The sequence below is a fragment of the Stenotrophomonas sp. NPDC078853 genome, from assembly GCF_044901215.1.
Taxonomy (GTDB): domain Bacteria; phylum Pseudomonadota; class Gammaproteobacteria; order Xanthomonadales; family Xanthomonadaceae; genus Stenotrophomonas; species Stenotrophomonas lacuserhaii.
Map to the genome: position 1 here is coordinate 112,997 of NZ_JBJDOQ010000003.1, position 57,278 is coordinate 170,274.

45 protein-coding genes, 3 tRNA genes and 2 pseudogenes (2 of these 50 running past the window's edge) are annotated in these 57,278 nt (G+C 66.8%); 31 read left to right on the forward strand and 19 right to left on the reverse strand.

Features of this window, described 5'->3' with window-relative positions:
* A protein-coding gene (rnr, locus tag ACI2JH_RS04425; protein WP_101099973.1) for a ribonuclease R crosses the window boundary here: on the reverse strand, positions 1–2,244 show its 5' portion. Its footprint begins 228 nt before the window's first position; only the first 2,244 of its 2,472 coding nucleotides appear in the window; the start codon lies at positions 2,242–2,244; its stop codon lies beyond the left edge, outside the window.
* Positions 2,245–2,372: 128 nt separating this feature from the next.
* Here rnr and ACI2JH_RS04430 point away from each other — a divergent pair.
* Both ACI2JH_RS04430 and ACI2JH_RS04435 read left to right on the forward strand, forming a co-directional pair.
* Positions 2,373–2,459, forward strand: a tRNA-Leu gene (locus tag ACI2JH_RS04430).
* Between the two features lie 108 nt (positions 2,460–2,567).
* A tRNA-Leu gene (locus ACI2JH_RS04435) sits at positions 2,568–2,654 on the forward strand.
* A gap of 43 nt (positions 2,655–2,697) precedes the next feature.
* Here the strand turns inward: ACI2JH_RS04435 and ACI2JH_RS04440 are convergent.
* Positions 2,698–3,447 carry a sulfite exporter TauE/SafE family protein gene (locus ACI2JH_RS04440; RefSeq protein ID WP_404735545.1) on the reverse strand — a complete coding sequence of 250 codons (750 nt, stop codon included), beginning with the start codon at positions 3,445–3,447 and terminating at the stop codon, positions 2,698–2,700.
* A gap of 89 nt (positions 3,448–3,536) precedes the next feature.
* Here ACI2JH_RS04440 and ACI2JH_RS04445 point away from each other — a divergent pair.
* Positions 3,537–4,440, forward strand: a pseudogene (locus tag ACI2JH_RS04445) (LysR substrate-binding domain-containing protein).
* 75 nt (positions 4,441–4,515) lie between these two features.
* A tRNA-Leu gene (locus ACI2JH_RS04450) sits at positions 4,516–4,602 on the forward strand.
* A 115-nt stretch (positions 4,603–4,717) separates the two neighbouring features.
* On the opposite strand, the gene ACI2JH_RS04455 is transcribed toward ACI2JH_RS04450, so the two are convergent.
* The 4 genes and pseudogenes from ACI2JH_RS04455 to ACI2JH_RS04470 form a co-directional block, all read right to left on the reverse strand.
* Complete coding sequence (locus ACI2JH_RS04455; protein ID WP_101099970.1) at positions 4,718–6,301, reverse strand: DHA2 family efflux MFS transporter permease subunit; 1,584 nt, start codon at positions 6,299–6,301, stop codon at positions 4,718–4,720.
* 96 nt (positions 6,302–6,397) lie between these two features.
* A pseudogene (locus ACI2JH_RS04460) lies at positions 6,398–7,561 on the reverse strand (efflux RND transporter periplasmic adaptor subunit); the annotation flags it as partial.
* Positions 7,562–7,572: 11 nt separating this feature from the next.
* On the reverse strand, positions 7,573–9,066 hold the full coding sequence (locus ACI2JH_RS04465; protein WP_182655407.1) for an efflux transporter outer membrane subunit: 1,494 nt from the start codon (positions 9,064–9,066) through the stop codon (positions 7,573–7,575).
* Positions 9,063–9,506 carry a MarR family winged helix-turn-helix transcriptional regulator gene (locus ACI2JH_RS04470; RefSeq protein WP_042615348.1) on the reverse strand — a complete coding sequence of 148 codons (444 nt, stop codon included), beginning with the start codon at positions 9,504–9,506 and terminating at the stop codon, positions 9,063–9,065. The genes ACI2JH_RS04465 and ACI2JH_RS04470 overlap by 4 nt, the downstream gene beginning before the upstream one ends.
* Positions 9,507–9,650: 144 nt before the next feature.
* Between ACI2JH_RS04470 and ACI2JH_RS04475 the strand changes: the two genes are divergently transcribed.
* Both ACI2JH_RS04475 and parC read left to right on the forward strand, forming a co-directional pair.
* Positions 9,651–10,556: an AraC family transcriptional regulator gene (locus tag ACI2JH_RS04475; RefSeq protein WP_404735546.1), complete on the forward strand. Its 906-nt coding sequence runs from the start codon at positions 9,651–9,653 to the stop codon at positions 10,554–10,556.
* A 58-nt stretch (positions 10,557–10,614) separates the two neighbouring features.
* Positions 10,615–12,858: a DNA topoisomerase IV subunit A gene (parC, locus tag ACI2JH_RS04480; protein ID WP_101099966.1), complete on the forward strand. Its 2,244-nt coding sequence runs from the start codon at positions 10,615–10,617 to the stop codon at positions 12,856–12,858.
* A gap of 118 nt (positions 12,859–12,976) precedes the next feature.
* Here parC and bfr read toward each other — a convergent pair whose 3' ends face one another.
* Entirely contained in the window at positions 12,977–13,465 is a 489-nt protein-coding gene (gene bfr, locus ACI2JH_RS04485) for a bacterioferritin (protein WP_101099965.1), read from the reverse strand.
* A 151-nt stretch (positions 13,466–13,616) separates the two neighbouring features.
* Here bfr and ACI2JH_RS04490 point away from each other — a divergent pair, with 151 nt between their 5' ends.
* Positions 13,617–15,926, forward strand: coding sequence for a penicillin acylase family protein (locus ACI2JH_RS04490; RefSeq protein ID WP_404735547.1), 2,310 nt, complete (start codon positions 13,617–13,619; stop codon positions 15,924–15,926).
* Between the two features lie 67 nt (positions 15,927–15,993).
* Here the strand turns inward: ACI2JH_RS04490 and asnB are convergent, their stop codons facing one another.
* Complete coding sequence (asnB, locus tag ACI2JH_RS04495; RefSeq protein WP_404735548.1) at positions 15,994–17,685, reverse strand: asparagine synthase B; 1,692 nt, start codon at positions 17,683–17,685, stop codon at positions 15,994–15,996.
* Positions 17,686–18,054: 369 nt separating this feature from the next.
* Between asnB and ACI2JH_RS04500 the strand changes: the two genes are divergently transcribed.
* A complete protein-coding gene (locus ACI2JH_RS04500) occupies positions 18,055–18,948 on the forward strand; it encodes a tetratricopeptide repeat protein (protein ID WP_404735549.1) in 894 nt (297 codons plus the stop codon).
* An 81-nt stretch (positions 18,949–19,029) separates the two neighbouring features.
* Positions 19,030–19,713 (forward strand): pentapeptide repeat-containing protein, encoded by a 684-nt coding sequence (locus tag ACI2JH_RS04505; protein ID WP_404735550.1) that lies wholly within the window; start codon positions 19,030–19,032, stop codon positions 19,711–19,713.
* Between the two features lie 95 nt (positions 19,714–19,808).
* Here ACI2JH_RS04505 and dapE read toward each other — a convergent pair whose 3' ends face one another.
* From dapE to map, 5 genes are read right to left on the reverse strand one after another with little or no spacing between them, the layout of a single operon-like run.
* On the reverse strand, positions 19,809–20,936 hold the full coding sequence (gene dapE, locus ACI2JH_RS04510) for a succinyl-diaminopimelate desuccinylase (RefSeq protein ID WP_404735551.1): 1,128 nt from the start codon (positions 20,934–20,936) through the stop codon (positions 19,809–19,811).
* A complete protein-coding gene (locus ACI2JH_RS04515) occupies positions 20,933–21,295 on the reverse strand; it encodes an arsenate reductase (protein ID WP_191770123.1) in 363 nt (120 codons plus the stop codon). The genes dapE and ACI2JH_RS04515 overlap by 4 nt, the downstream gene beginning before the upstream one ends.
* A 5-nt stretch (positions 21,296–21,300) precedes the next feature.
* On the reverse strand, positions 21,301–22,362 hold the full coding sequence (dapD, locus tag ACI2JH_RS04520) for a 2,3,4,5-tetrahydropyridine-2,6-dicarboxylate N-succinyltransferase (protein WP_404735552.1): 1,062 nt from the start codon (positions 22,360–22,362) through the stop codon (positions 21,301–21,303).
* Positions 22,362–24,998, reverse strand: a complete 2,637-nt coding sequence (locus tag ACI2JH_RS04525; protein ID WP_404735620.1) for a [protein-PII] uridylyltransferase — start codon at positions 24,996–24,998, stop codon at positions 22,362–22,364. Before ACI2JH_RS04525 ends, dapD begins: the two co-directional genes overlap by 1 nt.
* Before the next feature lie 2 nt (positions 24,999–25,000).
* Positions 25,001–25,777, reverse strand: coding sequence for a type I methionyl aminopeptidase (gene map, locus ACI2JH_RS04530; RefSeq protein ID WP_220485006.1), 777 nt, complete (start codon positions 25,775–25,777; stop codon positions 25,001–25,003).
* Between the two features lie 462 nt (positions 25,778–26,239).
* Between map and rpsB the strand changes: the two genes are divergently transcribed.
* From rpsB to ACI2JH_RS04615, 17 genes are all read left to right on the forward strand, one after another.
* Positions 26,240–27,049 carry a 30S ribosomal protein S2 gene (gene rpsB, locus ACI2JH_RS04535; protein ID WP_042613841.1) on the forward strand — a complete coding sequence of 270 codons (810 nt, stop codon included), beginning with the start codon at positions 26,240–26,242 and terminating at the stop codon, positions 27,047–27,049.
* Between the two features lie 124 nt (positions 27,050–27,173).
* Positions 27,174–28,052, forward strand: a complete 879-nt coding sequence (gene tsf / locus ACI2JH_RS04540) for a translation elongation factor Ts (protein ID WP_042613840.1) — start codon at positions 27,174–27,176, stop codon at positions 28,050–28,052.
* Positions 28,053–28,262: 210 nt separating this feature from the next.
* Complete coding sequence (locus tag ACI2JH_RS04545; protein WP_404735553.1) at positions 28,263–29,801, forward strand: HDOD domain-containing protein; 1,539 nt, start codon at positions 28,263–28,265, stop codon at positions 29,799–29,801.
* Positions 29,802–29,886: 85 nt separating this feature from the next.
* Positions 29,887–30,618 carry a UMP kinase gene (gene pyrH, locus ACI2JH_RS04550; RefSeq protein ID WP_042613838.1) on the forward strand — a complete coding sequence of 244 codons (732 nt, stop codon included), beginning with the start codon at positions 29,887–29,889 and terminating at the stop codon, positions 30,616–30,618.
* Between the two features lie 90 nt (positions 30,619–30,708).
* Complete coding sequence (frr, locus tag ACI2JH_RS04555; RefSeq protein WP_042613837.1) at positions 30,709–31,266, forward strand: ribosome recycling factor; 558 nt, start codon at positions 30,709–30,711, stop codon at positions 31,264–31,266.
* A 5-nt stretch (positions 31,267–31,271) separates the two neighbouring features.
* The gene (gene uppS, locus ACI2JH_RS04560; RefSeq protein ID WP_349998420.1) at positions 31,272–32,039 is read left to right on the forward strand and encodes a polyprenyl diphosphate synthase; all 768 of its coding nucleotides are present in this window, start codon (positions 31,272–31,274) and stop codon (positions 32,037–32,039) included.
* Positions 32,036–32,878: a phosphatidate cytidylyltransferase gene (locus tag ACI2JH_RS04565; protein ID WP_101099953.1), complete on the forward strand. Its 843-nt coding sequence runs from the start codon at positions 32,036–32,038 to the stop codon at positions 32,876–32,878. The genes uppS and ACI2JH_RS04565 overlap by 4 nt, the downstream gene beginning before the upstream one ends.
* 2 nt (positions 32,879–32,880) lie before the next feature.
* On the forward strand, positions 32,881–34,071 hold the full coding sequence (gene dxr, locus ACI2JH_RS04570) for a 1-deoxy-D-xylulose-5-phosphate reductoisomerase (protein ID WP_404735554.1): 1,191 nt from the start codon (positions 32,881–32,883) through the stop codon (positions 34,069–34,071).
* A gap of 34 nt (positions 34,072–34,105) precedes the next feature.
* Positions 34,106–35,464 (forward strand): RIP metalloprotease RseP, encoded by a 1,359-nt coding sequence (gene rseP / locus ACI2JH_RS04575; protein WP_404735555.1) that lies wholly within the window; start codon positions 34,106–34,108, stop codon positions 35,462–35,464.
* Positions 35,465–35,559: 95 nt separating this feature from the next.
* Positions 35,560–37,914, forward strand: coding sequence for an outer membrane protein assembly factor BamA (gene bamA / locus ACI2JH_RS04580; RefSeq protein WP_404735556.1), 2,355 nt, complete (start codon positions 35,560–35,562; stop codon positions 37,912–37,914).
* A 317-nt stretch (positions 37,915–38,231) separates the two neighbouring features.
* Positions 38,232–39,254, forward strand: coding sequence for a UDP-3-O-(3-hydroxymyristoyl)glucosamine N-acyltransferase (gene lpxD / locus ACI2JH_RS04585; RefSeq protein WP_101099950.1), 1,023 nt, complete (start codon positions 38,232–38,234; stop codon positions 39,252–39,254).
* Positions 39,251–39,706, forward strand: coding sequence for a 3-hydroxyacyl-ACP dehydratase FabZ (gene fabZ, locus ACI2JH_RS04590; RefSeq protein WP_101099949.1), 456 nt, complete (start codon positions 39,251–39,253; stop codon positions 39,704–39,706). Before lpxD ends, fabZ begins: the two co-directional genes overlap by 4 nt.
* Before the next feature lie 19 nt (positions 39,707–39,725).
* A complete protein-coding gene (gene lpxA, locus ACI2JH_RS04595) occupies positions 39,726–40,517 on the forward strand; it encodes an acyl-ACP--UDP-N-acetylglucosamine O-acyltransferase (RefSeq protein WP_042613829.1) in 792 nt (263 codons plus the stop codon).
* Positions 40,514–41,761 (forward strand): lipid-A-disaccharide synthase, encoded by a 1,248-nt coding sequence (lpxB, locus tag ACI2JH_RS04600; RefSeq protein WP_101099948.1) that lies wholly within the window; start codon positions 40,514–40,516, stop codon positions 41,759–41,761. The genes lpxA and lpxB overlap by 4 nt, the downstream gene beginning before the upstream one ends.
* Positions 41,758–42,435 (forward strand): ribonuclease HII, encoded by a 678-nt coding sequence (locus ACI2JH_RS04605; protein WP_101099947.1) that lies wholly within the window; start codon positions 41,758–41,760, stop codon positions 42,433–42,435. Before lpxB ends, ACI2JH_RS04605 begins: the two co-directional genes overlap by 4 nt.
* A gap of 513 nt (positions 42,436–42,948) precedes the next feature.
* Positions 42,949–46,530, forward strand: a complete 3,582-nt coding sequence (dnaE, locus tag ACI2JH_RS04610) for a DNA polymerase III subunit alpha (RefSeq protein ID WP_319273923.1) — start codon at positions 42,949–42,951, stop codon at positions 46,528–46,530.
* Between the two features lie 74 nt (positions 46,531–46,604).
* Positions 46,605–47,564: an acetyl-CoA carboxylase carboxyltransferase subunit alpha gene (locus ACI2JH_RS04615; protein ID WP_182655392.1), complete on the forward strand. Its 960-nt coding sequence runs from the start codon at positions 46,605–46,607 to the stop codon at positions 47,562–47,564.
* Positions 47,565–47,749: 185 nt separating this feature from the next.
* Here the strand turns inward: ACI2JH_RS04615 and ACI2JH_RS04620 are convergent, their stop codons facing one another.
* On the reverse strand, positions 47,750–48,205 hold the full coding sequence (locus ACI2JH_RS04620) for a CopD family protein (RefSeq protein ID WP_319273922.1): 456 nt from the start codon (positions 48,203–48,205) through the stop codon (positions 47,750–47,752).
* 63 nt (positions 48,206–48,268) lie between these two features.
* Between ACI2JH_RS04620 and ACI2JH_RS04625 the strand changes: the two genes are divergently transcribed.
* Both ACI2JH_RS04625 and ACI2JH_RS04630 read left to right on the forward strand, forming a co-directional pair.
* On the forward strand, positions 48,269–48,859 hold the full coding sequence (locus tag ACI2JH_RS04625; RefSeq protein ID WP_101099943.1) for a class I SAM-dependent methyltransferase: 591 nt from the start codon (positions 48,269–48,271) through the stop codon (positions 48,857–48,859).
* Between the two features lie 95 nt (positions 48,860–48,954).
* Complete coding sequence (locus ACI2JH_RS04630) at positions 48,955–50,262, forward strand: polyhydroxyalkanoate depolymerase (protein WP_182655389.1); 1,308 nt, start codon at positions 48,955–48,957, stop codon at positions 50,260–50,262.
* A 160-nt stretch (positions 50,263–50,422) separates the two neighbouring features.
* Here ACI2JH_RS04630 and ACI2JH_RS04635 read toward each other — a convergent pair whose 3' ends face one another.
* Both ACI2JH_RS04635 and ACI2JH_RS04640 read right to left on the reverse strand, forming a co-directional pair.
* Positions 50,423–51,445 (reverse strand): sensor domain-containing protein, encoded by a 1,023-nt coding sequence (locus ACI2JH_RS04635; RefSeq protein WP_182655388.1) that lies wholly within the window; start codon positions 51,443–51,445, stop codon positions 50,423–50,425.
* Positions 51,442–51,807 (reverse strand): PadR family transcriptional regulator, encoded by a 366-nt coding sequence (locus tag ACI2JH_RS04640; protein WP_057508663.1) that lies wholly within the window; start codon positions 51,805–51,807, stop codon positions 51,442–51,444. Before ACI2JH_RS04640 ends, ACI2JH_RS04635 begins: the two co-directional genes overlap by 4 nt.
* 155 nt (positions 51,808–51,962) lie before the next feature.
* Between ACI2JH_RS04640 and ACI2JH_RS04645 the strand changes: the two genes are divergently transcribed.
* Positions 51,963–52,862, forward strand: a complete 900-nt coding sequence (locus ACI2JH_RS04645) for a peptidylprolyl isomerase (protein WP_404735557.1) — start codon at positions 51,963–51,965, stop codon at positions 52,860–52,862.
* Between the two features lie 141 nt (positions 52,863–53,003).
* Complete coding sequence (locus tag ACI2JH_RS04650) at positions 53,004–53,297, forward strand: hypothetical protein (protein ID WP_101099939.1); 294 nt, start codon at positions 53,004–53,006, stop codon at positions 53,295–53,297.
* Between the two features lie 24 nt (positions 53,298–53,321).
* On the opposite strand, the gene ACI2JH_RS04655 is transcribed toward ACI2JH_RS04650, so the two are convergent.
* Positions 53,322–54,128, reverse strand: coding sequence for a DUF4349 domain-containing protein (locus tag ACI2JH_RS04655; RefSeq protein WP_319273912.1), 807 nt, complete (start codon positions 54,126–54,128; stop codon positions 53,322–53,324).
* Positions 54,129–54,236: 108 nt separating this feature from the next.
* Here ACI2JH_RS04655 and ACI2JH_RS04660 point away from each other — a divergent pair, with 108 nt between their 5' ends.
* Entirely contained in the window at positions 54,237–56,048 is a 1,812-nt protein-coding gene (locus tag ACI2JH_RS04660) for a DUF885 domain-containing protein (RefSeq protein WP_404735558.1), read from the forward strand.
* 100 nt (positions 56,049–56,148) lie between these two features.
* Here the strand turns inward: ACI2JH_RS04660 and ACI2JH_RS04665 are convergent, their stop codons facing one another.
* Together ACI2JH_RS04665 and smrA are read right to left on the reverse strand one after the other, a co-directional pair.
* Positions 56,149–56,364, reverse strand: a complete 216-nt coding sequence (locus ACI2JH_RS04665) for a hypothetical protein (RefSeq protein ID WP_182655386.1) — start codon at positions 56,362–56,364, stop codon at positions 56,149–56,151.
* Between the two features lie 447 nt (positions 56,365–56,811).
* Positions 56,812–57,278, reverse strand: the 3' portion of a protein-coding gene (smrA, locus tag ACI2JH_RS04670; protein ID WP_182655385.1) for a multidrug efflux ABC transporter SmrA. It continues 1,366 nt past the right edge of the window; 467 of the gene's 1,833 nt are visible here — the last part of the coding sequence; the start codon falls outside the window, past its right edge; it ends in the stop codon at positions 56,812–56,814.

Sequence of the window (57,278 nt, forward strand, 5' to 3'; positions counted from 1 at the left end):
ATGCGGCAGCTGGGTGACATGCACCAGGCCCTGCACCTTGGAATCGGTCAATTCAACGAAAAGACCAAAGCTGGTGACGCCGCTGATCACGCCTTCGAACTGGCCACCGACGTGCTTTTCCATCCACGCGGCGCGGTAACGCTCGTCCACTTCGCGTTCGGCTTCGTCGGCACGGCGCTCGCGCTCGGAACACTGCAGCGCCAGCGCGGCCATTTCGCGCGCGGTGTAGGTGTACTTGTCCACGCGTGCACCAGTCAGCGCGTGCTTGATGGCGCGGTGCACCAGCAGGTCGGGGTAACGACGGATCGGCGAGGTGAAGTGCGCGTACGCCTCCAACGCCAGCCCGAAGTGCCCGTTGTTGTCCGGGCTGTACACGGCCAGGCTCTGGCTGCGCAGCAGCACCGATTCCAGCAGGGCGGCGTCGGGGCGATCGCGGATCTTCTTCAGCAGCTTGGTGTAGTCGCCCGGCACCACCTTCGACCACGGCGGCAGGCTCAGCTTGAACTCCTTGAGGAATTCCAGCAGGTCGGCGAACTTGGTCTCCGGCGGCTTTTCATGCACGCGATACGGTGCCGGCACGCCATGGCCGAGCAGGTAACGCGCGGCCTCCACGTTGGCGGCGATCATGCATTCTTCGATCAGCTTGTGCGCGTCGTTGCGCACCAGCATGCCGGCCTGGGTGACCTCGCCGGTGTTGTCCAGCACGAAGCGCACTTCGCTGGATTCGAACTCGATCGCACCGCGCTTGCTGCGCGCCTTGGCCAACACGTGGTACAGCTGGTACAGGCGCTCCACCTGCGGCAGCAGCGGACCGATCACCGCCTTGGCGCCGGCATCGTCCTCGCCAACCGCCTGCCACACCTGGGTGTAGGTCAGGCGCGCGTGCGAGTTCATCACCGCTTCGTAGAATTTCGAGCTGCTGACCTGGCCGTCGCGGTCCACCTGCATGTCGCAGACAAAGCACATGCGGTCGACCTTGGGCATCAGCGAGCAGATGCCGTTGGACAGCGTTTCCGGCAGCATCGGCACCACGAAACCCGGGAAATACACCGAGGTGGCGCGCTTCTGCGCTTCGTCGTCCAGCGGCGTACCGGGACGCACGTAGTTGGAGACATCGGCGATGGCCACCACCAGCCTGAAGCCGTTGGCATTGGGTTCGCAGTAGACCGCGTCGTCGAAGTCCTTGGCATCCTCGCCATCGATGGTGACCAGCGGGGTGCTGCGCAGGTCCACGCGGTTGCCGATCATCGCCGGTTCGACCACCAGCGGAACCGAGGCGGCTTCATCGAGCACTTCCTGCGGGAATTCGAACGGCAGTTCGTGGCCGTGGATGGCCGTTTCCACCACCAGCGAAGCGGTCAGCTTGTCGCCGAGCACGGCGATGATGCGGCCGATCGGCGGACGGCGGCTGTCCGGGGCCTGGGTCAGTTCGCACACCACCAGCTGTCCATCGCGCGCGCCACCGGTGTGGTCCGGCGGTACCTGCACATTGCGCTGGATGCGCTTGTCATCGGGCACCACGTAATTGATGCCCATCTCCACGCTGAAGCGGCCGATCAGGCGGGTCATGCCGCGCTCAAGCACGCGGGCGATGCTGCCCTCGCGGCGGCCGCGGTGATCGATGCCGGTCACGTTGGCCAGCACTTTGTCACCGTGCATGACCTTGCGCATTTCATAGGGTGGCAGGAACAGGTCGTCGCCGCCTTCCACCGGGCGCAGGAAGCCGAAGCCTTCCGGATTGGCGATCACCACGCCGGTCACCAGGTTCAGCGCCTGGATCGGGGCGAAGCCACCGCGGCGGTTCTGCACCAGCTGGCCATCGCGGACCATCGCGCCCAGTCGGCGCGACAGCGCTTCGGCGCGATCCGGTGCGGTCAGGCCCAGGCGGGCGCCGACTTCCTCGGCGGTCTGTGGCCCTTCGCAGCGTTCAAGCAAGGCCAGGATGGCCTCGCGGCTGGCGATGGGCTGTTCGTATTTTTCCGCTTCGCGGGCGGCATGCGGATCATCCACCGGTGCGCCCAGCGGCGGCAACGGACGGCGACCGCGCGGGCCGGACGGGGGCGGGCCGCGGCGGCCTGCGCCACGCGGCGCGGCAGCCGCACCGGCGCTTCCACCGGTCAGGGTTTCCGGCATCCACGGCGGCAGGCTCTTCTTCTTCGGGCCCTTCGGCGATCCGGCGGGGGCGCCCTGGGGCGGCGATGTGCGGGAGCTCTTCCCGCCCTTGCTTGGTTTTTTGGTGTTCATCGCCCTCCATGGTAGCCGCTGCGGGCGTGCAGAACGGGTCATGGCCGGGCGTAAATGAATGGCGGCCCTTTTTTCAAGAAAACCGTTGACAAGCGCCTCTCTCGTGTTCAAAATCGCCCTTTCTGCAAGCCCAGATGGCGGAATTGGTAGACGCACTAGCTTCAGGTGCTAGCGGGGGCAACTTCGTGGAGGTTCGAGTCCTCTTCTGGGCACCAAAACAAACAACCCCCGCGCAAGCGGGGGTTTTTTGTTGGGCGCGATGAAACGCCTGAAAAACAGGGTTGACAGCCTCTTCACGCCTCTGCATAATTCGCTCCCTCGATGCCCAGGTGGCGGAATTGGTAGACGCACTAGCTTCAGGTGCTAGCGGGGGCAACTTCGTGGAGGTTCGAGTCCTCTCCTGGGCACCATCGATGAAAAAAACCCCGCTGATGCGGGGTTTTTTTTGCCTTCTCATCCGATCCACGGACGCACCACCAGCTCGATTCCCAGCAGCAGCAGGAAGCCGAGGAAGCACAGCCGGAACGCGCGCGCGCTGATCCGCCCGCGGATCTTCTGCCCCAGCCACATTCCCGCCAGCGCCGGTACGATTGCCAGCGCGCTCAGCCCCAACTGCTGCACACCGAACGCGCCGTGCACCAGCAGCCCGGTGGTCAGCGAGATCGTGGATACGGTGAACGCCAGGCCCAGCGCCTGCACCAGCTCGTCGCGATCCAGCCCGAGCGATTGCAGGTACGGCACGGCCGGCATCACGAACACCCCGGTGGCGCCGGTGACCAGGCCGGATATCGCACCGACCAGCGGCGAAAGCCAGCGCTCCTTGCGCGGCGGCACGCGGAAGGCCGGCGCGAACGCGGAGTACAGGGCATACACGACCAGCGCCACGCCCAGTGCCAGGCCGGACCAGCGCGCCTGCACCCGCACCAGCAGCGCCGCGCCGGCCACGGTGGCCACCACCACGCCCAGCATCATCGGCCACAGCCGACGCACGATGCGCCCGATCGACGGCCCGGCCAGGATCTGCCACGCGTTGGTGACCAGCGTCGGCACGAACAGCATCGAGGCGGCGGCCACCGGTGAAAGCGCGCTGCCGAGCAGGCCCATCGCGACAGTCGGCAGGCCCATGCCGGTCACGCCCTTGACCACGCCGGCCAACACGAACACCACCACCAACAGGAAATAGAAGTAGAGCGAATCGTTCATTCCCTCATTAGGACCTGCCACCCGCCTGCGGCACAATGCGGCCTGGATGAGCGAGCCTTCGGCTGGGCCGAAGGCAGGGAGCAGCGGATATGCGAATGGACCTGGCCGACCTGCGCCTGTTCCTGATGGTGGTTGAAGCCGGCAGCATCACCGCAGGCGCCGAACGCGCGCACCTTGCACTGGCCTCGACCAGCGAACGGCTGCGCACGATGGAGGCCGAAGCGGGCATCGCCCTGCTGACCCGCCACCCGCGCGGGGTCACCACCACCGAGGCAGGTGAAGCCCTCGCCCACCATGCACGGCTGATGCTGCGCCAGCAGTCGCTGCTGCGCGAAGAACTGCAGGAGTTCGCCAGCGGTGCGCGTGGCACCCTGCATCTGTATGCCAACACCGGCGCACTCACCACCTTCCTGCCGGGCCGGCTGGCGCCCTGGATGGCTGCGCGACCGCGCCTGCACGTGGACCTGAAGGAACGCACCAGCAAGGAGATCGTGCGCGCGGTACGCGGCGGACAGGCCGAGGCCGGTATCACCTCCGATGCGGTGGACAGCGCCCCGCTGCAGCTGCAGCCGGTGGCCGGTGGCCGATGATCCGCTGCTGCTGATCGTGCCGCCCAACCACCGCCTCGCGGCCCGCACCGCGATCCGCTTCGCCGAGGTACTGGGCGATACCTTCGTCGCCCTCGCCGATGGCAACGCGCTGCAGGAACACATCGAAGACAACGCGCGTACGCTCGGCCGCAGCCTTTCACCGCGCATCCGCATGAAGACCTTCGAAGGCGTGTGCGAGATGGTCGGCCACGGTATCGGCATCGGCATCGTGCCGCGCTCGATCTGCCGGCAGCATCGGCGCCGTTACCGCTTCCACGCCATCGCGCTGGAAGATGCCTGGGCGCGCCGCAAGCTGAGCCTGTGCTTCGTCCGCTGGAACGGCCTTTCACGCTCGATGCAGAGCCTGCTGCTGCACCTCGGCGGGCACGCCGTGGAGGACTGACGAGGTGGCGTCACTGGAATGCAGGAATAGTGTTGACACGAATTAATTCGTTGCCCATAATTCTCCTCCTGAGTCGCCCAGGTGGCGGAATTGGTAGACGCACTAGCTTCAGGTGCTAGCGGGGGCAACTTCGTGGAGGTTCGAGTCCTCTCCTGGGCACCACGACTCGGAAAATGATCAAACCCGCGCAAGCGGGTTTTTTCATGCCTGGCGTTCGGCCTGGATGGCGCCGTGCAAAAGAAAACGCCGAGCAATGCTCGGCGTTCTCGATTGCCGATCAGTGCCCGCCGGCGGCCGCCGCACTTCCCGCGCCTGCGCCGAACGGCGGCTTGGCCAACCACAGGAACGCGATGATGGCCAGGAAGATCCAGCCCAGCAGGAAGAAGATGTCGTTGAATCCCATCTGCGATGCCTGATGGTTGATCATCGTATTGAGCGCCGCCGCGCCATGCTGCAGGTCGCCCTGCCCCATCGCGGTCACCTGCTCCTGGATGCCCGGCTGGTACACCGATATGTGCTCGGTGATGTCCGCATGGTGCACCTGGGTGCGCCGTGACCACAGCCAGGTGGTCAACGAAGCGGCGAAGCTGCCGCCCAGCGTGCGCAGGAACGTGGCCAGGCCGGAGCCGGCGGCGATCTCGCGCCCGTCCAGGTCGGACAGCAGGATCTGCAGCACCGGCATGAAGAACAGCGCCACGCCCACGCCCATCAGCAACTGCACGCCGGCGACGTGCTGGAAGTCCACCTGCAGGTTGAACCCGGAACGCAGGAAGCTGGTGAAGGACAGGAACACGAACGCCACCGAGGCCAGCATGCGCATGTCGAAGCGCGAGGCGTACTTGCCCACGAAGGGGGTCATGATCACCGGCAGGATGCCGATCGGCGCGGTGGCCAGGCCGGCCCAGATCGCCGTATAGCCCATGTCACGCTGCAGCCATTGCGGGATCAGCAGCGACACGCTGAAGAACGCCGCGTAGGCCACCACCATCGCCATCGTGCCTGCACGGAAGTTGCGATGGCGGAACAGGCGCAGGTCGACGATGGGGTCCTTGTCGGTCAGTTCCCAGATCAGGAACACCGCCAGCGCGACCACCGAAACGCAGGACAGCGCGACGATCATCGGCGAACTGAACCAGTCTTCGTCGTTGCCCAGATCGAGCACCAACTGCAGCGCGCCGACGCCGATCACCAGGGTGACCAGGCCGACGTAATCCATCTTCGGCTTTTCGATCTGCTCCGGGCGGCCCTTCATCTGGCTGCCCACCACCAATGCGGCGAAGATGCCCAGCGGTACGTTGATCAGGAAGATCCATTCCCAACTGTAGTTGTCGGTGATCCAACCTCCCAGGATCGGCCCGCAGATAGGCGCCACCACGGTGATCATCGCCAGCAGCGCGAGCGCCTGTCCGCGCTTCTCACGCGGGTAGATCGACACCAGCAGCGACTGGGTGATGGGATACATCGGGCCGGCCACGAAGCCCTGCAACGCGCGTGACACCACCAGCATGCCCATGCTCTGGGCCAGGCCGCACAGCAGGGAGGCGATGGTGAAGGCCAGCGTGGCCCAGACGAACAGCTTGGTCTCGCCGACCCGGCGGCTGAGCCAGCCGGTCAGCGGCAGCGCGATGGCGGTGCTGACCGCGAACGAGGTGATCACCCAGGTGGCCTGCTGCGAACTGGCCCCCAGGTTGCCGGCGATGGTCGGCAGGGACACGTTGGCGATGGTGGTGTCCAGCACCTGCATGAACGAGGCCATCGCCAGGCCGGCGGTGCACAGGGCGATGTTGGGTGGCAGGAAACCGGTCGCCGGGGCGGCCGGCGGGCCCGGCGTACCGGGCACGGCAGGGGCTTGGGAAGACATGGAAACTCAGCCTGCCTTGGAGACGTGGGGCGGCGTGGTCGGCTGCTGGCCCACCGCGGCGGTCGCCTTCGGGCCGGCCGCTGCGGCCGCATCGGCGCGCTGCGGCAGGTTGCCCTGGATGATGCTGTGGATCGCCTCGTCGGCATCGTGCATCTGCTTGGAATACACATCGGTATCGAACACCGAACCGGTAGCGACCTGGCTGGGCAGCACTTCGCCCTTCTGGTCACGCAGGCTCACCTCGGCCTTCATCGACAGGCCGATGCGCAGCGGGTGTTCGGCCAGTTGCTTGGCATCGATGGCGATGCGCACCGGCACGCGCTGGACGATCTTGATCCAGTTGCCGCTGGCATTCTGCGCCGGCAGCAGCGAGAACGCGGAGCCGGTGCCCATCCCCAGGCTGGTCAGGTGGCCGGTATAGCGCACGTCGCCGCCGTACAGGTCCGAACGCAGCTCCACTTCCTGGCCCAGGCGCATGTGCCGCAGCTGGGTTTCCTTGAAGTTGGCTTCCACCCACATCTGCTCGGTCGGCACCACCGCCATCAGCGCATTGCCCGGCTGCACGCGCTGGCCCACCTGCACCGAACGACGCGCAACGTAGCCGCTGACCGGGGAAACGATGCCGGCACGCGCATTGTTGAGCCACGCCTGGCGCAGCTGCGCCGCGGCTGCCTGCACGTCCGGCTGGGTGGCGATCACGGTGTCATCCACCAATGCCCGGCTGCGCTCGAAGGTCTCGCGCGAACCGGCCACGGCTGCTTCGGCAGCGGCCAGTTCATCGCGCGCATGCGCCAGCTCTTCATTGGAAATGGCGCCGGTGGCAGCAAGGTCCTTGCGGCGTGCGAAGTCATCACGGGCGCGCTTCAGGGTGACCTGGCGGGCGTTGAGTTCGGCCTGCGCACCTTCCACGCTGCGGTACAGACCGCGCACCTGGCGCACGGTACCGGCCAGCTTGGCTTCGGCCTGCTGCAGGGCGACTTCGGTATCGGACCGATCCAACTGCACCAGCACCTGGCCACGCTCCACGCGCATGCCGTCATCGGCCGCGATGCCGACCACCGTGCCGGTGATCATCGAGGTGATCTGCACCTGGTTGCCACCGACATAGGCATCGTCGGTTTCTTCGAACCAACGGCCGAACATGAAGTACCACAGCGCGGCTGCGGCGATCAGCAGCAGCACGATGACAAGCAGTCCGCGCAGCAGCTTGCCGCGGCGGCTGGGAGCGGCGGGGGCCGCGGAATTGGGAGTCTGGCTCATGGGAGGCTTCTTCAGGAATGCGAGGAATCGGAAAGGGAGGCGGCGCGGCGGCTGTCATCGGCGGAGGGCTCAAAGCCCCCGCCCAGCGCCTGGCTGAGGCGCACCGAGGACAGCACCTGCTGCGACTGCAGCCCAGCCAACCGCTGCTGTGCCTGCAACAAGGTGGACTGCGCGGTCAGCACGTCGAGATAGCCGCCGATGCCGGCGCGGTAGCGTTGTTCGGCCAGGCCATGCGCGGCGCGGGCGGTATCCACCGCCTGCTGCTGCGACTGGGCCTGCTGTTGCAGCGAGCGCACGGCGCTGACCTGGTCGGCCACCTCGTGCAGCGCGTCCACCAGCCGCTGGTTGTAGGTGGCCACCGCCAGATCGTAGTCGGCGTCCTTGCTGTCCAGTCCCGCACGCAGGCGGCCGCCGTCGAAGATCGGCAGGCTCAGCGCAGGGCCGATGTAGGCGAAGGTGGAGCTGCTCTGCAACAGGTCGCCAACGTCCGGGGCGACCACCCCGGCCAGCGCGGTGAGGTTGAGGCTGGGATAGAACTTCGCCTTGGCTGCATCGATCTGCTTGCCGGCCGCTTCCACCCGCCAGCGCGCCGCCACGATGTCCGGGCGACGGCCCAGCAGCGCGCTGGGCAGCACGCCCGGCAGCTGCAGCGCCATCGGATCAAGCGCATGGGGGCGTTCGATCCGCAGGCCACGATCCGGCCCCTGCCCGACCAGCGCAGCCAAAGCGGTACGCCCTTCGTCGATCTGCTGCTGGGCGGCCTGCAACTGCTGCTGCGCCGCCGGCACGCGGGATTCCGCCTGGCGCACCTGCAGATCGCTGTCGATGCCGGCCGCACGCCGCTGGCGGGTCAACTGCAGCGCCTTCTGCGAGCGCGCCAGTTCTTCGGCCGCCACGTCGTGCAGTTGCCACGCATAGGCCAGCCCGGCATAGGCCTGGGTGATGTTGGCCGACAGGTTCAGTCGAGCGGCCTGCGCATCGACGGCCGCCGCGTGGGCGCTGTCCACCGCCGCTTCCCAGGTCGCGCGCTTGCCGCCCCACAGGTCCACGCCGTAGCTGAAATTGAACGCTACCTGCCCGCTGCCGGCGTAATGGCCACCGGTCTCCTCGCCGAGCATCGACTCGGGCAGGCGCAGGCCGGTGTAACCACCGGAAACAGACAGGTTCGGCAACTGGTCGGCACGTGCACCGCCAACCTGCGAACGGGCCTGGCGCAGGCGTGCGTCAGCCGCTTCCAGGCTGGGGTGGCTGGCCAGTCCTTCGCTGATCAGGGCATCCAGCTGCGGGTCGCCCAGCGCGGTCCACCAGTCGCGCGCGGGGAAACCGGGCGCACCCAGCGAGGCATCGGCCAGCGTGCGCTCGCTGTGCAGGGAATCAACATCGCGCAGCGCGCCGTGCGGCTGCAGGCCACGGCTGCTGGCGCACGCTGCCAGGGCCAGCGCGAGGCCGGCAAGCAGCAACGGCCGGCCGTGCCGCCATTTGGAAGAGAAAGTGATGGGAGTCATGGGGTCGCCAGGGAGTCGCGGATTCGGGTCAACAGGGAGAGCAGCTGCGCGCGTTCGTCGGCGCTGAGCTCACGGGAGGCGTAATCGATCACGTCCTCGCCACGTTTCTGCAGCCGCAGCCACAGCGCGCGGCCTTCTTCGGTCAGCACGATCTGCAGCGCGCGCCGGTCCTGCGCGTGCGCTTCGCGGCGAACACAGCCCAGCGCCTCAAGCTTGTCCAGCAGGCGGGTCACCGCGCTGGGCACCTGGTCGATGGCCTTGGCCAGTTCGTTGGCGGTGCACGGCGCCATCCGCGCAAGCACTTTCAGGCCGATGTAGTGGGTGAAGTTGAGGCCAAGGTCTTCTTCGGCCATCGAGGCATCAAGCTGGCGGACCAGGCCGTCGCGCACCTGGCGCAACAGCAGCCCGAAGCTGGGGGGAGAGTCGGAAGGACAGATCATGGGGCAGCATTCTCTTCCAAAAAATATATTTCTCAATGGAAATATTTCGATCTGGCTGGGAATGCTGTGTTGCAGCAATGGCGTGATCGGCAGGGTTGCCACGTTAATAGCGCGCGCAGTTGGCCCGGTAGTACAATCCAGCCAATGAATGACAGTTTCCAGCCAACGTCGCCCGCCCTCGTCCGCCAAGGTCCCGATATCGAGGCGGGCCGGCAGGTTCTGCGCGAGAGTGCGCTGGAGTGGTTCGAACGCGAGGATGGGCTGCCGGTGGTGGGCTTCCGCATCGACAGCCCGACCGGCCTGGCCAACGAAGTGGACTGGCATACCCACGGCCGTGCCCAGCTGATCTGCGTGGAAAGTGGCCTGCTGACCACCCGCACCCGCCACGGGACCTGGTCGCTGGCGCCCGGGTCCGCCGGCTGGATGCCTGCTGCCGAACCGCACACGGTGGCCATCGATGGGCCGCTGCGGGGCTGGGGCATGGTGCTGGCGCCGGCGCTGTGCCGCGATCTGCCGGCTGATCCCTGCGTGATCGGCATTTCCCCGTTGCTGCAGGCCGTGGCGCTGCGGGTCTGCGACTGGCCGATCGCCGATGCGGCCAGCGCACCCCAGCAGCACCTGATCGAGGTGCTGCTGGACGAAATCCGCGCCGCCCCGCGCCAGCGCATGCACCTGCCGATGCCGCGCGACCGGCGCCTGCTGAAGATCGCCTCGCAGCTGCTGGCCGAACCGGCCGATGACCGCAGCCTGGCGCAGTGGGCGGCCTGGGCGGGCCTGTCGACCCGTTCGCTGACCCGCCATTTCCGCGAAGAGACCACGTTGAGCTTTGCCCACTGGCGCCAGCAGGCGCGACTGGCCGAGGCGCTGCGCCAGCTCAGCGAGGGCCGCGCGTTGGCCGATATCGCCCACGCACTGGGCTTCAGCAGCTCCAGCGCCTTCGTCACCGTGTTCCGCCGCCACTTCGGGGTGCCGCCCGGACGCTATCTGGCCCGTGCCGCGCACGGACTGGATCCACCACGTGGCTTGGCTTCTCCGGCCGCATCCGGATAATCAACGCATTGCGAGGGCGACGGCCGTCGCCGCCTCCGAACACAGGTAACAACCCCGCATGACCGATCTTGCCCGTCCCGTCTTCCACGGCTTCGAACAACTGCCGCTGCGCGAGTATGCCGAGCGCGCCTACCTCGATTACTCGATGTACGTCGTGCTGGACCGTGCGCTGCCTTTCCTCGGCGACGGCCTCAAGCCGGTGCAGCGCCGCATCATCTATGCGATGAGCGAGCTGGGGCTCAACGCTGCCTCCAAGCCGAAGAAGTCCGCCCGCACCGTCGGCGACGTCATCGGCAAGTACCACCCGCATGGTGACAGCGCCTGCTACGAAGCACTGGTGCTGATGGCGCAGCCGTTTTCGTACCGCTATCCGCTGATCGAAGGCCAGGGCAACTTCGGTTCCAGCGACGACCCGAAATCCTTCGCGGCGATGCGCTACACCGAATCCAAGCTGACCCCGATCGCCGAAGTGCTGCTGGGCGAACTGGGCCACGGCACCACCGACTGGACGCCGAACTTCGACGGCACGATGCAGGAGCCGACCTGGATGCCGGCGCGGCTGCCGCACCTGCTGCTCAACGGCACCACCGGCATCGCCGTGGGCATGGCCACCGACGTGCCGCCGCACAACCTCAACGAGATCGTCAGCGCCCTGCTGCACCTGCTGGAAGATCCCGATGCCAGCGTGCGCGACCTGTGCGAACACGTGAAGGGCCCGGACTATCCGTCCAACGCGGAGATCATCACCCCGGCCGCCGACCTGCTGCACATGTACGAGACCGGCCATGGCAGCGTCCGCGCGCGTGCGACGTTCTTCAAGGAAAACGGCAACGTGGTGGTCAACGCCCTGCCCTTCCAGGTATCGCCGTCCAAGGTGATCGAGCAGATCGCCGCGCAGATGCGCGCCAAGAAGCTGCCGTGGATCGAGGACGTGCGCGATGAATCCGATCATGCCAACCCGGTGCGGGTGGTGCTGGTGCCGCGCTCCAACCGGGTCGACGCAGACCAGCTGATGGGCCACCTGTTCGCCACCACGGACATGGAACGCAGCTACCGGGTCAACCTCAACGTGATCGGCCTGGATGGCCGCCCGCAGGTCAAGAACCTCAAGACCCTGCTGAGCGAATGGCTGGCCTTCCGCAGCAGCACCGTGACCCGCCGCCTGCAGCATCGCCTGCAGAAGGTGGAGCGTCGCCTGCACCTGTTGGAAGGCCTGCTGGTCGCCTTCCTCAATCTGGACGAGGTGATCCACATCATCCGTACCGAAGACGAGCCGAAGGCCGCGTTGATCGCGCGCTTCGGCCTGTCCGACGACCAGGCCGAGTACATCCTGGAAACCAAGCTGAAGCAGCTGGCCCGCCTGGAAGAAATGAAGATCCGCGGCGAACAGGACGAGCTCGCCAAGGAACGCGACAAGATCCTCGGCATCCTGGACAGCAAGGCCAAGCTGAAGAAGCTGATCAAGGACGAACTGACCGCCGATGCGAAGAAGTTCGGCGACGCGCGTCGTTCGCCGCTGGTGCAACGCACTGCCGCCCAGGCCATCGACGAAACCGAGCTGGTGCCCAGCGAGCCGATGACCGTGGTGCTGTCGGAGAAGGGCTGGATCCGCGCGGCCAAGGGCCACGACGTGGATGCGTCGTCGCTGAATTACCGCGATGGCGACAGCATGCTGGCTTCGGTGCGCGCGCGCAGTACCCAGCAGGTCGCCTTCCTGGACAGCGAGGGCCGCGCGTATTCCACGCCGGTGCACACGCTGCCCTCGGCACGCGGCAACGGTGAACCGCTTACCGGCCGCTTCTCGCCGGCCCCGGGCACCAGCTTCGTCACCCTGGCCAGTGCCGAACCGAACGGCCGCTTCGTGCTGGCCTCCACCCATGGCTACGGCTTCGTGACCCGCTTCGAGAACCTCATCGGCCGCAACAAGGCCGGCAAGGCGATGCTCAACCTGGCATCGGGCTCGTCGGTGCTGCAGCCGGCGCTGGTGGCCAACGTGGATACCGACCGCATCGTGGCGGTGACCAGTTCGGGCAACCTGCTGGCGATCGCCGCCAGTGACCTGCCGGAACTGGACAAGGGCAAGGGCAACAAGATCATCGAGATCCCCAAAGCCAAGCTGGCCACCGAGCGGGTGGTGGCGGTGGTGGCGATCAGCCCCGGCCAGACCCTGCAGGTCCGCAGCGGCCAACGCACCATGGGCCTGAAGTTCAACGAGCTGGACACCTACCTGGGTTCGCGCGCCACGCGTGGCCACCTGCTGCCGCGCGGCTGGCAGAAGGTGGAAGGACTGTCGGTGGAATGAGGGCGGTAGCGCCGGGCCCTGCCCGGCGCCACGCATGGCCTGGAATCGAACAAAAAAAAGCCGGGGACATCCCCGGCTTTTTCGTTGCTGGCTGGCGCGAGGCTGGCTGGCTGCGAGGTCAGTGCGCGGCAGCGCCCTTTCCGTCGATCTTGCTCAGCTGGTACAGCTCCAGGCCGATGCGCTGGATCAAACCGAGCTGCTGCTCAAGCCACCAGGCGTGGTCTTCTTCAGTGTCCTTCAACTGCACCAACAACATGTCACGGCTGACATAGTCGCCGTTGGCTTCGCACAGCTTCATGCCGGCGGCCAGGTTGTTGCGCACCGCATATTCGGTGTCCAGGTCCTTGCGCAGCATCTCTTCCACGGTCTTGCCGGGTTCGAAGGCATGCGCGCGCATGTCCGGGTCGCCGCCCAGGAACAGGATCCGGCGCAGCAGCGCATCGGCGTGCTGGGTCTCTTCTTCCATTTCGTGGTTCAGGCGTTCATACAGCGCGAACAGGCCCTGGTCCTCGTAACGGCGGGAATGGATGAAGTACTGGTCGCGGGCAGCAAGCTCGCCGCGCAGCAGTTCTTTCAGGCAGGCGATGACGTCCGGATTGCCTTTCATGGGGGATGCTCCTTTGACTCGATGGCGCCATGGTGCCCTATCCGGAAATCCCGTGATCTAATCGGAATCAATCGCAGTCGCGTCACGTCTGCGATCTGCCATACCGGCTGTCTACACTCGTTCCCACTCTTTCCCTGCAAGGAAGCGCCCCATGCGTCGATGGTTGTTGCGGCTGTTCTGGCTGCTGCTGATACTGGCCTTGGGACTCGGCCTGATGGCCTGGTGGTTGCTGCGCGGCAGCCTTGCGCCGCTGGACGGCGAGCAGGTCCTCGGTGGCCTGCAGGCCCCGGTGACCGTCAGCCGCGACAGCCTGGGCGTGGTCACCATCGAAGGCGCCAGCCAACGCGATGTGATGCGCGCCCTGGGCCAGGTGCACGCACAGGAACGCGGTTTCGAGATGGACCTGATGCGCCGCAGCGCCGCCGGCGAGTTGTCCGCGCTGTTCGGCCCGGCCGCGCTGGAGGTGGACAAACGCATGCGCGTGCATCGCCTGCGCCACCGCGCATCGAAAGAACCCGTGAGTGCCGAACTGCAGGCTTACGTGGAAGGGGTGAATGCAGGAATCGCCAGCCTGCGCGTGCGGCCCTGGCCCTACCTGCTGCTGCGCCAGCGGCCCGCGCCGTGGCAGGCCAGCGACAGCCTGCTTACCGGCTATGCGATGTATGCCGACCTGCAGGATCCGGCCAACCAGAGCGAGCTGGCGTACAGCCGCCTGCGTGCGGTGGTGCCGTCGGCGCTGTACGCACTGCTGAGCCACGATGGCAGCAGTTGGGACGCGCCGTTGATGGGCGGACCGCGCGGCGATGCCGTGTTGCCCGGCGCCGATGTGCTGGACCTTCGTGGCCAGCCTGCCGCGCCTGCCGCTGCCGTGGCGGATACGGATGTCAAAGGCAGCAACAACTTCGCCGTCGGCGCGGCGCTGACCACCGATGGCCGCGCGATCCTCGCCGACGACATGCACCTGGGCCTGCGCGCACCGAATATCTGGTTCCGCGTGCGCCTGCGCTACCCTGATCCGCAGGCGCCCGGTGGGCAGGTCGACGTGAGTGGATTTTCGCTGCCTGGCCTGCCGGCGATCATCGTCGGCAGCAACGGACACGTGGCGTGGGGCTTCACCAACAGCTACATCGACACCGCCGATTTCCAGCCGGTGCCGGCCGGCACGAAACTGTCCGAGTACCACGAAAAGATCGAGGTGGCCGGTGCTGCGCCGGTGGATTTCACCGTGCGCGAGAGCGCATGGGGGCCGCTGCTGCACCAGCGTGCCGATGGCAGCGGCGATGCGCTGCGCTGGGTTGCCCACCAACCCGGCGCGGTGAGCCTGGCGCTGACCGAGCTTGCACGCGTCGCCGATCTTGACCAGGCATTGCAGGTCGCCGACCGCACCCGCATCCCGGCGCAGAACCTGCTGCTGGCTGACAGCACCGGACGCATTGCCTGGCGTGTGCTGGGTGCGCGCCCGGATCGTGCTGCCGGCTGCGCGCCCACCGGCATGCGCACCACCACGGCCGATGGCTGCCCGGCATGGGGCATCCGCAGTGACGCGGCGCCCTCGCTGGTCGACCCGCCAAGTCACCGCCTGTGGACCGCCAACGGACGTGTGATGGACGGCGAAGCACTGGCTCTCGCCGGTGACGGCGGTTACGACCTCGGCGCGCGCGGCGCACAGATCCGCGATGCACTGCAGGCCAGCGGACGTTTCAGCGAAGCGGACCTGCTGGCGATCCAGCTGGATGACCGCGCGGTATTCCTGCAGCGCTGGTGGCACCTGCTGCGCCAGGTGGTGGAGGGCTCCAATGACCCGCAACTGCAGCGGCTGGAGGCCATCACGCGCAGCTGGGAGGGCCATGCCTCGGTGGATTCGGTGAGCTATCGGGTAGTGCGTGGTTTCCGTGGCATGCTGCTGGAGGAAGTGTCCGGTGCGATGCTGGCACCGGCGAAACAAGCGCTGGGCGAGGACTGGCTGGAACCGCGGCTGGCGCAGTTCGAAGGTGTGCTGTGGCCGCTGGTCAGCCAGCGCCCGGCGCATCTACTGCCGCCTGGCCACGCAAGCTGGGACGCGCTGTTGGCCGACACCGCCAAGCGCCTTGAAACGGACCTGACCGCGCAGGGGCCGCTGGCCGACCGCACCTGGGGTGAGCGCAATACTGCTGCGATCTGCCACCCGATCAGCCGTGCCCTGCCCGCCTTCGCGGAACGCTGGCTGTGCATGCCCGCCGAACCGCTGCCCGGTGACAACAACATGCCGCGCGTGCAGGGGCCAGGCTTCGGCGCTTCGCAGCGGATGGTGGTGTCCCCCGGCCACGAAGACCAGGGCATCATCCACATGCCGGGCGGCCAGAGCGGCCACCCGTTGTCCCCGTTCTGGGCGGCCGGCCACGAGGACTACGTGCACGGACGTCCGACCCCGTTCCTGCCCGGTCCCAGCCAGCACACGCTTACCCTGCGCCCTGCCCGCTGACTTCCCGACGCGCCTGATTCAACCATGGACGTCGACCGTCCGGCGGTACCCGTGCAGCGGCCGCTTGTCAGGCCAACGCCGCTTCGTGCACGCCGGCGATCGCCCGCCCGGACGGGTCCGCGGCGGTGGCGAAACTGGCATCCCACGCGATCGCCGCCGGTGACGAACAGGCGATCGACTTGCCACCCGGCACCGTCTCCGCCGCCGCATGGCTGGGGAAGTACTGCTCGAAAACGTGCCGGTAGTAGTAGGCCTCTTTGGTCTGCGGCGGGTTGTGCGGGAAGCGCTTGTCGGCAGCAGCCAGCACACGGTCGCTGACCTGCGCTTCGGCGTGTGCCTTCAGCCCGTCGATCCAGCCGTAGCCCACGCCATCGCTGAACTGTTCCTTCTGCCGCCACAGGATGCTCTCCGGCAGATAGCCTTCGAACGCCGCACGCAGCACGCCCTTCTCCACCCGGCGCCCGCCGGAGGCTTCGCTGCCGACCATCTTGTGCGCGGCATCGAAACGCATCGCCACGTCCAGGAACTCGCGGTCCAGGAACGGCACGCGCGGCTCCACGCCCCACGCCATCATCGACTTGTTGGCGCGCAGGCAGTCGTAGTTGTGCAGGGCATCCAGCTTGCGCACCAGCTCGCTGTGGAACTCCCGTGCATCCGGCGCCTTGTGGAAGTACAGGTAGCCGCCGAAGATCTCGTCGCTGCCCTCGCCGGACAGCACCATCTTCACGCCCATCGCCTTGATCCGGCGCGCCAGCAGGAACATCGGCGTGGATGCACGGATGGTGGTGACGTCATAGGTTTCGATATGGCGGATCACCTCCGGCAGCACATCCAGGCCTTCCTCGAAGGTGTATTCGAACCCGTGGTGCACCGTACCCAGCGCCTCGGCGGCAATGGCGGCGGCGGCAAGATCGGGCGAGCCCTTGAGCCCGATGGCGAAGGAATGCAGGCGCGGCCACCACGCTTCGCTCTCTCCACCGTCCTCAATGCGCCGGCGCGCATAGCGTGCGGCCACCGCGGCCACCAGCGAGGAGTCCAGCCCACCGGACAGCAGCACGCCGTAAGGCACGTCGCTCATCAGCTGGCGCTCCACCGCGCGCTCGAACGCTTCACGCAGTTCGGCCAGGTCCACCGGCTTGCCCTGCACGGCGTCGTACTCGCGCCAGGACTGCTGGTAGTAACGCACCAGCTCGCCGGTTGCGCTGTCGTAGTAATGACCCGGCGGGAACTGCGCGGCATCGGCGCAGCTATCCACCAGCGCCTTCAATTCGGACGCCACGCGCAGGCGCCCCTGTGCATCGTGGCCCCAGTACAGCGGCACCACCCCGATCGGGTCACGCGCCACCAGCACCCGCGCAGCCGCCTTGTCCCACAACGCAAAAGCAAAGATGCCGTTGAGCCGTTCCAGCCACTGCGACGGCTCACCCTGACGGTACAGCGCGTTGATCACCTCGCAATCCGAGCCGGTCTGGAACGCGTACGGCTGGCTCAGTCCGGTCTTCAGCTGCTGGTGGTTGTAGATCTCGCCATTGACCGCCAGCGCCAGGCCACCATCTTCGGACAGCAGCGGCTGGGAGCCGCCAGCAGGATCGACGATGGCCAACCGCTCGTGCACCAGCAGCGCGCCGTCGTCCAGGTACACACCGCTCCAGTCCGGACCGCGGTGGCGCTGGCGCTGCGAGGATTCCAACGCATGCCGGCGCAGCGCGGGGAGGTCGTCACCGGCCTGCAGGCCGAATATTCCGAAGATCGAACACATGGGGGAAGCTCCTGTTTGGTGTCTATACGCGGTAGGGGAGTTCGACCGGCCAGCCTGGCCCGGGAGGTTTCCCGGGCACAAAAAAAACCCGCATCGGTCGATGCGGGTTTTCTGGTGTCCGGGTGTGGAGTGTCTTATCTACCCAGGGCGCAGTCCCGCATCGGCCGCGCACGATTATTCGCGCGCAGGTTATTGCGGTTGGTATTGCGGACGGCGGTGGTGGGGAACAAGGACATGGACATGGACCGACCGTAACCGGGTTCCGGCGGCGGCGCAACTGTTGCGATGGCAACCGTTCCTGCGCCGACGTTCAGCCGCCGCGCGGTCGACGTCCCGGATAATCTCCCGCCCCCTTAGAGGACTTCACGGATGATTCCCTTCCCCCGCCGCGCACTGCTGCATGCGCTGGCACTGCTTGCCCTGGCCGGTTGTGCCAGCACGCCTGCCCGCCCGCCCAACGACACCGAGCGCGACGCCCTCGCCGCGGCCGCCGATGGTCGTTTCGACTCGGCGCTGCGCGTGGCCCGGATGTACCAGGCCTGGAATGATCCGCGCGCGCTGGACTGGTATGCGCGCGCGGCCGCGACGACCCCACGCACGCACCACAGCACCAATGCCGAGGAAACGCTCGGCACGCTGTACGCGCGCGGCCGGCTGGACAGCGGCGAGGGCCCACAGAAACCCGCCGACGTGGTCATGAAGGCGTCACCGCGCAAGGCGTTCCGCTGGTTCCAGAGTGCGGCTTACCACGGCTCGCCCTATGCGATGCATGACCTGGAGCGCTGGTACGAAGGTCGCGGCGACATGACCGGCGCGCTGCGCTGGCGGCTGCGTTCGGCGGTGTACCTGCGCGAACTGTACAAGCTGAAGCCGCTGCGCGAGGCAACCAGTGGCTCGGCACCGCATGGCCAGCCGATCGATACAGGCCCGGCGCCGAACCCGGTCATCGCCGGTATCCAGCGCCGCGCCGCGCGTGGCGATGCCGAGGCCCAGGTCGACCTCGGCGCACTGCATGAAGCCGGCATCGGCGTGGTGCAGGACAAGGCCGAAGCATTGCGCTGGTATGAACGTGCCGGCAGGCAGGGCAACGTGTATGGCCAGTACCTGGCCGGGCTGGCCGTGGGCCGCGGTGGCGACGGACTGGCCAAGGACGTGGACGCGGCGGCGGCATGGTTCGCCCTGGCCGAGGCACAGGGTTTCTACATGGCGGCCGAATCGTATTGGCGCGAGGCGATCGCACCGCCCTTCTGGACGTTCGAGTAACGGCTTCACGCTGGCTTTGTACACACTCCAACGCAATGCTCAAGCCTATTGTGAGCGGTGTACATCGCCCAGAATGGCGGCATGACGACCGCCATTTTCCGCGCTGAAACCCTCACCCGCGAACGCATACAGGCGATCATCGCCGCGCACCCCCGCGCGGCGGTATTCGAAGGCTGCAGCTTCGATCATGGCGACTTTTCGCGGCTGGACATGGACGGCTTCCAGTTCAACCAGTGTTCGCTGGCGGGGGCGAACTGGTTGGCGGCTTCGCTGGAGGAAAGCCAATGGAGCAGATGCCGCGGCGCAGCCTGCGACTTCAGTTCGGCACTGCTGAGCGACGCGCGCTTTTCGCACTGCGATCTCAACAACAGCCACTGGCGGCGCGCCACGTTGTCTTCGGTGCAGTTCCTGGATTGCAAGCTGACCGGCGCGCACCTGCAGGAGGCAAGCGGATGGGCACTGGAGTTCCGCGACTGCCTGATGGTCAGCGCCGACCTGCGCGGCCTGTCGTTCCGCAAGGCCCGGTTGCAGGGCATGGATTTCTCCGAAGCGGATCTTTCCGGCTGCGACTTCCGCGAGGCGGTGTTCAATGGCGGCAGCCTGCGCAACGCGCAGACCCGGCTGACCCGCTTCGAAGGCGCGGACCTGCGCGGGACCGACATCAGCGGGCTCAACGTGATGGAGGCCAAGCTGTTCCGGAAGGCGGTGATTTCGCAGCGCCAGGCCGCCGCAGCGCTGGCCGCGTTCGGCCTGGTGGTGGCCTAGCCGCGACCCGCGGTAGCGCCGAGCCATGCTCGGCGAAGACCATCCGCACGCCCGTTTGCAAGGAGCCGCCGAGCATGGCTCGGCGCTACCACCCCTCACGCCAGCAGGCGTTCGATCAAGCGCTGGTACAGCGCCGGCAGCCGCTCAAGCTCGTCCACGCGCACGTTCTCGTCCACCTGGTGGATGCTCGCATTGACCGGACCTACTTCGATGCATTGCGCGCCCAACGGCGCAATGAAACGCGCGTCCGACGTCCCGCCACCGGTGCTTTCTTCCGGCGGTGAACCGGCGAATTCGCCGAGCACCTCGCGTGCCACGCCTCGCAGCGTGCCTTCCGGGGTATGGAACGGCTCGCCGCTGCGATGCCACTTCACGGTGTACTCCAGCCCGTGCCGGTCCAGCAGCGCAGCGATCTCCGTTTCCAGCTTGTCTGCGTTCCAATGCGGGTTGTAGCGCAGGTTGAAATCGACCTGCAGCTGACCGGGAATCACATTGTTGGCACCGGTCCCGGCATGCACGTTGGACACCTGCAAGCTGGTCGGCGGGAAGCTCTCAAAGCCCTCGTCCCACTGCCGGGCGGTCAGCTCGGCCAGCGCAGGCGCGGCCTGGTGGATCGGGTTGCGCGCCTTGTCCGGATACGCGACATGGCCCTGCACGCCCTGCACCAGCAGGCGCGCGGACAGGCTGCCGCGGCGACCTACCCGCAACAGATCACCCAGCCGGGCAGTCGAGGACGGCTCACCGGTGATGCACCAGTCGATACGCTCGCCGCGCTCGGCGAACAGCCGCGCGACATGGCGCACGCCATCGATCGCATCGCCTTCTTCGTCGCTGGTCAGCAGTACCGCCAGCGTGCCCGGATGATCCGGGTGCGCGGCAACGAACTGTTCGGCTGCGACCACGAAGGCGGCCACGCTGCCCTTCATGTCGGCCGCCCCGCGCCCGTACAGCACGCCATCGCGCACGGTCGGCACGAACGGATCGGTGGTCCAGTCCGCCACCGGCCCGGTCGGCACCACATCGGTGTGGCCGAGCAGTACCAGCACCGGCCCATCGCTGCCGTGGGTGGCCCACAGATTGTCGACCTCGCCCACACGCAGGTGCTCGCACTGGAAGCCGGCGGCCTGCAGCCGCGTGGCCAGCAGCTGCTGGCAGCCCGCGTCATCGGGTGTGACCGACGGCCGTGCGATCAGCTCGCAGGCCAGGTCGAGCACCGCACTCACGCGCCCACTCCGAAGCGCTGCTTGAAGCCGTTGTCCGAGAAGCCCTGGCTGACCTTGCCATCGGCGGTCACCACCACCGGCCGCTTGATCAACTGCGGGTATTCGCGCAGCAGCAGCTTCCACTCGGCGTCCGAATCGGCCGCCTTGCGGTTGTCCGGCAGTTGCCGCCACGTGGTGGAGGATTTATTGACCAGCGCGGGGAAGCCACCGGCCTGGCTGGCCCAGTCGATGAGCGTCTCGGGCGAGGGCTTGTCCTGGCGATAATCAACGAAGGTGTACGGCACCTGGAAACGGTCCAGCCACCTGGTGGCCTTCCTGCAGGTATCGCAGTTCTTCAACCCATGCACGGTGGTGGTCATGGCGGTCAGTCAGCCAGGCCGCGCAGCAGGTCGTTGACGCTGGTCTTGCTGCGGGTACGCGCGTCCACCTGCTTGACGATCACCGCGCAGTACAGCGAATGGGTGCCGTCTGCCGAAGGCAGCGAGCCGGACACCACCACGCTGTACGGCGGGATGTAGCCGTAGCTGATTTGGCCGGTGGCGCGGTTGTAGATGCGGGTGCTCTGGCTGAGGAACACGCCCATGCCGATCACGCTGTGATGGCCGACCACAACGCCCTCCACCACTTCCGAACGCGCACCGATGAAGCAATGGTCTTCGATGATGGTCGGGCTGGCCTGCAGCGGTTCCAGCACGCCACCGATGCCGGCACCACCGGACAGGTGGCAGTGCTGGCCGATCTGCGCGCAGGAACCGACGGTGGCCCAGGTATCGACCATGGTGCCTTCGCCGACGTAGGCACCGATGTTGGTGAAGCTCGGCATCAACACCACGTCCTTGCCGAAGTACGTGCCGCGGCGCGCGATCGCACCGGGCACCACGCGTACGCCAGCGCGGCGGAATTTCGCTTCGTCATGGCCGGCGAAGCGCGATTCGACCTTGTCCCAGAACGGTGCCGGGCGCGCATCGACCACCGCCATGTCGTTGACGCGGAAGTACAGCAGCACCGCCTTCTTCAACCATTCGTTGACCTTCCAGCCGCCGTGCCCGTCCGGCTCGGCGACGCGGAACTCGCCGCTTTCCAGGCCATCGACGACCCGGCCGACCAGCGGCTTGGTGGAGCCCTCCAGCTCATGCAGGGTCAAGGTGGCACGGCGCTCGAAGGCGCTCTCGATGCCGAACTTCAATTCTTCCACGCCCACCGCCGGCGGCTTGCGCAGCGACTTACGGGCGATGTTTTCCGCGCGGGCCTTCTCCGCCGGCACCTTCTTCGCGACGGCCTTGCTGGCGGCCGGCTTCCTGGAAGCGGCCGGCTTGGCAGCGGCCTTTTTCACGGCCGGCTTGACCGCCACGGCCTTGCCAGCGGTGCTCTTCTTGGTTGCCACGGTCTTGGCAGCGGCGGTTCTCTTGGTCGGCTTGGTGGCCATCAGCGGGTATCTCCGGCGTTTCGGTCTGGGTCCAGGCAGCACAGCATGGCGTCCTGCAGCTGTTGCCTGGCGGTTTCATCCAGGGGGAGGTCGTGTTCGTCAGTGATCACGAAAGTATCTTCGGCGCGCTCGCCGAACGTGGCGATGCGTGCATCGTGCACGCGCAGCCGCTGGTTGCGCAGCACGTGCGCCACGTCGGCCAGCAGGCCGGGGCGGTCGGGTGCGACCAGGCTGAAGCGGGTGCCGGCGGCATCGCCCGCTTCATCGCGGAACTCGATGCGCGGGGCGAAGCGGAAGTGCCGCAGCTGGCGCGGGATCGCGCGTCGCGACGGACGCAGCCGTGACAGGTCGCCGGACAGCGCTTCGCGCAGGGCGGCCTCAAGCCGCAGCGGGTCGCCATCGGCGAAGCTGTCGGCCGGGTTCACTTCGAAGGTATCGAAGATGGTGTCGGAGGGTCCATCCAGCACGCGTGCCCGGTGGATGCCGTAGCCCTTGCGGTCCAGCGTCATCACGATCGCGGCGAACAGGCCATCGCGGTCGGGCGAATGCACGAACACTTCCAGCGCCGGGTCATCCGGGCTGATCGGGCGTACCTTCACCAGCGTGTGGCCCTGGCGTACCGGCACCAGTGCACCCGCCTGCCACGCCAGCTGCTCCGGGCGCAGGCGGATGAAGCCTTCATCGGGCATCACTGCGAACTGGCGGTTGATCGTGGCATCGTCATAGCCCTGCTCGCGCACCAGCTGGCGCACGTATTCGCGCGCCTCGATCACCCGCTCAGCGGCCGGCAGCGGCGGTTCCAGGCCCTCACGCAGTGCGCGACGGGTAGCGAAATACAGGTCGGCCAGCAGACGGTCTTTCCACGCATTCCACAACTTCGGACTGGTGCCGGCGATGTCGGCGCAGGTCAGCAGGTACAGGTAATCCAGCCGCTCGCGGCTGGCAACCAGCGTGGCGAAGCGATGGATCACCGCCGGATCGGAGATGTCCTGCTTCTGCGCGGTCACCGACATGCGCAGGTGCTGTTCCACCAGCCAGGCCACCAGGTCGGTGTCGGCGGTACTCATTTCCAGGGTCTGGCAGAAGGTGCGCGCGTCGACTGCGCCGAGCTCGGAATGGTCGCCGCCGCGGCCCTTGGCGATGTCATGGAACAGCCCGGCAAGCAGCAGCAGTTCGGGCTTGCGCAGGCGCGGCCACACCTCATGGGCGATGGAGAAGCGCTCGGCGGCCCGGCTGCTGGAAAACTCGCCCATGTTCCGCAGCACCATCAGGGTGTGCTGGTCCACGGTATAGACATGGAACAGATCGAACTGCATGCGCCCGCTGACTTGGGCGAAGGCCGGGACCCACTGGCCAAGCACGCCCAGCCGCGCCATGCGCGACAGCGTGTCGACCGGACGCGGCTGGCGCAGCAGCGACAGGAACTGCTGTCGCGTGTGTGGGGAGGCCTGTTCGTATCCGGGCAGCTGCGGCAATGCTTCGGCCAGCGCGCGCGCGGTGAGCGAATGCAGCCCGCGGACCTGCGGATTGTTGGCCCAGCTGGAAAACAGGGCGAAGACCTCGCCGATCTCCCCGCGTGGCCAGTCCGCATCATTGGCTGCCAGATACCCCCGGCGCAGCGAGAAGCCGACCGTCAACGGCTCCGGCACCGCCTCGCCATCGAACTGTTCCTCGAAGCGCTGCAGCAGCCGGTCGCTGATCCGCCGCACCACCGATGCGGCGCGGTAGAAGCCCTGCATCATTTTCTCGACGCCCAGGCTTTCCGCGTCGTCTTCAAACCCCAGCCGCGCGGCCAGGGTCTTCTGGTAATCAAAGCGCAGTCGTTCTTCAGGGCGTCCGGCGACCAGGTGCAGTCCATAGCGCAGCCCGGCCAGCACCGCGCGCTCGCGCTGCAGTGCCACCGCTTCATCGGCGCCCAGGTGGCCCAGTCCGACCAGCGCTTCCAGTTCGCGCACGCCGAAGGCACGCAGCGCCATCCAGCCCAGCGTATTGAGATCGCGCAGCCCGCCCGGACCGTCCTTGATATCCGGCTCCAGGTTGTCAGCGGTATCGCCGAAGCGGGCATGCCGCGTGCGCAGTTCCTCCAGCTTGGCCAGGAAGAAGGCACGCGGCGGCCACAGCGACCCATCATTGGTGGCCTGGCGCAGGGCACCCCGCGCGCCGTCTGCGGTGACCAGCGGACGTGCTTCGATCAGCGCGGTGAGTACGGTCTGGTCGGCAGCGGCGTCACGGCATTGCTGCAGCGAGCGCACCGCATGGCTGACCGGCAGGCCGCAATCCCACAGCAGCGCGAACAGGCGCGACAGCCCCGCCTCGGCGGCGTGCTGGGCCGAGGTTTCGCCCAGCACCAGCACGTCGATGTCCGAGTGCGGGAACAGTTCGCCGCGACCGTAGCCGCCCACGGCAAACAGCGAAAGGCCTTGCGCGGCCGGCATGCAGCGCTGCCAGGCGAGCCGGATCAGATGATCGGCGGCACGCGCACGCAGTGCCAGCAGGCGCTCGATCCGGTCGCCCTGGTCGAAGCGGCGGTGCAGGCGCGCATCGGCCTGCTGCAGCGCCTGGCGCGCCGCGGCAGCCCATTCGGCATCGGGCACCGACGAGGCCGGCGTGTCCAGCAACGAACCCGCCGGCAGCATCGTCAAGCGACCTGCGATTCGCCCGGCGCAAGGGTCAGCACGTCCACGCCGGTCTCGGTGACCGCGATCATGTGCTCCCACTGCGCCGACAACTTGCGATCCTTGGTGACCACGGTCCAGCCGTCCGGCAGCACCTTGTTGTAGCGGGTGCCCTCGTTGATCATCGGTTCGATGGTGAAGGTCATGCCCGGCTGCAGCACCAGGCCCTGCCCCGGGCGGCCGTAATGCACCACCTGCGGTTCATCGTGGTAGACCTTGCCGATGCCATGGCCGCAGTACTCGCGCACCACGCTGAAGCGCTCGCTTTCGGCGTAGCTCTGGATGGCATGGCCGATATCGCCCAGGGTGGCGCCCGGCTTGACCGCACGGATGCCGCGCCACATCGCTTCATAGGTCGCATCGACCAGGCGCTTGGCCATTACCGATGGCGTGCCCACGTAGTACATGCGGCTGGTGTCGCCGTGCCAGCCGTCCTTGATCACGGTGACGTCGATGTTGACGATGTCGCCGTCCTTGAGCACCTTGGCCTCGCTGGGGATGCCATGGCAGATCACGTTGTTGACCGACGTGCATACGCTCTTGGGGAAGCCGCGGTAGCCGACGTTGGCAGGGATCGTCTTCTGCACGTTGACGATGTGGTCATGGCAGATGCGGTCCAGCTCTTCGGTGGTGACACCGGGCTTGACGAAGGGCGTGACGATGTCCAGCACTTCGCTGGCCAGTCGCCCGGCCTCGCGCATCAACTCGATTTCCTGGGGGGTTTTCAGATTTACGCTCATGCCTGCCATTATCGCCGATCCGGGCCCGATGCTGAACGGGTTCGTGACACAGCGACGTGCGGGGCTGACCGAGGGCACGGGACCATAAAGGAAGCTGAATACGCGCCGGCAGGGACTCTCGCCCGGGGCCCGGAGCCCTTGCGGGCGGCAGCTCCAGCCTGTCGCGCCGCCGCTGCCGTCACTCACCTGGAGCGGATTGCAGCGCGCGCCCTGCTGGCCTATAATCGGCGGATTGCCTGCCGCATCCCTGCGCGGGACATCGTCCACACCGGACGTCACCGGTGAATCCACACCCATCGTCCCGATCCGTGCCGGGGTGCCCCGCAAGGGGTTCGGCCACGGAGACGATGGGGAAGCCCAACCCCGGAACCATCAATGCGCGCCCGCGCAGTCCCGCACACTTTCCGCGGGCGTCCCGCAAGGGACAACGGAGCACGCCGGTTCCCTGCCAGGAGTTTTGCAATGCCCCAGATCACCATGCGCCAGATGCTCGAAGCCGGCGTCCACTTCGGTCACCAGACCCGTTACTGGAACCCGAAGATGGCTCCGTACATCTTCGGTGCCCGCGGCAAGATCCACATCATCAATCTGGAAAAGACCGTCCCGCTGTTCAACGATGCGATGAACTTCATCTCCTCGGTGGCCCAGAAGCGCGGCACCATCCTGTTCCTGGGCACCAAGCGCAGCGCGCGTGAGTCGATCCGCGAAGAAGCCGAGCGTTGCGGCATGCCGTTCATGAACCAGCGTTGGCTGGGCGGCACCCTGACCAACTTCCGTACCGTCAAGCAGTCGGTTGCCCGCCTGAAGGAACTGGAAGCCGGCGAGAACGACGGCAGCTTCGAGAAGCTGGTCAAGCACGAAGTGCTGGGCCTGCGTCGCGAGCGCGACAAGCTGGAAGCTTCGCTGGGCGGCATCAAGGACATGAACCGCCTGCCGGACGCGATCTTCGTGATCGATATCGGCCACGAAGACATCGCCATCAAGGAAGCCAAGAAGCTCGGCATCCCGGTGATCGCCGTGGTCGACACCAACTACAACCCGGAACTGGTGGACTACGCCATCCCGGGTAACGACGACGCCATCCGTGCCGTGCAGCTGTACGCCCGCGCTGCCGCTGACTCCGTGCTGGAAGGCAAGGCCGCTGCGCCGCATGCCGCCACCGTGCGCGAAGAAGAGTTCGCCGAAGCCGCTGAAGGCGAAGAGGCCAAGCCGGCCCGTCGCGCTCCGGCCAAGAAGGCTGCGCCGAAGAAGTCCGACGACGCACAGGCCTGATCCAGGCCCCGGGTGGATGCGCTGCGTCCACCCGCCCTGCCGGCCGCTTCGGCGGCTGACAGCACCCTGTCATACGGGCCGGCCAGCATGCCGGCCCAACCCCTTTCTTTTGTGAGGTAATCCCATGGAAATCACTGCTTCCCTGGTCAAGGAACTGCGCGAGCGCACCGGCGCCGGCATGATGGAATGCAAGAAGGCGCTCGTTGAGAACAACGGCGACATCGAGGCGTCCATCGAAGCGCTGCGCAAGTCCGGCCTGGCCAAGGCTGACAAGAAGTCCGACCGCGTTGCCGCCGAAGGCGTCATCGTGGCCGCCCAGGAAGCCGGCAAGGCCGTGCTGGTCGAGATCAACTCCGAAACCGACTTCGTCGCCAAGGATGAGAACTTCACCAACTTCGCCAAGTCGGTCGTCGACGTTGCGCTGTCCTCCGGCGCTGCCGACATCGATTCGCTGAAGGCCGCCAAGCTGGCTTCGGGCGACACCGTCGACGAGACCCGCGCTGCGGTCATCGCCAAGGTCGGCGAGAAGGTCGACGTGCGTCGCATCGTGCGCCTGGAAAGCAGCAACAACGTGGCGGCCTACGTCCACGGCGGTCGCATCGGCGTGCTGGTGGAACTGGCCGGTGGCGATGCCGAGCTGGCCCGTGGCCTGGCCATGCACGTGGCGGCGATGAATCCCCCGCACAACAAGGCGTCCGACGTTCCGGCCGACTTCGTTGCCAAGGAGAAGGAAATCGAGCTGGCCAAGATGACCGACAAGGACAAGGCCAAGCCGGCCGACATCCTGGAGAAGATCATCAGCGGCAAGATCGCCAAGATCGTCAACGAAGTCACCCTGTACGGCCAGCCGTACGTGCTGAACACCGACCAGACCGTCGAGCAGGTGCTGAAGGCTGCCGGCGCCGACGTGGTGGGCTTCAAGCGCCTGGCCGTGGGCGAAGGCATCGAGAAGGTGGTGGAAGACTACGCCGCCGAAGTGATGAAGCAGGCCGGCCTGGCGTGATTGCCGGGTTGACCTGATTCACGAAGAAGCCGCGCTTTGCGCGGCTTTTTTGTGCGTTCGGCGCAAGGCCCCCGGGCCAGCGCCGCACTGCCTTTGCGTTATGTGGCGTTCGGACCGATACTTCTTCCGGGGGAGTTCGTTTAGTGCAAGGGCCACTATGCAGATCTGTGACGGAACCCTCATCCCGCACCCTTGAACGATCGACTCGATATGCCTCCCGAGCTGACAGCCGTCCTGGCGCTCTGCCGCAATCTCCCGTCGCCTCCCGGCATCGCGCTGCGCATCATCGAACTGGCCCAGGATCCCGAAGCCGACCTCAGCACCGCCGCCGATATCATCGCCATCGACATGGCGCTCAGCGCGCGCATGCTGCGCATCGCCAATTCCCCGCTGTATGCCAGCCGCCGCCGGATCGACAACCTGGGCCAGGCGCTGACCATGCTCGGGCTCAATGCCACCCTCAGCCTGGCCCTGGGCTTCACCATTACCCAGGGCGTGGCAGGTACGGCGGGCAGCCCCGAACAGGACCTGCGCGAACGCGCCTGGCGCCGCAGCATCCTCAGTGCGCTGGCCGCCAGCCAGCTGGGCCAGGCGCGCGGCCTGCGCCGGCTGGAAGAACTGATGCTGGCCGGCCTGCTGCAGGACATCGGCGTGCTTGCGCTGGCCCAGTCACACCCCGATACCTACCTGCCGCTGCTGCGCGACGCCGACAGCAACGCGGCCCTGCTGGACGCCGAACGCGCGCAGCTGCAGTGCACCCACGCCGAGGTCGGGGCCTACATGGCCGCGCAGTGGGACCTGCCCCGCTACCTCAGCGAAGCGATCGCGCGCAGTGAAGACGGCACCCCGTCCCAGGACACCTTCCAGGCCTGTGTCCAGCTGTCCGGCACGGTGGCCGACATCTGGCTGGACAGCGACCCCGACGCCGCACGCGAGCGCGCACTTGAGCAGGTGCATGCCCGCCTGCAGCTGGACAGCGCGCAGTTCGACCAGGTGCTGGCGCAGATCAGCCAGGCCCTGCCGACCATCGCCAGCCTGTTCGACACCTCGCCGACCACCCCGGCGCGCGTGCAGCTGCTGATCGACCACGCACAGGAACTGGCGACCCTGCGCAACCTGCGCCAGATGCAGGACGCCGAGCAGGCCCGCCGCCGCGCCGACGAGTTCGAAGCGCGGGCCAACCGGCTCACCGAACAGGCCCACCGCGATGCCCTGACCGGCGTGCTCAACCGCCGCCAGCTGGAAACCGTGCTGGAACAGGAATTCCTGCGCGCTACGCGGCACGGCTGGCCGCTTTCGGTAGCCTTCATCGACCTGGATGACTTCAAGAAGATCAACGATGCGCACGGCCACCTGACCGGCGATGAAGTGCTGCGCGAGTTCGCCGGCACGCTGCAGGGACAGCTGCGCACCAGCGACACGGTGGCGCGTTTTGGTGGCGAAGAGTTCGTCGCGCTGCTGCCCAACACCACCGAATCGGTCGCCCTGGATGTGATCCGCCGCGTGCTGGCGCGCATCGTGTCCACCCCGATGGCAATGCTGGAGGGCGGGCCGCTGTTCATCACCTTCTCCGCCGGCGTGGCGACCCAGGGAGGCTATGAGCGCTTCGCCGACGTGCAGGACCTGCTGCGTGCCGCCGATGATGTGCTCTACCGCTCCAAGAACCTTGGCCGCAACCGGGTGATCGCACGTTCCCCGGGCGATGGAGCGGCCCTGGCCCCACCGGCCGAAGCCCCGTCCGCCGCCTGAACCAGGGCCCGCGCGCGAAATAACTACAGCAGCGCCGCGCTTGCCAGTAGAATCTGCCGGGAATTCACGCACCCTGAGGTCCCCCATGTCCAAGCTCGCCTATCGCCGCATCCTGTTGAAACTTTCCGGGGAGGCGCTGATGGGGGACGAGGACTACGGCATCGATCCCAAGATCATCAACCGCCTGGCCCGTGAAGTGGTCGAAGCCCAGCAGGCTGGCGCGGAAGTGGCACTGGTGATCGGTGGCGGCAACATCTTCCGCGGCGCCGGGCTGGCTGCAGGCGGCATGGACCGCGTCACCGGCGACCAGATGGGCATGCTGGCCACGGTGATCAATGCGCTGGCCATGCAGGACGCACTGGAAAAAGTCGGTGCCAAGGCCCGCGTGATGAGCGCCATCAAGATAAACGACGTGTGCGAGGACTACATCCGCCGCCGCGCCATCCGCCACCTGGAAAAGGGCCGCCTGGTGATCTTCGCCGCCGGCGTCGGCAGTCCGTTCTTCACCACCGATTCGGGCGCCGCCCTGCGCGCCATCGAGATCGGCGCGGACCTGCTGCTGAAGGCCACCAAGGTCGATGGCGTCTACGACAAGGATCCGAACAAGTACAGCGATGCGGTGCGCTTCGACAGCCTGACCTACGACGAAGTGATCATCCGCGGCCTGGAAGTGATGGATACCGCGGCCTTCGCCCTGGCGCGCGACAGCGACCTGCCGATGCGCGTGTTCGACATGGGCCAGCCGGGTGAACTGCTGAAGATCCTGCACGGCGAGAACATCGGCACCCTGGTCAGCGGCCGCAATCCCGCCGCCTGAGCGCCGGATGCATGACCGGGGCCCTGCGGTCCCGGCTGGGCGCCTATTCGCCTATAATCGCCCGATTCCAGTAATACCCAGGACCGGGCGATGCTCAACGACATCAAGCAGAACGCGCAGACGCGCATGGCCAAGAGCATCGACGCTCTGCGCCACACCCTGACCACCATCCGCACCGGCCGCGCCTCGCCGGCGCTGCTGGACGGCATTTCCGTGCTGGCCTATGGCTCGCAGTCGCCGCTGGCCAACGTGGCCACCATCAGCGTTTCCGAAGGTCGTTCGCTGGTGATCTCGGTATTCGACAAGTCGCTGGTCGCAGCGGTCGAGAAGTCGATCTACGCCTCCGACCTGGGCCTGACCCCGACCGTGGTCGGCACGGTCATCCGCCTGAACCTGCCGCCGCTCACCGAAGAGCGCCGCAAGGAACTGGCCAAGACCGTGGGCAAGGAAGGCGAGGAAACCAAGGTCGCCATCCGCAACATCCGCCGTGATGCCAACCAGGAAGTGGCCAAGCTGCTCAAGGACAAGGAAATCACCGAGGACGACAAGAAGCGCGCCGAGGACGATATCCAGAAGCTGACCGACAACAGCATCAAGGACGTGGACAAGGTCGTGGCGGAAAAAGAAAAGGAACTGATGGCGGTCTGAAGTCGATGCCTTCAGCCCCGCCCCCGCTGCCCAGCGCGCTGCCGCGCCACGTTGCCATCATCATGGATGGCAACGGGCGTTGGGCGCAGCAGCGCCGCCGCCCGCGCATGATCGGCCACCGTGCCGGTGCCCGCGCGGTCAACCGCACCATCGACCGCTGCCTGGAACTGGGCATCCCGGCGCTGACCCTGTTCGCGTTCTCCAGCGAAAACTGGGGCCGCCCGGATGACGAGGTGCAGGCGCTGATGAAGCTGTTCCTGCACGCGCTGGATCGCGAAGTGGACGAGCTGCACCGGCGTGGCGTGCGCGTACGCTTCATCGGCGAACGCGAGCGATTCGGTGCCTCGCTGGTGAGCCGCATGCAACTGGCCGAACAGCGCACCGTGGACAACACCACGATGACCCTGTCCATCGCCGCCAGCTACGGCGGCCGCCAGGACATCGCCCGTGCTGCGCGTACGCTGGCCCAGGAAGTGGCCGCCGGCCGCCTGTTGCCCGAACAGATCGATGAAGACCTGCTGGGCAGCCACGTGGCGCTGGCCGACATACCGGCCCCGGACCTGTTCATCCGCACCGGTGGCGACACCCGCATCAGCAACTTCCTGCTGTGGCAGCTGGCCTACACCGAACTCTGGTTCACCGATGTACTGTGGCCGGACTTCGACACCGACCAGCTGCAGCGCGCGCTGGACACCTACGCCGGGCGGGAGCGCCGTTTCGGCCTGACCAGTGCCCAGATCGCTGCCCTGGCCACCGAGACGTCCAGCCCATGACCAAGACCCGAGTCCTCGCCGCGCTGATCATGGCGCCGGCGGCCATCGCCGCGATCCTGCTGCTGCCCAGCCAATGGCTCGCCGCCGCCGCCGCCGCGGTGTTCCTGATCGGCCTGTGGGAATGGCTGAAGCTGGCGGGCGTGGAAGACACGCTGGCCCGCACCACCCTGCTGCTGCTCAACCTGGTGCTGATGGTGCTGGTGGTCTGGGACCGCGACGCTTCGCTGTTCCTGTTCCGCGTGGCTGCGCTGATCGGCGTCGGCTGGTGGCTGCTGGCCCTGCTGTGGCTGCGTTTCTTCAACTTCGGTGCACAGCCGGACAGCCCGGCGCGCGCGCTCAAGCTGCTTGCCGGCACCCTGGCGATCCTGCCGGCATGGGCCTCGCTGGTGCTGCTGCACGCCACCAGCGACCAGGGCCACCTGTGGCTGCTGACCGCGCTGGCCGTGGTCTGGGCCGCCGATTCGGGCGCCTATTTCGCCGGCCGCACCTTCGGCCGCCACAAGCTGGCCCCGCGCATCAGCCCCAACAAGACCTGGGAAGGCCTGTTCGGCGGGCTGGTCGCCGGCCTGCTGGTGGCTACCGCGTTCGGCCTTGGTTTCGGCGTGGATGCCTGGCAGCTGGTCACCCCCGCACAGTTGCCCTGGCTGCTGCTGGTGACGGTGGTGGCGGTGTTCGCCTCGGTGCTCGGCGACCTGTTCGAGAGCCTGCTCAAGCGCCATGCCGGCGCCAAGGATTCGGGCCACATCATTCCCGGCCATGGCGGCGTGCTGGACCGTATCGACGGCGTATTGGCCGCATTGCCGGTGTTTGCCATCGGCAAGGAAATCTTCGGACTCTGACCATGCATGCTGCCCCTGCCCTGCGCCGTGTCGCCGTGTTCGGCGCCACCGGCTCGATCGGCGCATCGGCGCTGGATGTCATCGCGCGCCACCCGGACCGCTTCCAGCCGACCGTGCTGGCTGCCGGGACCCAGGTCGATGCGCTCGTCGCGCTGTGCCTCGCCCACCGTCCGCTGCACGCGGTGATCGCCGATCAGGCGCTGTACCCGCGCCTGCGTGACGGCCTGCGCGAGGCCGGCCTGGCAACCACCGCCCACGCCGGCAGCGCTGCACTGGACACACTGGCCGCCGGCGATGACTGCGACACGGTGATCGCCGCGATCGTCGGTGCCGCCGGGTTGTCCTCCACGCTCGCCGCCGCGGCGGCAGGCAAGCGCCTCCTGCTGGCCAACAAGGAATCGCTGGTGCTGGCCGGCGAACTGCTGATGCGCACCGCGCAGCAGGCGGGGGCGGAAATCATCCCGATCGACAGCGAACACAGCGCCATTTTCCAGTGCCTGCGCTCCCGCGACGCTACCCTGGAAGGCGCCGGCGTACGCCGCATCCTGCTGACCGCTTCCGGCGGCCCGTTCCGTGGCCGCAGCCGCGCCGAACTGGAACGGGTCACCCCGGCACAGGCCGTGGCGCACCCCAAGTGGTCGATGGGCCCCAAGATCTCGGTGGATTCAGCCACCCTGATGAACAAGGGGCTGGAAGTCATCGAAGCCCACCACCTGTTCAACGTGCCGGCTTCGCGGATCGAGGTGCTGGTGCATCCGCAGAGCCTGGTCCATTCACTGGTCGAGTTCGTCGATGGCTCCACCCTGGCGCAGATGGGCCTGCCGGACATGCGCACCACCCTGGCGGTGGGGCTGGGCTGGCCGCAGCGCATCGATGCCGGGGTCGCCGGCCTGGACCTGCTGCGCCAGGGCCGGCTGGATTTCGAAGCTCCCGATACCGACGCCTTCCCCTGCCTGGCGCTGGCCTGGCAGGCCATGCAGGCCGGCGGCACCGCCGCGGCGGTGCTCAATGCGGCCAACGAAGAGGCCGTTTCAGCGTTTCTTCAGGGAAGGATAGGCTTCTTGACCATTCCCGCGCTTGTGGATAACGCTCTGTCAACACTGCCGGTCGAGCCTGCCGATACACTGGGCGGCCTGCTTGCCGCCGACCAGCGTGCCCGCCTGCTCACCCGGACTGCCATCGAAGCCCTCTGAATGCCCTGCCCTGCCACCACCACCGTGAGCTGCCATGACTGAGTTCCTCGGATCGGTATGGTGGATGATCGTCAGCCTGGGCCTGCTCGTGACCATCCACGAGTTCGGGCACTACTGGGTGGCGCGCCGGTGCGGGATCAAGGTGCTGCGCTTCTCGGTGGGCTTCGGCAAGCCACTGTGGTCGCGCCGCGACCGCCATGGCACCGAATTCGCCATCGCCGCCATCCCGCTCGGCGGCTACGTGAAGATGCTGGATGAGCGCGAGGTAGAGGTGCACCCCCACGAGCGCGGACAGGCCTTCAACCACAAGACCGTCTGGCAGCGCATCGCGGTGGTCGCCGCCGGTCCGCTGGCCAACCTGCTGCTGTGCATGCTGCTGCTGTGGGCGATGTTCGTGATCGGCAAGCAGGATTATTCCGCTACCGTCGGCCGCGCCACGGGCATGGCCCAGGCCGCCGGCCTGCAGGGCGGCGAGCGCATCCTGGCGGTGGACGGCCGCAGTGTGGCCACCGTGGGCGAGGCCAGCATGGCGCTCACCGCGGCGGCGATGGACCGCCACGACGTCACCCTGCAGGTGGTCGACGCCCAGGAACGCCAGCACCAGCGCGTGCTGCCGCTGTCCCAGCTGCCGGCCGGCTTCGATGAACGACGGGTCGCCCCGCTGGCCGGCGTCACCTGGCAGTTCTGGCTGCAGCCGGCGCTGGTGGACCGGCTGGTGGACGACTCCGCCGTACGCGGCATACTGCAACCCGGCGACCTGATCGTGGCGGTGGACGGCGAGCGTATCGATGCGGCCGACCAGGTCTACCCGGCCGTACAGGCGCTGGGCAAGCGCGGCGGGCCCGGCATGGTCGACGTGCTGCGCGGCGGTGAGCGGCTGGCGCTGGAAGTCACCCCCCGGCAGGGCCTGGATGGCAACCGGCAGCCCGTCTGGCAGCTCGGCATCGGTTTTTCTGAGTCGCACGCCCCCGCCTACGACACCGTGCTGAAGTACGGTGCCTTCGCCGCCGTGCCCGTCGCCATCGGCGAAACCGGGCGCATGGCCGCCGATTCGCTGGGCATGATGCGCCGGATCGTCACCGGCAGCGCCTCGCTGCAGAACGTTTCCGGGCCGGTCACCATCGCCCGGGTAGCCAATGTTTCCGCGCAGCGGGGCCTGGATTGGTTCCTCCAGTTCCTTGCCCTGCTGTCGCTCAGCCTGTGCATCATCAACCTGTTGCCCATCCCCGTCTTGGACGGCGGGCACCTGCTGTATTACCTTATCGAGTTGGTCAAGGGCAGCCCGCTCAGTGAGCGCGCCATGGCCGCCGGGCAGTTCGTTGGCCTGGCGCTGCTGGCAGGGCTGATGGGATTGGCGTTCTACAACGACATCCTTGGCCTGGTTACCCGATGAACCTGGGCTCCTTGATGAACTTTTTCCTGCTGTCGCCGTCTACACGTCGGCATCCCGCATCCCGCAACACGCAATCGACCTCAACCGGACGTGACATGACGCGACTCCCGAACCGCCGCCTGCTGGCCCTCGCCCTCGCTGTTGGCATCGGCGCCCCCGCACTGGCCCAGGCTGCCGCCCCCTTCACGGTCAGCGACATCCGCGTTGACGGCCTGCAGCGCATCAGCTCCGGTACCGTTTTCACCTATCTTCCGGTGGAACGCGGCCAGGCACTGACCGACGCCAAGATCAGTGAAACCATCCGCGCCCTGTACAAGACCGGCTTCTTCGAAGACGTGCAGCTGGACCGGCAGGGCGACATCCTGGTGGTGACGGTCAAGGAACGTCCGGCCATCAACAAGCTGACCGTCACCGGCAACAAGGACATCAAGTCCGACCAGCTGCTGAAGGGCCTGAGCGATATCGGCCTGACCGAGGGCGGTACCTTCGATCGCCTGAGCCTGGACCGGGTGACCCAGGAGCTTCGCCGCCAGTACAACGACCGTGGCAAGTACAACGTGGAAATCACCCCGGTGGTGAGCCCGCTGGACCGCAACCGGGTGGACATCGCGATCACCATCAAGGAAGGCAAGGCGGCCAAGATCCGCCACGTCAACCTGATCGGCACGGAGAAGTTCGAAGCCGAAGACATCCTGGATACCTGGGAGTCGAAGGAACACAACTGGGCCTCGTGGTACCGCCGCGACGACCAGTACTCCAAGGAAAAGATGTCCGGCGACCTGGAAAAGCTCAATTCCTGGTACCTGGACCGCGGCTACGTGGACTTCAGCATCGACTCCACCCAGGTCTCGATCAGCCCCGACAAGCGCGACATGTTCATCAGCGCCGGCGTCACCGAAGGCGAGCAGTACAAGATCTCCGAGATCAAGGTCAGCGGCGATACCGTGCTGCCGCAGGAAGATGTCGAGCGCATGGTCATCCAGAAGCCCGGCGATACGTTCTCGCGCGCGCTGCTGGAGTTCAGCAGCAACAGCATCACCAATTCGCTGTCCAACATCGGCTATGCGTTCGCCAAGGTGAACCCGATCCCGACCAGCAACCGTGCCGACCGCACCGTGGCGATCAACATGCAGGTCGTTCCCGGCCCGCGCGTTTCGGTCCGCCAGATCGTGTTCCGCGGCAATACCCGCACGTCCGACGAAGTGCTGCGCCGTGAAATGCGCCAGTTCGAGAACAGCTGGTACTCGCAGGCCGCCATCGACCGTTCCAAGATCCGCCTGCAGCGCCTGGGTTACTTCGAGGCGGTGGAAGTGGAAACCCCGGCGGTCACCGGCAGCAACGACCAGGTCGACGTTGTGTACAACGTCAAGGAAACCACCTCGGGCAGCTTCGTGTTCGGCCTGGGTTATTCGCAGTCCTACGGCATGACCACCTCGGTGCAGCTGTCGCAGAACAACTTCCTCGGCGGCGGCAACCGCGTGTCGGTGGACGCATCGCGCAGCAGCGACCTGCAGCGTTACGGCGTCAGCTACACCAACCCGTACTTCACCGATGACGGCGTGTCGCTGGGCTACAACCTGTCCTGGCGCGAACTGGACTACTCCGACTTCAACACCGCGCAGTACAACAGCACCAACGGTGCCGCGCAGATGGTGTTCGGCGTGCCGATCACCGAGACCGACACGGTTTCGCTGATGTTTGGTATTGACAGCAACCAGATCACGACGTACCCGGGCTCGACGCCGCAGTCCATCATCGACTACATCAATGCTGTAGGCCGCAAGACCTTCCACGCATGGCGCAGCGAACTGGGGTGGGCACGCGATTCGCGTAATGACTACTTCATGCCGACCCGCGGTACCTACCAGCGCGTCGGCCTGGAGGCCACCCTGCCGGGCTCGACCGTCGAGTACTACAAGCTTAACTACCAGATCAGCAAGTACTGGCCCATCATTCCCTCGCTGGTGATCAACACCCGCGCAGAGGTCGGCTATGGCGACAGCTATGGCAACGACAGCACGGTCGTTTTGCCTGACGGGCGTACTGTTACTGCCTCCGGCTTGCCGTTCTATGAGAACTTCTATGCTGGCGGTACCAACTCGGTGCGCGGCTTCGAAGACAACACACTCGGCCCGCGTTCCGAAATCACCAACGGCTACCGTAACGGCCAGCCGCTCGGTGGCTCGCTGAAGACGGTGGGTTCGGTGGAAGCCTACTTCCCGCGCCTGTTCGACAGCCCATCGGCGCGCGTGTCCGCGTTCCTTGATTTCGGCAACGTATATACCGGTGTCGATAACTTCAAGGCCAACGAACTGCGCGTCTCCACTGGTGTAGCCCTGCTGTGGCGCGCCCCGGTGGGCCCGATCTCGATCAGCTACGCCTTCCCGTTGAAGAAGGAAGACGGCGACGAAGTCGAACGCCTGCAGTTCACCTTCGGCGGCCAGTTCTAAAAGCTGCTGCAGGTATTACAAGATCGCCGGGCATTGCCCGGCGATCTTGTTTCCGGCAGCGGCCGCCCCCTGCCGCGCTTCGCGCTCGCCGAGCACGGCTCGGCGCTACCGGCATTGCGGCGCGTGGCGTCCGCGGGCGCGGGAGGGGACAGGTGCTGATGGGGCGGATCGGGCGGGACCCTGAGCCGCAGGGATGGGCCTGCGGCGTGTCCTGCCCAGCCCGGCCCCTCCCCGTCGCCGTTGCGGGGAGGTGCTGCACGGCCAATCCACCGAAGCCGGACAATGACCCCCGTCACGCCACGCGGTAAACTCCCCGCGTGAACACTCCTACCTACACCGCCCAGCAACTCGCCGAGCAGTTCGGCCTGCAGGTCCATGGCGATGCCTCCACCGTGATCGGTGGCGTGGCGACGCTGGCCCATGCCGGACCCGGCCAGCTCACCTTCCTGGCCAACCCGCGCTATCGCGCGCAGCTGGCCGACAGCCAGGCCGGCATCGTGGTGCTGCGCGCCGACGACGCCGAGGCCGCCCCCGGCACCGCGCTGGTCGCCAAGGATCCCTACAACACCTTCGCCCGCATCGCCGCCCTGTTCGACGTGGCGCCCACGCGCGCGCCGGGCATCCACCCCAGCGCGGTCATCGACCCCAGCGCGCAGGTGGCCGCCAGCGCCCACGTCGGCCCCTTCGTCACCATCGGCGAGCGCAGCGTGGTCGGTGAGAACTGCATCATCGGCGCCGGCAGCGTGATCGGCGAAGACTGCACGCTGGACAGCGGCTGCGAGTTGATCGCCCGGGTCACCCTGGTCACCCGGGTGAAGCTGGGAAAGCGCGTGCGCATCCATCCCGGCGCGGTGCTGGGCGCCGATGGCTTCGGCCTGGCGATGGACGCCGGCAAGTGGATCAAGGTGCCGCAGCTGGGCGGCGTGCGTATCGGCGATGACTGCGAGATCGGCGCCAATACCTGCGTGGACCGTGGCGCCCTGGAAGACACCGTGCTGGCCGAAGACGTGCGCCTGGACAACCTGGTGCAGATCGCCCACAACGTACAGATCGGCGCCCATTCGGCGATCGCCGGCTGCACCGGCATCGCCGGCAGCGCCAAGATCGGCCGCTACTGCCTGCTGGGCGGTGCGGTAGGCGTGGTCGGCCACCTCGAAATCTGCGACAAGGTCGTGATCACCGGCAAATCGGTGGTGCGCAACTCCATTACCGAGCCAGGCGAATACTCGTCCGGCACCCCGTTGACCGACAACCGCACGTGGCGCAAGAACGCCGCGCGCTTCAAACAGCTCGATGCGCTGGCCCGTCGCATCCTGTCTGTGAGCAAGGAGAAGGAATGAGCCAGGAACAGACCCTGCCGGACATCGCCCAGATCCGGGCATTGATCCCGCACCGCTACCCTTTCCTGCTGGTGGACAAGGTCGTATCGCTCGACTTCGAGAACCGCAGGATCGTCGCGCGCAAGAACGTCAGCATCAACGAGCCGTTTTTCCTGGGGCATTTCCCGGAACAACCGATCATGCCCGGCGTGCTGATCATCGAAGCCATGGCCCAGGCCGGTGGCGTGCTGACCCAGCTCACGCTGGGCCGCGATGCACAGTCCAAGCTGTTCTACATGGTGAAGGTCGACAACGTCCGCTTCAGTGACAAGGTCGTTCCCGGCGATGTGCTGGAGATGCACGTGGAGATCAAGCGCGTGATCCGCAACATGGCGGTGTACGACTGCAAGGCCTTCGTCGACGGCAAGATCGTCGCGTGCGCCGAAGTCATGTGTGCCGGCACCCGCGAATAACCCAACAGGAGGACCACCGATGAGCGGACACGCTCCGTTGATCCATCCCACGGCGGCAATCGATCCGTCGGCGAAGCTCGCCGACGGCGTCCGCGTGGGCGCGTTCACCCTGATCGGTGCCGATGTTGAAATCGGCGAGAACACCGAGATCGGACCGCATTGCAGCGTGCACGGCCCCACCCGGATCGGGCGCGACAACCGTTTCATCGGCCATGTGGCGGTGGGCGGCGAACCGCAGGACAAGAAGTACGCCGGCGAACGCACCGAACTGGTGATCGGCGACCGCAACGTGTTCCGTGAGTTCGTCACCCTCAACCGCGGCACCGGCGGCGGCGGTGGCATCACCACCGTGGGCAACGACAACTGGATGCTGGCCTATACGCACGTGGCGCATGACTGCCACGTCGGCAACCACTGCGTGTTTTCCAACAACACCACGTTGGCTGGCCATGTGACCGTGGGCGACCACGTGATCATCAGCGGCTTTGCCGGTGCGCACCAGTTCTGCCGCATCGGCGCGCATGCCTTCCTCGGCATGGGCGCGCTGACCAATGGCGACGTGCCGCCGTTCACCATGGTCGGCAGCGATTCGCTCGGCCGCCCGCGCGGCATCAACAGCGAAGGCCTCAAGCGCCGCGGTTTCGATGCCGAGCGCATCGCCAGCATCAAGCGCGCCTACCGCACGCTGTACGTGGCCGGCCTGCCCCTGGCCGAAGCCAAGGTGCAGCTGGCCGAGCAGGCCCGCAGCAGCGAAGACGTGGCCGAGCTGTTGGCGTTCATCGAGCAGGCCGAGCGGCCGCTGCTGCGATGAATCCTGCGCCGCTGCCGCCGACCGCTGCGGTCATCCCGTTCCGCGTGCACAACGCCAGCTTGCCGGCCCACGTGGATCCGCGGCCGCTGCGCGTTGCGCTGGTGGCCGGCGAGGCCTCCGGCGACCTGCTCGGCGCAGGCCTGGTGAGCGAGCTCAAGGCCCGTTTCCCGAATGCCGAGTTCGCCGGCATCGGCGGTGACAGCATGCGCGGTGCCGGCTGCCAGACCTGGTTCGATGCCAGCGAGCTGGCGGTGATGGGCCTGACCGAAGTACTGCGCCACCTGCCACGCCTGCTGAAGCTGCGCGCGCAGTTCCGCCAGCGCGTGCTGGAGTGGCAGCCGGATGTGTTCATCGGCATCGATGCCCCGGACTTCAACCTGCCCGTGGAGCGCTGGCTGAAGCAGCGTGGCATCCGCACGGTGCACTACGTCAGCCCCTCGGTCTGGGCCTGGCGTGAGAAGCGTGCCGAGAAGATCGGCGCCAGCGCCGACCTGGTGCTGTGCCTGTTCCCGATGGAACCGCCGATCTATGCCCGGCACGGCATCGATGCGCGTTTCGTCGGCCACCCGATGGCCGATGACATTCCCCTGCACGTGGACCGCGAGCAGGCGCGCGCGGCGCTGGGCCTTCCGTCCAATGCCAAGGTCCTGGCGGTGCTGCCCGGCAGCCGGCTGGGTGAAATCAGCCGGCTCGGTGAACCGTTCTTCGAGGCGGCCTGGCAGGTATGCGAGCGCATCCCCGGGCTGCACGTGGTGGTACCGGCGGCCAACGCGGCCTGCCGTGCGCTGATCGATGAACAGTTGTCGCGCTCGGCGTTGCCGGTGGTGCATTCGCATGTGCTGGATGGCCAGGCACGTACTGCGATGATCGCCGCTGACGTGGTGGTGCTCGCTTCCGGTACCGCTACCCTGGAAGCGATGCTGGTGAAGCGGCCGATGGTGGTGGGCTACCGGGTCAACGAGCTGACCTACCGTCTCGTCAAGGCGCTGGGCCTGCTCAAGGTGGACCGCTATGCGCTGCCCAACATCCTGGCCAACAAGGATCTTGCGCCGGAATTGATGCAGCACGACTGCGTGCCGGAAAAGCTGGCCGCGGCAATCCAGCAGTGGTTCGACCATCCGCAGAAGATCATCGACCTGCAAGCGACCTACGAGCAGTTGCACGGAGCGCTGCGCCGCGATGCGTCGGCACGCGCGGCCGACGCGGTAGCCGAACTGGTCGCGCGCGGAGCGGTGGCCTCGTGAGCCGTCGCGGCGCTGCCGCCGCCTCGCTGGCGCTGTTCGGCGCGGGCGGTCCGGCCCCCGTGGTGGTGCAGCGCATTGCCGGCGTGGACGAAGCCGGTCGCGGTCCGTTGGCCGGTCCGGTCGCGGTGGCTGCGGTGGTGTTTGACCCGGCACGGCCACGCATCAACGGCCTGGATGATTCCAAACAGCTGACTGCCGCCCGCCGCGAGCAGTTGTACGACCGCATCATCGACCGCGCACTGGCCTTCCATGTGGTGCTGGTGGATGCGCCCACCGTGGACCGACTGAACATCTACCAGGCCACGCTGCAGGGCATGCGCGAGGTGGTGGCCGCCGTCGCCCACGTGGCCGAACTGGCCCGCATCGATGGCAACGTGGTGCCCAAGGGCCTGGTACTGCCGGGCGAGGCGCTGATCGGCGGCGATGCCATCGACCGCGCGATCATGGCCGCCTCGATCCTGGCCAAGGTCAGCCGTGACCGGTACATGCAGCAGGCGCACATGCAGTACCCGCATTTTGGTTTCGACCAGCACAAAGGGTATGGCACACCGGCGCATCTGGCAGCGTTGCGCGCGCACGGCCCGTGCCTGGAGCACCGACGCAGTTTCGCGCCCGTGCGGGAGTGCCTGGCGGTGCCGGTTGCTGCTCCGGTGGAGATGGCGCTGGCGCTGTGAGTGGGTCGGCGAACGGGTGAGACCTCCTCGCGGGTGGCTGGAAAGCCGCAGATTTGGAGTGGGCCGGGCGGTGGCCGCCACCCGCGTAATGGAAAAGAAGAAAAGCGGTAGCGCCGACCCATGGTCGGCGGACACTGTCAGTCTCCTTTTCCCCCACCATCCGCCGACCATGGGTCGGCGCTACCAGGGCCGCCATGGACCTGTCGAAGGTGGGGCGGGGTGGGTTGGCGGGGGCGTAGAGCGCCATGGATGGCGCGAAACGAGGCCCGCAGGATGCGGTTGTTGCCGTCCGCCGCCAACCCACCCCGCCCCGCCAACCCATAGCAATGCAGCTGTTGACGTTGACGTTGCTTCGGCTTCGAAGCCCGCGCGCAGCGCGCAACACCCCTACGTCAAGACCTTGTCCGTACAGCCCCTCGCCGCTACCCTGAGCACGCACTCCTGCGCACCTGCGACCCCGGCGGCCGTTCCTACGCCTGCTCCCGGGGCCGGTGCGCTCCAACCTGGTCCGGCATGTCCAACTCCCGTTTCGTCCATCTCCACGTCCACACCGAATTTTCGCTGGCGGATTCCACCATCCGCGTGCCGGCGAAGCCGGAACAGGCTGACCCGAAGAAGGCCAAACAGGCCAACCTGCTGTCGCGCGCGGTCGAACTTGGCCTGCCCGCGCTGGCCGTCACCGACCTGAACAACCTGTTCGCGCTGGTCAAGTTCTACAAGGCCGCCGAAGGCGTGGGCATCAAGCCCATCGCCGGCGCGGACGTGATGATCGCCGAGGAAGGCCAGGATCCCTGGCGGATGACCCTGCTGTGCCGTGACCGCGAGGGCTACCTCAGCCTGTCGCGCCTGCTGACGCGTGCGTGGATGGAAGGCCATCGCCCGGAAGGCGGCGTGGCCGTGCACCCTGAATGGCTGAAGGCCGGCTGCCAGAACCTGTTCGCACTCAGTGGCCGCGACAGCCTGGCAGGCCGCCTGGCCGCCGCTGGCAAGCACGACCTCGCCGAACAACAGCTGGCCGACTGGCAGCGGGTGTTCGGCGATGGCCTGCACCTGGAACTGACCCGCACCGGGCGCGAAGGCGAAGAGGCGTTCAACCAGTTCGCGCTGATGGCGGCCGGCCAGCGCGGCCTGCCGGTCATCGCCAGCAACGATGTGCGCTTCCTGCAACCCACCGATTTCAGCGCCCACGAAGCGCGCGTGTGCATCGCCTCCGGGCGCGTGCTGGATGATCCCAAGCGTCCGCGTGACTACAGCGACCAGCAGTACCTGAAGTCATCCGAAGAGATGTGCGCGCTGTTCGCCGACATCCCCGATGCGATCGACAACACCCGCGCGCTGGCCGAGCGCTGCAACATCGAAATGCGGCTGGGCACCTACTTCCTGCCCAACTACCCGGTGCCCGACGACGAGACGCTGGACAGCTGGATCCGCAGCGAAGCGCGCAAGGGCCTGGCGCTGCGCATGGAGAAGAATCCCGTAGCGCCTGGCATGACCTTGCAGGACTACAGCGACCGCCTGGAATTCGAGCTGGATACCATCATCAAGATGGGCTTCCCCGGCTACTTCCTGATCGTGGCCGACTTCATCCAGTGGGGCAAGAACCAGGGCATCCCGATCGGCCCGGGCCGTGGTTCCGGTGCCGGTTCGCTGGTGGCCTGGGCGCTGCAGATCACCGATCTCGACCCCCTGCCCTACAACCTGCTGTTCGAGCGCTTCCTCAATCCCGAACGCGTTTCGATGCCCGACTTCGACATCGACTTCTGCATGGACCGCCGCGACGAAGTCATCGACTACGTGGCGCGCAAGTACGGCCGCGAACGGGTCAGCCAGATCATCACCTACGGCACCATGGCGGCCAAGGCCGTAGTGCGCGACTGCGGGCGTGTGCTTGGCTTCCCGTACGGCCTGGTGGACAGCGTGGCCAAGCTGATCCCCAACATCCTGGGTATTTCGCTGAAGGATGCGATGGGCGAAGGCAAGGACAGCGAGATGGCCTCGCCGGAGCTGATCCAGCGCTACCAGAGCGAGGACGATGTCCGCGACCTGATCGACCTGGCCCGGCAGCTGGAAGACCTGACCCGCAACGCCGGCAAGCACGCCGGTGGCGTGGTCATCGCGCCGGAGCCGCTGGCCGAGTTCTGCCCGCTGTTCGCCGAGCACGATGAAAACGGCATCGGCCGCAATCCGGTCACCCAGTTCGACAAGAACGACGTGGAAGAAGTCGGCCTGGTGAAGTTCGACTTCCTCGGCCTGCGCACGCTGACCATCATCGACTGGGCGGTGAAGGCGATCAACAAGCGCCATGAGCGCGCCGGCATCCCGCCGGTGGACATCACCCAGTTGCCGCTGGACGACGCCCCCACCTACAAGGACATCTTCGCCTCGGGCAACACCGGCGCGGTGTTCCAGTTCGAATCCTCCGGCATGCGGCGCCTGCTGAAGGACGCCAAGCCGGACCGCTTCGAAGACCTGATCGCGCTGGTGTCGTTGTACCGCCCCGGCCCGATGGACCTGATTCCTTCCTTCGTCGACCGCAAGCATGGGCGCGAAGACGTGGAATACCCCGATCCGCGCACCGAGCGCATCCTGCGCGACACCTACGGCATCATGGTGTACCAGGAGCAGGTGATGCAGATGGCGCAGATCGTCGGCGGATATTCGCTGGGCGGCGCCGACCTGCTGCGTCGTGCGATGGGCAAGAAAGTGCCGGCCGAGATGGCCAAGCACCGCGAGATCTTCCGCGAAGGCGCGGCCAAGGACGGCGTCGGCGAGGCCAAGGCCGATGCGATCTTCGACCTGATGGAGAAGTTCGCCGGCTACGGTTTCAACAAATCCCACGCCGCCGCCTACGCACTGGTCAGCTACCAGACGGCCTGGTTGAAACGGCATTACCCGGCCGAGTTCATGGCCGCCACGCTGTCTTCGGACATGGACAATACCGAGAAGGTGGTCGGCTTCCTGGATGAGGTGCGCAACCTCGGCCTGACCGTGCTGCCGCCGAAGGTCAACCAGTCCGCCTACATGTTCGAAGCGGCCACGCCGGACACCATCCAGTACGGCCTGGGCGCGATCAAGGGCGTCGGCCAGGGCGCCTGCGAAGCGGTGGTCGACGAGCGCCTGCAGAACGGGCCCTATACCGACCTGCTGGATTTCTGCACGCGCATCGGTTCGGCCAAGCTCAACCGCCGCACGCTGGAAGCGATGATCAACTGCGGCGCACTGGATGAGCTGGGGCGCAATCGTGCCTCGCTGGCCCTGCAGTTGCCCGAAGTGATCAAGGCGACCGAGCAGATGGCGCGCGAGCGCGCGTCCGGCCAGAACTCGCTGTTCGGCGGTCCGGATCCGAATGCACCGGCGATCCACCTGGAACTGCAGGAAACCGACGAATGGCCGCTGCTGCAGCGCCTGACCGGTGAGCGCGATACGCTGGGCTTCTACCTCAGCGGACACCCCTTCGATCCGCATCGGGAGGACGTGCGCGACCTGGTCGGCACAGATCTTGGCGCGGTCGAGAAGATCTGGAGTGCCGCCAGCGGCGGGGGCGGCGGTGGCGAAAAGCGCTGGCGCCCGGAAGTGCAGACGGTGCTGGCAGGCCAGGTCGTCGGGGTGCGCCGCAAGGGTGAAAGCCAGATCTTCATCCAGCTTGAAGACGGTCGCGGCCGGGTCGAGTGCAGTGCGTTTTCCGATGCGATGGCCGAGTTCGGCCACCTGATGACCAAGGACCGCATCCTGGTGGTCAAGGGCGGTCTGCGCGAGGACGAATTCAATGGCGGCTTCGCCCTGCGCATCCGCCAGTGCTGGGACTTCGACGAGGTCTGCGCGAACTACGCCACGCGGCTGTCGCTGCGCGTGGACCTGCGCCGCGAACGGCCGGTCTGGGAGCGCGTCAATGCCCTGCTCGACCGCCATCGCCCCGGCCGCACGCCTCTGCGCCTGGACCTGCTGCTGAAGGACCCGGAAGGGTCGCTGGCGGGGATGCTGGACGTGGGCGGCGACAGCGCTGTACGCATCGATTCCAGGCTGATCCAGGCCCTGCGCGCCGACCCCGCCGTGCGCACGCTGAAGGTACGCTACAGCCCGCCGTGGGCGAGCTGACCAGACGACGGCGTACGGGGCATCCGCACGCATTCGGCTAAACTTCCCTCCTTACATTCATACGACGGCTTCCGATGAATCCGAACTACCTCGACTTCGAGCAACCCATCGCCGACCTGGAAGCCAAGATCCAGGAGCTGCGCAGCGCCAGCGCCGGTCCGGCGGTCAACGTTGAAGCCGAAGTAACGGCCCTGCGGGGCAAGCTGCGGACGCGCACCGCGCAGATCTTCCGCAACCTGACCTCATGGCAGGTGCTGCAGCTGGCCCGCCACCCGTCGCGTCCGTACACGCAGGATTACCTGCACCTGATGTTCGACGGGTTCCAGGAGCTGGCCGGCGACCGCGCCTTCGCCGACGACAAGGCGATCATGGGCGGCCTGGCCCGCCTCAATGGCCGCGCGGTCATGGTGATCGGCCACCAGAAGGGCCGCGACACCAAGGAAAAGATCAAGCGCAACTTCGGCATGCCCAAGCCGGAGGGTTACCGCAAGGCGCTGCGCCTGATGAAGATGGCCGAGCGTTTTGGCCTGCCGGTGCTGACCCTGATCGATACCGCCGGCGCCTGGCCGGGCATCGACGCCGAATCCCGTGGCCAGTCCGAAGCCATCGCGCGCAACCTGATGGAGATGGCCGAGCTGAAGGTGCCGGTGATCTGCACGGTGATCGGCGAAGGCGGCTCCGGCGGTGCACTGGCATTGGGCGTGGGCGACCGCACCATCATGCTGGAATACAGCGTCTATTCGACCATCAGCCCGGAAGGCTGCGCCTCGATCCTGTGGAAGGACGCCAGCAAGGCCAAGGACGCCGCCGAACAGCTGGGGCTGACCGCGCCGCGCCTGAAGGGCCTGGGCCTGATCGACAAAGTGGTGCGCGAGCCGACCGGCGGCGCACACCGCAACCCGGTGCAGATGGCCAAGCGCCTGAAGGCCGTGCTGGTCAACGAACTGGACGCCCTGCAGGGCCTGCCGACCGACGAGCTGCTGGCCAAGCGCTACACGCGCCTGCGCAGCTACGGCACCTACGAAGCCGCATGACCTGACGCGCCGGACGATGTCCGGCGCCTCTCCGATCAGGTAGCTGGTAGCGCCGAGCCATGCTCGGCGGCTCTCCGATCAGGCATCTCCAGGCCGGATGCAGGCCGCGCTCCGCGCTCGCCGAGCATGGCTCGGCGCTACCGGCGCTACCGGCACGCCGACGCGCCGACGCTACCCGGCGTGGCTCAGAACGGCTTGGCCAGTACCAGCCATACGATCGGGATGAAGGCCAGCAGCGGGATCTCATTGATCCAGCGCAGCGCGCGCGAAGACGGCAGCGCGCGGCCTCTGGCTACGCCTTTCAGCAGCCGCCCGATCCAGATGAAATACCCCAGCAGCACCACCACCAGGCCCAGCTTGGCGTGCAGCCAGCCGGCTCCGCCCGGGGCCACCATGGTCGGGAAGTCCGGGATGACGCGGTAGCCCAGCCACAGCACCAGCCCCAGCACGAAGGCCAGGCCGAACATGCTGTGGCCGAAGCGGTACAGGCGCATCCCCATCAACTGCAGACGTTCGCTGACTGCCGCCTGCCCTGCCGTCTCGGCGATGTTGACCAGGATGCGCGGCAGGTAGAACACCGTCGCCATCCAGGCCACCACGAACACCAGGTGGAAGGTCTTGACCCAGAAGTAGGACTGCATGTGCTCGCTCCAGCGGCTGGCGTAGGATGAGCACCATTTTCACCGATGCGCAGGGCCACGTACATGCACAAGACCTACGACGCCGCTTATTTCCAGCACTGGTACCGGCGTGCCGATATCGGCGGCAGCGCGCGGCTGGCGCGCAAGGTCGCCTTGGCCGTGGCCAGCGCCGAGTACTACCTGGAACGCCCGATCCGCAGCGTGCTGGACATCGGCTGCGGCGAAGGCGCATGGCGCGCGCCGCTGCTGAAGCTGCGCCCGAAGCTGAGCTACCTGGGCTTTGACAGCAGCGACTACGCCGTGGGCCGCTACGGTCGCACCCGCAACCTGCACCCGGCCAGCTTCGGCGATTTCGCCTGGCTGCGGCCGTGCGCGCCGGTGGACCTGCTGATCTGCTCGGATGTGATGCATTACGTGCCCGACCGCGAGCTGCGTGCCGGCCTGGCGGGCATCGGCGAGCTGACCGGGGGCGTCGCCTTCCTGGAGACCTTCGCCGCCGAGGACGACTTCGACGGGGACCACGAAGGCTTCCACCCCCGTCCGGCCCGCTGGTATCGGCGCGAACTGGGCAAGCACGGCCTGGCCCCGATCGGTTCGCATTGCTGGCTGGGCGCCTCCTTGGGCCAGGAAGCTTCGGCGCTGGAAACGGCCTGAACGGGTGCCGGCGGGTCTGCGACCCCAATTAATATTACGCCGCGCCGGATCGGGTATGCTGCACGGCAACATATGACCATACATATTGAGTCGATATGCTCTACCAGCTTCACGAATTGACCCGTAATCTGCTGGCCCCCTGGGTCCACCAGGCCCAGGCAAATGCCCACTTCTTCAACAATGCCGGCCACTGGTGGGGGCAGATGCCCGGGGCTGATCGCCTGGCGGCGATGAACGAGCTGTTCCATCGCCTGGGCAAGGATTACGAGAAGCCCGAGTGGGGCATCAACGAGATCGAGGTGGACGGCGAGCGCGTGCCGATCGTGGTCCACGAAGAGGTCAGCAAGCCGTTCTGCAAGCTGCTGCGCTTCAAGCGCCACAGCAACGAAGCCGACCAGCTGCACACCATGCTCAACCAGCCGTTCGTACTGGTGGTGGCGCCGTTGTCCGGCCACCACGCCACGCTGCTGCGCGATACCGTGCGCACCCTGCTGCGCGACCATCGCGTGTACGTGACCGACTGGGTCGATGCACGCATGGTGCCGGGCAGCGAAGGCGAGTTCGGGCTGGATGATTACGTGGAGTACATCCAGGATTTCATCCGCCACCTCGGCGTGGAGCGGCTGCATGTGGTGAGCGTGTGCCAGCCCACCGTACCGGTACTGGCTGCGGTTTCGCTGATGGCCAGCCGCGGTGAACCGACGCCGAAGTCGCTGGTGATGATGGGCGGTCCGATCGATGCGCGCTGCAGCCCGACCGCAGTGAACAACCTGGCAACCCAGAACCCGCTGTCGTGGTTCGAGAACAACGTCATCCACACCGTGCCGCCGAGCTACCCCGGCGCCGGCCGCCGCGTGTATCCAGGCTTCCTGCAGCACGCCGGCTTCCTGTCCATGAACCCCAGCCGGCATTTCAGCTCGCACTGGGATTTCTACGCCGACCTGGTCAAGGGCGACCTGGAAGATGCCGATGCGCACCGGCGTTTCTACGACGAGTACAACGCGGTGCTGGACATGCCGGCCAAGTACTATCTGGATACCATCAGCGTGGTGTTCCAGGATTTCCTGCTGCCGCGCGGCGAGTGGTACATCAAGGGTGAGAAGGTCGACCCTTCGGCCATCCGCGATACCGCGCTGTTGAGCATCGAAGGCGAACTGGACGATATCGCCGGCCTCGGCCAGACCGAAGCGGCGCAGTCGCTGTGCACGGGCATCGCCGAGGACCGCCGCGAGCATTTCATCGTCGAAGGCGCCGGCCATTACGGCATCTTCAGCGGCCGTCGCTGGCGCGAAGTGGTGTACCCGAAGGTGCGCGATTTCTTCGCCGCCAATGCCGAAGCACCGGCCTCGGCGAAGCCGAAGAAGAAGAGCAACGTCACCCCGTTGCGGCGGAAAGCCGGCTGACAACCCGGCTGCGGTGCTGACGGCCAGCGGCCGTCACTACCGTTGGACCAAGGTAGCGCCGAGCCATGCTCGGCGGCATTTCGATCCAGCATCATGGTGGCTGACACAGGCCGCGCTGCGCGCTCGCCGAGCATGGCTCGGCGCTACCGGCCCACCGCCCCTACAGCCGCACCAGCAGGTGCTTGGCCAGGGTGCCGTGCATCCTACCGACCGCCCGCGCCAAGTGCAGCGTGCCGAACAGCAGCAGCCCGCCGGCCAGTGCGAGCAGCGGCGTGGCCCAAGCGCCTTCCAGCAGCGGCAGGCCATTGATGGTCACCCCGGTGTAGGCACCCGGAAACCAGACCGCCACCGGCGACCAGATCAACGCCAGCGAAAGCGCCAGCAACGTCGTCGCCACGGTGAAATACGCGATACCCAGCGGCAGCATCAGCACGAAGTACAGCAGGGTGAGCCAGGTGCGGCCATCGGTGAACATGTCGCCGATCCGCTGCAGCCAGCTGCGGCTGCGGTCGCTGAAGCGCGGCCGGCGCGGCATGCGCTCGCCCAGCAGCACCTCCACCAGCCGCCCCTCCAGCAGCGACAGCCCGCGGATGGAACCGAAGAACAGCACCGCCACCGGTACGCCGATGATCAGGATCAGCAGGCCCAGCGACAGCGACAGGCCGGTCACCACCCAGCTGAAGAAGAAGGTGCCCGTCGCCAGCGACAGCAGCATGTAGAACAGGGCGCCATAGGTGTGCGGATCCACCGCTACGCCGAAGAATCGCGCCGCCAGCGAGCGCGGTGGCGACGGCGGCGGATCCGGGATGGCCGGACCGGATGCCGCCACGCCTGCCGCCGGCGGCACCGCATCGAAGCCGCTGCCCAGTGCAGGGGTGGTCGCAACACGTGTTCCGAGCGGCGTCTTCGGCGTGCGCAGCGCACGGTTCACCGTCAGCTCGGTTTCGCGGTAGATCTCGGCCACCTCGTCCGGCGCGCCGTAGCTGCCGGCCACGTCGGCGATCACCTCGCCCTCGCTGCGCCCCGGCTGTGCGGCCAGTTCCGAACGCAGGTACTCCTCGGCGTCGTACAGCGCATCCTGGACCATCGCCGGATCGGCATCGTGCAGCGCCGCGCGCAACTGCGCCAGGTAATCAGGAATGGTCGCCGGCAGGGTCCTGCCCATGGTGTGTTCGATGTTCATTGCAGTACGCCCTCCAGAACGGAATCGACGGAATCGCGGGTGGCACGCCAGGCCTGGATCCACTGCTCCAGCACGGCGCGTCCCTGCTCGGTGATGCGGTAGTAGCGTCGCGGCGGGCCGCTGGTGGAAGGCTCTACGTGGCTTTGCAGCAGGCCGGCCCCTTCCAGGTTGCGCAGCACCGGGTACAGGGCGCTCTGCTTGCCACTCAGCACGCCTTCGCCCACCTGCTCCAGCTCCTTGGCGATCAGGTAGCCGTACAGCGGCTCCGGTGCCTTGGCCAACACCGCCATCAGCGCCAGCGATACGGTCCCCGCACTGAGCTCCTTCTGGAATTTCTTCAGCTGGATCTCTTCATCGACCATGGCGGCATCTCCACTACGTTGAAGTGAACACTAGTGCGGAGTTCGACCTAGTGGAATAGGCCGGACGTCACGGTGCCGTGCGGCAACCGCGCCGGGCGCTGGCAGGAAACGGTGGCCTCGCGCATGATCGGGCTCTCTTTCCTGAAAGGCTCACCATGGACCGTCGCCCTGCCCTGTTGGCGCTTGCCCTGGCCACCTGCCTGCTGCCTTCGCTGGCCCCCGCGGCCACCCCCTACCGCAGCGCGCAGCAGATCCTGGAAGCCGCACCCGACCGCGACTGGCGCACGCCTGACCCGGCCAACCTGCTGTACATGGACCTGCCCGCCGGAAGGGTGATCATCGAGCTGGCGCCGCAGTTCGCGCCGCGCCACGTGGCCAACATCCAGACCTTCGCCCACGAACATTTCTGGGACGGCACCAGCATCTACCGGTCCCAGGACAACTTCGTGGTGCAATTCGGCGATGCCAACGCCGACGACGCCGCCAAGGCCCGGCCGATGGGATCGGCGCAGAAGAAACTGCCGGCCGAATTCGAACGGGCCACGGCGGGATTGAAGGTCAGCCCGCTGCCGGACCGCGATGGCTGGGCGTCGCGCACCGGTTTCGTCGACGGCTTCCCGGTCGGCCAGGACATGAAGGACGGCAGGACCTGGCTGGCGCACTGCTATGGCGCGCTGGGCGCGGGTCGCAACAATGACGAAGACAGCAGCGTAGGCGCCGAACTGTACGTGGTCACCGGCCAGTCGCCGCGCCAGCTGGACCGCAACATCACCGTGGTCGGCCGTGTGCTGAAGGGAATGGAACTGCTCAGCGCGGTGCCGCGGGGTCCGGCGCCGATGGGCTTCTATGCCGACCCGAAGCAGCGTACGCCGATCACCTCGATACGCCGCGCCAGCGATGTCCCCGCCGCCGAACGCACGCCGATCCAGGTACTGCGCACCGACTCGAAAACCTTCGCCGATACCGTGGAAGCCCGTCGCAACCGCGTCGATGATTTCTACAAACGACCGGCCGGGCACATCGATCTGTGCAACATTCCGGTGCCGGTGCGGTAACGCGCAGCGGCGCTGGCTGACCGCCACGCGGCCCGTGCAGCGCCGTACAGAACGCGTGAGCACGGGCCCCGCTCCACCCTCACCCGCTCTTTTCCGCCGGCTGGCTAGGCTGGAGTCCTGTTTCCCATCAGGACAACCCCCATGGCTTTGCTGCGACTGCGAATCACCGGAACCGAAGACGACGCGCGTGCGATCAGCGACCTGCTGCTCGGCATCGAAGGCATCGAGCATGTCGAGGAAACCGACGACCTGATGCCGAAGATGGACGATGACGATTCCAGTTCGGCCGGCCTGTCCGATGACATCGGCCCGGGCAGCCATGAACTGGAAGTGGAAGTGGGCAACGAAAGCACCGCGCAGAAGGTGCGCGATGCGGTACAGGAGCTTGCCCTGGAGCTGGATGTCTTCGTCGAATACGAGACCGACGAGGGCTGATCCGGCGCGCGTGAAGGGGCGGGGTCAACCCGCCCTGCGTGCACGTCGCCGGCGCCACAGGCGCAGGCCGATCCAACCGATGATGCTGCCGATCACCAGCACCGGCAGCAGCGCGGCGATGGCCCGTATCAGGTACGCGATGCTGGTGGTCAGGATGGCTCCGGATTCTGACAGCGCCATGCCGATTTCATTGCGGCTGCGCTGGCCGGACGGTGCGTTGAACTGCATCGTCACCAGTTGCGTGTCGATGCGTCGGCGCTGCTGGGCCGCATCCTTGTTGGCCTGTTCCACCCCCGCCTCGATCTCCGACAGCCGCTGGGTGATGACCAGCAGGTCGGCCAGCTTGATGTCCTTGCTGTCCTGGTAGGCAAGCAGCCGCTCGTGCTCCTTCTGCAGGCGCGCCTTGGCCAATGCAGTGTCCGCTACCTGCTGGGCGAGGTCTTCGGCATGGGTGTTGCGCGAGGACACCTCCCCGCCCTGCCCGGCCAGTCCGATGATCGGCTCCACGCCCTTCGGCGCGATGCGCACGCGGATCGAACCGCTGGGGTACTCACCGCCCTGCTGCCCCACCTGCAGCACCGCACAGTCGCCGAATCGGGCGGATTGGCAGGCGTCGGCGATCTGCTTGACCCGCGGGCCGATCTTCGCCGCATCCAGGCGGATGTCCAGGTCATGTTCGTAGGCCAGCGATGCGCCTTCCGGCGACACCACCGCACCGGCAGCGCCGGCACCCGCTTCGGCCGCCGCCTCATGCCGTCCGCAGCCGGCCAGGGTCAGCAGCATGGCCAGCGCGCCGACCCAGCGCGGATGACGCCTTGCTTCCTTGTGCATTCTGTCTCGTCCCTGCGTTGGAGTGGCGACGATGGTAATCCTTTGGCACGCAGACAGGGCGACGCCCGCGACCTATGCTTGGCGATTGACCCCAAGACAGGATTGCCGATGCGCCAGCATCTCCTTGCCCTCGCCCTGATCGCTGCCGTCGGCGGCTGCCAGCAGGCCGACGCCCCGTCGTCCGCCACCCCGCCCGCCGCCGCGCCGGCGCAGGCCGCCGATGCCGCTGCAGATGCGGCCTTTGCCGATCTGTCAAAGCGCGCCCTGGACAGCTGGATGCAGCTCTCGCCCGTGGGTGCCACGCAGATCGGCGACCACCGCTTCGACAGCGAGATCGACGACCTTAGTGCCGCCGGCCAGCAGAAGACGCTGACCGCCTACAAGGGCCTGCTGGCCGAGCTGGAAAAGATCGACGTGGCCAAGCTTGGCCGTGAAAACCAGGTGGATGCGGCGATCCTGCGCAACCAGCTGCAGTCGGATATCTGGAATGCCGAAGTACTGCAGTCGTCCAAGTGGGATCCGCAGATGTACAACGGCCTGGCAGGCAGTGCGATCTACGGCCTGATGGCGCGCGAGTTCGCCCCGCTGCCCGAGCGCCTGAAGTCGGCCACCGCACGCATGGAGAAGATCCCGGCGATCTTCGCCCAGGCGCGCGAAAACCTGGACCCGGCCCGCGTGCCGAAGATCCACGCTGAAACCGTGGCCAAGCAGAACCGCGGCATCCTCAGCATCGTCGATACCTTCATCACCCCGCACATCGGCGAACTGCCGCAGGCCGACCAGCAGCGCCTGCAGGCCGCCATCGACGGCCTGAAGAAGGCCGTGGACGAACAGCAGCAGTGGCTGGACAAGACCCTGGTGCCCAATGCCAAGGGCGAGTTCCGCGTCGGCGCCGAGCTGTACGACCAGAAGCTGAAGTTCGCGCTGAATTCCTCGCTTTCGCGGCAGGAGATCGGTGAGCGTGCGCGTGCCGAACTCAAGCGCGTGCGCCAGGACATGTATGGCATCGCCCAGACCGTGCTGAAGGACAAGCCGGGCGCACCGCAGATGCCGGCCAACCCGAGCGACGACCAGCAGCAGAAGGCGATCGAAGCAGCACTGGAACTGGCCTACGCCGACAAACCGGCCCGCGACAAGGTCGTGGAGGATGCCAAGGCCGCGCTGGACCAGTCCACCGCGTTCGTGCGCGAGCATGACCTGATGACCCTGCCCGACGCACCGGTGGACATCATCCTGATGCCCGAATTCCAGCGCGGCGTGGCCGTAGCCTACTGTGATTCGCCCGGTCCGCTGGACAAGAACCTGAAGACCTTCTACGCGGTCTCGCCGATCCCGGATGACTGGAACGACAAGCAGGTCGACTCGTTCCTGCGCGAGTACAACTCCCGCATGATCCACCTGCTGAGCATCCACGAAGGCACCCCGGGGCACTACCTGGAAGGCTGGCATTCGGCCAAGTTCCCCTCCACGCTGCGTGCGGTGCTGCGCTCGGGCCTGTTCGCCGAAGGCTGGGCGGTCTACACCGAACGCATGATGCAGGAACAGGGCTACCTGGATAACGATCCGCTGTTCCACCTGGTGCAGCTGAAGTTCTACCTGCGCACCATTTCCAACGCGATCCTGGACCAGGGCGTGCACGTGGACAACTGGACGCGCGAACAGGCCATGCACCTGATGACCCACGATGCGTTCCAGCAGGAAAGCGAAGCGTCGGGCAAGTGGGTGCGCGCGCAGTTGACCTCCGCGCAGCTGCCGACCTACTTCGTCGGTGCGCAGGAACACTTCGACACGCGCAAGGCCGCGCAGGAAAAGCTGGGCGACCAGTTCAACCTGAAGGCCTACCACGACAAGATGCTGTCCTACGGCGCCCCGCCGGTGCGTTTCGCGCGCCAGCTGATGCTGGACCAGCCGATCGAGTAAGGGCGCCGGTCTGGTTTCTGGCGGGCCTGCTGGCTCTCCGGATGCGAAGCGCCCCGTCAGGGGCGCTTTCTCATTTCAGCACGGGAGCGTCAGGGCCGTGTCAGACACGGCTGCAGGAGAGGCGATCGACATTGGAGTAGCCGTGTTCGTGGCGGATGATTTCCTTGGCATGGATCTCAGAGTCTGCGTTTACGCTCTGCGTAGTTGGTGCACCGCGGAGCAGGAACGTGCACTGGTACGGTGCCGCCGCTGCGATTGCCGATGTCGATGAAAAAAGCATCGCTGCGGCGATCAACATGTTCAGGTGTCGGATCATCTGCCAGGTCTCTTGTTCGGGCGAAGGCAGCGCAGCCGGATGGCCGCTGCAACCCAGTGTCGTTGCGATGCCTCGTCTTGTCAGGAGCCTGGAGCATCATCGGATGACGCGTGCAGAGGGACGCTGCAGAGACCTATCGCAGCTTTGCCGCGAGGCGGAATCTCTGACGCTGTAACCAGGCGTCACCTGATCGCCATCGCAGATCCAGCGTGCAAGGCTGCGCCCGACCGCGCCTGCTGCGAATGCCGGGCGACGTCCTGCCGCCGCGAGGCAAGACTATGGGCAAGCCGCTGGAATCAGCCACCGGCCCGGAACCCAGGTGGCCAGAATGATCAAGCCATTTCGTGGAAGCAGATTCGGAGCAGCAGGAGGCGCCGGCCCATGCTCGGCGGCTTCTTGTTGAATCGGCACGGAAGACGTCCGCCGAGCAGGGCTCGGCGCTACCGATCATCCGTCGGCGGCGACAAAGCCCCCGGTCTGGCGCGCCCACAGCCGCGCGTACAGACCGCCGGCCGCCACCAGTTCGGCATGCGTGCCGGTTTCCACGATGCGTCCCTGGTCCATCACCACCAGCCGGTCCATCCGCGCGATGGTCGACAGCCGGTGCGCGATGGCGATCACCGTCTTGCCGCCCATCAGCTCGTCCAGGTTGTCCTGGATCGCCGCTTCCACCTCCGAATCCAACGCGGAGGTGGCTTCGTCCAGCACCAGGATCGGCGCGTCCTTCAGCAGCACGCGCGCGATCGCGATGCGCTGCCGCTGCCCGCCTGACAGCTTCACCCCGCGCTCGCCGACCAGCGCGTCGTAACCTTGCCGCCCCTGGCCATCGACCAGCGAATCGATGAAGCCATCGGCACGCGCCTTGGCCACGGCCGCACGCAGTTCCTGTTCAGAGGCTTCGGGACGCCCGTACA

Bases quoted from the DNA above. Each gene is read 5' to 3' on its own strand.
- dnaE (WP_319273923.1), top strand. From the start codon at position 42,949: ATGTCCAACTCCCGTTTCGTCCATCTCCACGTCCACACCGAATTTTCG.
- dapD (WP_404735552.1), bottom strand. From the start codon at position 22,362: ATGGCCACCAAGCCGACCAAGAGAACCGCCGCTGCCAAGACCGTGGCA.
- lpxA (WP_042613829.1), top strand. From the start codon at position 39,726: ATGAGCGGACACGCTCCGTTGATCCATCCCACGGCGGCAATCGATCCG.
- ACI2JH_RS04475 (WP_404735546.1), top strand. From the start codon at position 9,651: ATGAATGACAGTTTCCAGCCAACGTCGCCCGCCCTCGTCCGCCAAGGT.
- ACI2JH_RS04440 (WP_404735545.1), bottom strand. From the start codon at position 3,447: ATGAACGATTCGCTCTACTTCTATTTCCTGTTGGTGGTGGTGTTCGTG.
- ACI2JH_RS04490 (WP_404735547.1), top strand. From the start codon at position 13,617: ATGCGTCGATGGTTGTTGCGGCTGTTCTGGCTGCTGCTGATACTGGCC.
- ACI2JH_RS04465 (WP_182655407.1), bottom strand. From the start codon at position 9,066: ATGACTCCCATCACTTTCTCTTCCAAATGGCGGCACGGCCGGCCGTTG.
- rpsB (WP_042613841.1), top strand. From the start codon at position 26,240: ATGCCCCAGATCACCATGCGCCAGATGCTCGAAGCCGGCGTCCACTTC.
- lpxB (WP_101099948.1), top strand. From the start codon at position 40,514: ATGAATCCTGCGCCGCTGCCGCCGACCGCTGCGGTCATCCCGTTCCGC.
- rseP (WP_404735555.1), top strand. From the start codon at position 34,106: ATGACTGAGTTCCTCGGATCGGTATGGTGGATGATCGTCAGCCTGGGC.
- fabZ (WP_101099949.1), top strand. From the start codon at position 39,251: ATGAGCCAGGAACAGACCCTGCCGGACATCGCCCAGATCCGGGCATTG.
- ACI2JH_RS04660 (WP_404735558.1), top strand. From the start codon at position 54,237: ATGCGCCAGCATCTCCTTGCCCTCGCCCTGATCGCTGCCGTCGGCGGC.
- ACI2JH_RS04665 (WP_182655386.1), bottom strand. From the start codon at position 56,364: ATGATCCGACACCTGAACATGTTGATCGCCGCAGCGATGCTTTTTTCA.
- asnB (WP_404735548.1), bottom strand. From the start codon at position 17,685: ATGTGTTCGATCTTCGGAATATTCGGCCTGCAGGCCGGTGACGACCTC.
- ACI2JH_RS04655 (WP_319273912.1), bottom strand. From the start codon at position 54,128: ATGCACAAGGAAGCAAGGCGTCATCCGCGCTGGGTCGGCGCGCTGGCC.
- ACI2JH_RS04545 (WP_404735553.1), top strand. From the start codon at position 28,263: ATGCCTCCCGAGCTGACAGCCGTCCTGGCGCTCTGCCGCAATCTCCCG.
- ACI2JH_RS04470 (WP_042615348.1), bottom strand. From the start codon at position 9,506: ATGATCTGTCCTTCCGACTCTCCCCCCAGCTTCGGGCTGCTGTTGCGC.
- tsf (WP_042613840.1), top strand. From the start codon at position 27,174: ATGGAAATCACTGCTTCCCTGGTCAAGGAACTGCGCGAGCGCACCGGC.
- ACI2JH_RS04620 (WP_319273922.1), bottom strand. From the start codon at position 48,205: ATGCAGTCCTACTTCTGGGTCAAGACCTTCCACCTGGTGTTCGTGGTG.
- dxr (WP_404735554.1), top strand. From the start codon at position 32,881: ATGCATGCTGCCCCTGCCCTGCGCCGTGTCGCCGTGTTCGGCGCCACC.
- ACI2JH_RS04635 (WP_182655388.1), bottom strand. From the start codon at position 51,445: ATGAACATCGAACACACCATGGGCAGGACCCTGCCGGCGACCATTCCT.
- ACI2JH_RS04525 (WP_404735620.1), bottom strand. From the start codon at position 24,998: ATGCTGCCGGCGGGTTCGTTGCTGGACACGCCGGCCTCGTCGGTGCCC.
- bfr (WP_101099965.1), bottom strand. From the start codon at position 13,465: ATGAAAGGCAATCCGGACGTCATCGCCTGCCTGAAAGAACTGCTGCGC.
- ACI2JH_RS04645 (WP_404735557.1), top strand. From the start codon at position 51,963: ATGGACCGTCGCCCTGCCCTGTTGGCGCTTGCCCTGGCCACCTGCCTG.
- ACI2JH_RS04515 (WP_191770123.1), bottom strand. From the start codon at position 21,295: ATGACCACCACCGTGCATGGGTTGAAGAACTGCGATACCTGCAGGAAG.
- frr (WP_042613837.1), top strand. From the start codon at position 30,709: ATGCTCAACGACATCAAGCAGAACGCGCAGACGCGCATGGCCAAGAGC.
- uppS (WP_349998420.1), top strand. From the start codon at position 31,272: ATGCCTTCAGCCCCGCCCCCGCTGCCCAGCGCGCTGCCGCGCCACGTT.
- bamA (WP_404735556.1), top strand. From the start codon at position 35,560: ATGACGCGACTCCCGAACCGCCGCCTGCTGGCCCTCGCCCTCGCTGTT.
- ACI2JH_RS04615 (WP_182655392.1), top strand. From the start codon at position 46,605: ATGAATCCGAACTACCTCGACTTCGAGCAACCCATCGCCGACCTGGAA.
- pyrH (WP_042613838.1), top strand. From the start codon at position 29,887: ATGTCCAAGCTCGCCTATCGCCGCATCCTGTTGAAACTTTCCGGGGAG.
- ACI2JH_RS04650 (WP_101099939.1), top strand. From the start codon at position 53,004: ATGGCTTTGCTGCGACTGCGAATCACCGGAACCGAAGACGACGCGCGT.
- ACI2JH_RS04565 (WP_101099953.1), top strand. From the start codon at position 32,036: ATGACCAAGACCCGAGTCCTCGCCGCGCTGATCATGGCGCCGGCGGCC.
- ACI2JH_RS04625 (WP_101099943.1), top strand. From the start codon at position 48,269: ATGCACAAGACCTACGACGCCGCTTATTTCCAGCACTGGTACCGGCGT.
- ACI2JH_RS04630 (WP_182655389.1), top strand. From the start codon at position 48,955: ATGCTCTACCAGCTTCACGAATTGACCCGTAATCTGCTGGCCCCCTGG.
- map (WP_220485006.1), bottom strand. From the start codon at position 25,777: ATGAGCGTAAATCTGAAAACCCCCCAGGAAATCGAGTTGATGCGCGAG.
- ACI2JH_RS04505 (WP_404735550.1), top strand. From the start codon at position 19,030: ATGACGACCGCCATTTTCCGCGCTGAAACCCTCACCCGCGAACGCATA.
- ACI2JH_RS04500 (WP_404735549.1), top strand. From the start codon at position 18,055: ATGATTCCCTTCCCCCGCCGCGCACTGCTGCATGCGCTGGCACTGCTT.
- parC (WP_101099966.1), top strand. From the start codon at position 10,615: ATGACCGATCTTGCCCGTCCCGTCTTCCACGGCTTCGAACAACTGCCG.
- ACI2JH_RS04640 (WP_057508663.1), bottom strand. From the start codon at position 51,807: ATGGTCGATGAAGAGATCCAGCTGAAGAAATTCCAGAAGGAGCTCAGT.
- ACI2JH_RS04455 (WP_101099970.1), bottom strand. From the start codon at position 6,301: ATGTCTTCCCAAGCCCCTGCCGTGCCCGGTACGCCGGGCCCGCCGGCC.